Raw genomic sequence first — 56,056 nt, forward strand, 5'->3', positions numbered from 1 at the left:
TCCGGCCGGATCGACGCTGCCCGCGATCCACGACTTCCACGCCGCCATCGGACCGGCGGGGGCGGGGATCAGGGTGGCCTTCGCGCCGTCCAGGACGGCGGCCAGCGGACGCTCGGTCAGGCCCGAGGCGATGACGGTGGCGCAGCCCGCCGAGCGGGCGATGCGGGCGGCCTCCAGCTTGGTGCGCATGCCGCCCGTGCCGACCGAGGCGGAGGCGTTGGCCTCGCCCGCCATGGCCATGACCTCGGGCGTCAGGGTCTCGACCAGCGGCAGGTGGGCGGCGTTCGGATTGGACCTGGGGTCGGCGTCGTAAAGGCCGTCGATGTCGCTGAGCAGGACCAGCAGGTCGGCGCGCGCCAGCTGGGCCGTGCGGGCGGCCAGGCGGTCGTTGTCGCCGTAGCGGATCTCCTCGGTGGCGACGGTGTCGTTCTCATTGACCACAGGGACGGCCTTGAGCCGCAGCAGGGCGTCCAGGGTCGAGCGGGCGTTGAGCCAGCGACGGCGGCGCTCGGTGTCGTCGCGGGTCAGCAGGACCTGGGCCGGGGTCAGGCCGTGGGGCGACAGGGCCGTCTCCCACGCCTGCATCAGCAGGGACTGGCCGGCGGCGGCGGCGGCCTGTTTCTCATCCAGCCGGGCGGACTTGGACAGGCCGAGACGCCCGCGTCCCAGCGCGACGGCGCCGGAGGAGACCACGACCACCTCCACGCCCCGGGCGCGCAGGTCGGCGATCTCCTGCCCCAGCGCGGCCAGGCGCGGGCCGTTCGGCCGCCCGTCCGCGATCAGCAGGGCGGAGCCGACCTTGAGGACAAGGCGGCGCGAGGCGGCGAGGGCGGAGGCGGCGGAGGAGGACACGGATCGACCTTGCCGCGCCGTGTGCGCCGCAACAAGACGTTCTAGAGGTTGCTGAACGTGTCGCAGACCGCCGGATCGCCGCTGTCATAGCCGCGCCGCAGCCAGGCCATGCGGTCGGCGGACGAGCCGTGGGTGAAGCTGTCGGGCGAGACCCGGCCGCCCGAGCGGCGTTGCAGGGTGTCGTCGCCGATGGCCGAGGCGGTCTTCAGACCCTCTTCCATATCTCCGGCGGTCAGGGCGACCTGGCCGTTGGAGACCGCCGAGGCGTTGGCGGCCCAGACGCCGGCGTAGCAGTCGGCCTGGAGCTCCAGCGCGACAGAATAGCGGTTGGCCTCGGCCTCACCCGAGGCGCGCTGCTGGGCCCGCCGCACCTGATCCGAGGCGCCGGTCAGGGTCTGGACGTGGTGGCCGTATTCGTGGGCGATCACATAGGCGCGGGCGAAGTCGGCGCCCGAGGCCCCCAGCTGGGTCTCCATTTCCTGCCAGAAGCCGAGATCCAGATACACGCGGCGGTCGGTGGGGCAGTAGAAGGGGCCCATGGCCGACTGGCCCATGCCGCAGCCGGTCTGGGTGCCCTGTTCGTACAAGACCACGGTCGGCGGCTGATAGCCCTGCAGCTTGGTGCGCCAGACGTCGTCGATATTGGCGCCGATCACATCGACGAACTGGCCGGCCTGATCCTGCGGTGTGCCCGCCTTGCCTTCCTGCTGTTCAGCGCCGACGCCACCCAGCTGGCTGGTGATCTGCTGGGTGGTCGAGGGATCGATCCCGAACACGAAATAGCCGATGGCCGCCAGAACCAGGGCGCCGACGCCCCCGCCGGCCAATCCCACCGGGCCCATGCCGCGCCGGTCCTCGATATTGCCGCCGCGGCGGCCGCCTTCCCAACGCATGACCCGTCCTCCCTCGCCTCAGACCGTGAGCGAAGCCGTAACGCGGTCCGGACGCAAGGGATGCGCCCGATTTAGGCCTGCTAATTCGGTCGGCGGTCCAGCCAGGCGTCGATCTGGCCGACGCCCGCTTCCGTGGCGCGGCGGCGCTCGGTCGCAGAGCGGCGCAGGGCCTGTTCGTCCTCCGGCGCGCGCAGGGCGCGGGGCGCGGAGGAGACGTAGGGGTCGGCGGTGCGGCGGCTCTGGAGATCCATGCGGTTCAGCCGGGTCTCGAGTTCGAGCTGACGCGCGGTGGCCTCGCGCTGGTCCGCCTGCAGGCGCAGGCGATCCATCTCGTACCGGTGCTGCTCGGCCTGCCAACGGTGCTGCTCATAGGCGGACGCGCCCGGCGGCGGGATTTGGGCCAAGGTCTGGGCCTGGGCGACATTGGCCAGCAACAGCGGCGCGGCGACGGCGGCGAGGATCAGGGCGCGGGTCATGATCCGAAGGTGGTCCCGCGAGGCCGGATATCCAAGCGTGGCCGGAACCGGACCGGCCCGATTCCGGTTGTGGAAATGGAGCGTCGTCCGCAAAGGAGCCTGCGGTGACCACTTCCCCCGCTGATCCGGGTTTCAGCCGCGATCCGGAACTGGAACAGGCGCGCGGAACCGGGCGTCCGGCGAAGTCGGAGATGTCGGGCGAGGATCACTCAGATGATCCGGCCCCCGAGCGGCATATCCATTTCTCGCCCGATCCCGAGCAGGATCAGGCCATCGACCAGACCGACGAGCGCTTGATCTCCTGATCCTCGAGCTCGCGCGTGGTCTTCACGCGGTATTCGGCGAGGAAGTCGAGGCCGGTCTTTGGGAAATAGGTCCGGCCCGGGTCGCCGATCAGGACGCGGGTTCCGTTGGCGCGGGCCTGGCCCAGCCAGTCCAGCACCCGTTCGGTCATCGGCGCCTCATAGCAGACGTCGCCGGCGCAGATGACGTCGACCGGCGGCGGCGGGGCGTCGAGCAGGTCCTGGTCAGTGAAGGACAGGGCGACGCCGTTGGCCTGGGCGTTCAGCGCCACCGCCGCCGCGCAGAACGGATCGATATCCGCGCCGAGGGCGGAGACCGCGCCCGCCTTCATCGCCGCGATGCCGACCAGTCCCGAGCCGGTGGCGAAGTCCAGCACCCGCTTGCCCGCGACCTCCTGAGGATTGTCGAGCAGCCAGCGCGCCACCGCCTGTCCGCCCGCCCAGGCGAAGGCCCAGAAGGGCGGCGGCAGGCCCAGTTCGCCCAGCTCTTCCTCGGTCAGGCGCCAGATCGGCGTGATCTCGTCGGCCAGCCACAGCGAAATCTCCGGCGCATGCGGCACGGCCTGCAGCCGGGTGTTGGCGAGGATGAAGGCGGTCGGGTCAGTGATGGCCATGGTGCTCCCTAGCACGCCGGGCGACGCGTAACCCGGCTTGCCGCGCGGCACGTTCGGCTATATGAAGCGTATACGTATCGTATATTCAGGAGCGCCCGATGGGGATCGTCAACATCGAGGATGAGCTGCACGAGCAGCTACGCCGGGCCAGCCGGGCGTCGTGCCGGTCGATCAACGCCCAAGCGGCGTTCTGGATCAGGATCGGCATGCTGGGCGAGCTGAATCCTGGCCTGACCTTCCAGGAGCTGGCGGCGCGCGAGCTGAAGGCAGCGGGCGTCGGCGCCGCCGATCTGACGGGCGCGGCGGCGTGATCAAGACGCCGGCCGAGGTCGAGGTGATGGCGGAGGCCGGGCGCCTGCTCGCCTCGGTGTTCGCCCATCTGGATGCGCTGCCCCTGGCGGGCATGGACACGCTTCAGGTCAACGATCTGGTCGAGGCCTTCATCGTGGAGCGGCTTCAGGCCCGCCCCGCCAGCAAGGGTCAGTACGGCTACGGCTTCGTGCTGAACAGTTCGCGCAACGCCGTCGTCTGCCACGGCGTGCCGTCGCGCGACGATGTCCTGCGGGACGGCGACATCGTCAATTTCGACATCACGCTGGAGAAGAACGGCTTCATCGCGGACTCCAGCAAGACCTATCTGATCGGCGAGGTGGCGCCTCCGGCGAAGCGGCTGGTCCAGACCACTTATGAGGCGATGTGGAAGGGCATTCGCGCGGTGCGTCCGGGCGCGACCCTGGGCGATGTCGGGCATGCGATCGAACAGCACGCCAAGCGCGCCGGCTATTCGATCGTGCGCGACTACTGCGGCCACGGCATCGGGCGCGAGATGCACGAGGCGCCGCAGGTGCTGCATTTCGGAAAGCCGGGGACCGGCCTGAAGCTGCGCGAGGGCATGGTCTTCACCATCGAGCCCATGCTGAACCAGGGCCGCCGGACGGTGCGCACCGAGGCGGACGAATGGACCGTCGTGACGGAGGACGGGAAGCTGTCCGCCCAGTTCGAGCACACGGTGGCGGTCACCCGCGACGGCGTCCGCGTGCTGACCCTGCGGGCGGAAGAGGCGCGGCCCACCCGCGAGCGGCGGCGCGCCGTGGGGAGACTGGTCGGCCGATAGGGCCGCGACGCCAGATGGCTTAGGAGGGGTTCCGGGCGCTGGCCGCGCGCAGCACCTCGACGTAGCCGCCGGCCACCTCCATCCGCTCGCCCTGCGGCTTGCTCCGTACGGCCCGATGCAGGGCCGGCAGCCGCCAGCAGGGGACGTGCATGAACAGGTGATGCTCGGCGTGGAAATTGACCCAGTAGGGGGCGATGAAGGCGCGCTCCCACCAGCTTGCGCGGGTGGTGCGGGCGGCGCGGAAGGGGTCTTCGGCCGAACCCTCGACGCAGGCGTGTTCGGCGATGTTGCGCAGGCGGGTGACCATCGGGAACCAGGTCGCCATCGGCAGCAGCCACAGCACGAAATACGCCCACCAGATCCCCGCCAGCGTCAGCCCCGCCAGCAGGGCCAGGTTGACCAGCAGGAAGGGCAGGATCGAACGCCCGGTGACGATCGCCTCATAGTCATGATCGTCGGTGGCTCTTGCCGCCCTGGCGCCGCGCATTGCGGCCAGCGGCAGCAGCACCCGCTGCTTGAAGAAGGTCTGGCCGGTCAGGTCGCGCACGATCTTGCGGCGCAGGGAGGCGGGCGAGACGGGGAAGGGCGCCGACAGCACCAGATCCGGGTCCTCCGGCTGCTGGGCGAAACGGTGGTGCGACAGGTGATAGGGGCGGTAGGCGCCGAGCGAGGCGCCGATCGGCACGGCGCACAGCCAATGGCCGAGAAAATCGTTCAGCCGCGTGTTCGTCGACAGGCCGCCGTGCGCCGCCTCGTGCATCAGGATGGCCAGACCCAGCTGGCGCGTGCCGATGACGGCCACGCAGATCGGGATCAGCAGTGGCCACAGCACGCCGACGGCGACCGCCAACGCGATGACGCCCCAGCAGTGCGCGACCAGCAGCGGCCCGATCCAGGCGCGACGCGTCTGGAACGGCACCCATTCCTGGGGCGTGAACAGATCCGTCGGACGGGCGCGGGGCGCGGCGGGCATGAGGCCAGGATACGTCCGTCCGGTCCGTGCGCAAAGAGGACGGTCCATTGTCGGGCGATCCTGACATGAAGTCAGGTTGACATGACATTTTAGTTGTGTAAGGTCAGCCTTACATTCAGTCAGGAGAAGCTGTCATGATCAAATCCAGTCCCGGTTGGACGCCCGCCGCGCGCCGGTACGTCTTTCGCACCCTTGCCTTCATGGGCGGCTATGTCGCCATCATCATCGCGGTGTCGTCCAATGCGTTCGACGACATCCGGAACACCCCGGCGGCCTGGGCGCTGGCTCTAACCGTTTCGGCGCCCGTGATCGGCCAGATCTGGGCGACCCTTGCCCTGATGCGCGAGTCGGACGAGTTCGTACGGGCGGTGACCGCCAAGCAGTTCATCGCGGCCACCGGCCTGACCATGGCCGCCGCCACCGTGTGGGGTTTCGGAGAGACCTTCGCGGGCGCGCCGCACATTTCGACCTGGCTGATCTACCCGGCTTTCTGGGCCTCGTTCGGGCTGGTCGCGCCGTTCATTCGGGCTTCCAACTGATGAAGAACCGTCTGAAGCTTCTGCGGGTCGAGCGGGACTGGACCCAGGAACAGCTCGGTCAGGCGCTGGGCGTGTCCCGGCAGGCCGTGAACGCGCTGGAGACCGAGAAACACGACCCCTCGCTGGACCTGGCCTACCGCATCGCGGTGCTGTTCGGCCGGCCGGTCGAGGACATCTTCGAGAATCCCCACGCCTGACGCCGTCAGGCTCATCTTCAAGGACATCGTCATGCTGCATCACCGCCACTTCGTCGGGCGTTCGACCTTCCGCGCCCTGTTCATGGCTTCCGCCGCCGTCGCGGCGATCGGCGGGGGCGTCCTGTTCGCCACCGACGTGTGGGCCGAACCGGCCGCCGCAACGGCGCCCGCCCCCTTCGTCTCAGACCGGCTGTCGGTCGAGGTCGTGGGCCAGGGGCCGGACCTGATCCTGATCCCCGGCTTCGGCTGTTCGCGGGAGGTGTGGCGCGCCGAGGCCGAGCGGCTGAAGGCGACGCATCGGGTGCATCTGGTGCAGCTGGCCGGCTTCGCCGGTGAGGCCTGGACCCACGGCGACGGCCCGTTCGTCCAGCCGGTCGTCGATGACCTGGCCCGCTACATCCGCGAGCAGGGCCTGACCGCCCCCGCCGTCGTCGGGCATTCGATGGGCGGCCTCAGCGCCCTGATGCTGGCGCAGCAGAACCCCGACCTGGTCGGCAAGGTGATGACCGTCGACAGCCTGCCGTTCTTCAGCGCCCTGTTCGGCCCGCAGGCGACGGTCGAGGGGGCGCGGCCCTACGCCGAGCAGGCCGCCGCCGGAATGCTGGCCGCCGACGACGCGAGCTTCCGGGCCGGGCAGGTCCGCGGCGCGGTGGGCTATTCGCGCGATCCGCTGACGCGGGAGCGGATGGTGGAATGGAGCATGGCGAGCGATCGTCACGCGATGGCGGCGGCGATCCGCGACGTCATGCTGACCGACGTCCGACCCGGACTGGCGACGATGACCACGCCCGTCTGGGCGCCCTATGCCTCGGACGCCGACGGCGGCGCGCCGGCCGCGATGGCGGACGCCCTGTGGCGGCAGGAGTACGCGACCCTGCCGGGCGTGCGCCTGACCCGGGTCGACGGCAGCCGCCACTTCATCATGAGCGACCAGCCGGCGAAGTTCGCCGAACTGATGGATCAGTTCCTGGCGAACTAATTAGCGAGCGGGGCCGGCGACGGGGGTGACGTCGCCGGCCTTGGCCAGCCGCCCCCCGAACTCATCGGCGTAGCCCACGGCCAGCAGCGACCGGAAGGTGGTCGCCGGGATGGCGATCTCATAGGCGCCCTCGACGCGCGGTCCGACCTGATAGGGGCCGATCAGGAAGGTCAGGCCCGCCGCCTTGCCCGGCGTATCGCCCGGCGTCAGCACGAACTCGGTGACCGCGGCGCGCGGGCAGGAGCCCGGTTTGTCGCCCAGGTTGATGGACGCGCTGTCGGGCACGCGGGCGCGCTTGGCCGTGTTGATCGCCGAGCACAGGGCCTGATCCAGCACCGTCAGGTCGGCGCCGCGCCGGAACAGGTCAGTGAAGCCGATCTGCCGCTTCAGCGCCTTGTCCCACAGGATGCCGCCGGTCAGGGTGTTGGGATTGGCGCCGCCCGAATAGTCGAAGTCGACGCGCTTGAGGCTGAACAGCTTGCTGGTCTCGCCCGCGACGGTCAGTTCGACGATCTTCTGGTAGAGCGGAATGTCGGCGTCATCGCCGGCCTCGGTGCGGGCGCCCTGGGCGCCCTCGATGAACTGACGCAGTTTGCGGACTTCCTCGGCGTAGAGGCGGGCGTGCAGGTCCGTCTGGCTCTTCAGCCCCTCAGGCAGTTTCAGGCTGACGTCGGCCCACGGCGTCTTGGACGCGAAGGTCATGGGGGCGGCGGCGTCGGCCGGGGTCTCCACGGCGCCGGCGGCGGGCGGAGCGGCGGGGGCCTTGTCCGTTTCGCGGTCGCGGTTGCAGGCGGCCAGGGTGGCGGCGACCGCGGCGGCGATCAGAAGTGCGCGAACGGGGGAGGACATGCGGATCTCCTTCAAAGCGGAAGCTGCACAGAACCGAGGATGATGGCGAGAAGCAGGACCAGCCCGGCCTCCCGGTTCGATTTGAACAGGGCCAGGGCGAACGGGCCGTCGTCGGGCCGGATGGATCGGGTCTGCCACGACAGATGCAGGGCGTAGCCGGTCAAGCCGACGTAGAAGAGCGGGCCGAGCCCGGCCAGCAGGCCCGCCAGCGCGGCGAAGACAACCGCCAGCAGGTAGAAGACGCCGACGCCGAGACGCACGTTCGAACCGAGGCGGCGGGCCGAGGACTTCACCCCGACCATGGCGTCATCCTCGATGTCCTGCAGGGCGTAGATGGTGTCGTAGCCGAGGGTCCAGAAGACGCCGCCCGCGTAGAGGGCGAGGGCGGTGAGGGCGAGAGGGCTTGTCGCCCCGAACGCCGAGACGACATTCAAGTTTCCGGTGTCGAGCACCACCGCCCAGCTTCCTGCCGCCGCCGCGAAACCCATCAGGGCGCCCCAGTTGAAGGTCAGGCCCAGCCAGGCCTGGGGCCACCAGGTGATCCGCTTCATGAAGGGGTAGGCGGCGACCAGCAGCAGGGAAGCGACCCCGAGAAGGATGGCGGTCAGATTCAGGGTCAGCAGGATCAGCAGACTGACCAGCGAGCAGGCGGCGGTGAAGGCCAGCGCTTTCTTGACGCTGATCCGGCCCGAGGCGACCGGGCGGGCGGCGGTGCGGGCGACCTTCACGTCGATGTCGCGGTCGACGATGTCGTTGAAGGCGCAGCCGGCGGCGCGCATCAGGCAGGCGCCGATGGCGAAGCCGGCGACGAGCCACAGGTCATAGACGCTGGAGGTCCGGCGCTCGGAGGCGAGCGCCAGCGCGATGCCCTGCCAGCCGGGCAGCAGCAGCAGCCAGATGCCGATGGGCCGGTCGAAGCGGCCGAGCTTGAGCCAGGGCTTCAGCCCCTCCGGCGCATGGCGGTCCACCCAGTTCGATCCGGCGTCAGGAAGCGGGGCGGAAGTCATGGCCGAGGTTGTAGCGGGTCGAGGCGGGAAGGGGAAAGGGAAGAGGCGGTTTCTCCCTCCCCCTCGTGGGGAGGGATGTCGGCGCGAAGCGACGACAGGGTGGGGTTCGTATCCGGGCGCCCGGCTCCCCATCCGTCCCGCTTCGCGGTCCACCCTCCCCAGAAGGGGAGGGAGAATTCAGAGCTCCAACCGCTTCAGCACCGGCCGCAGGTTGGTTTCGGCGGACCGGAAATCCTTCCAGGGGTCGGGCTTCTTCAGCAGGGCGGCGGCGTCCCGAAGCGTGAAGGCCCTCGGATCGAGGCCCTTCTTCACCTGCCCCCAGGACAGGGGGAAGGCGATGCCGGCGCCGGGGCGGGCGCGGGGGGACCAGGGGGCGACCGCCGTCGCCATCCGGCCGTTGCGCAGATAGTCGAGGAAGATCTTTCCGCCCCGGGCCTTCTTGGCCAGGGTCGTGGTGAAGCGGTCGGGATCGGCGGCGCGGACCCGTTCGCTGACGGCCTTGGCGAAGGCCTTGCACTGATCCCACTCGATGCGCGCCCTGGCGTCGGCGCGGATGGGGACGACGACGTGCAGTCCCTTGCCGCCGGTGGTCTTCACGAAGGGCGTCAGGCCCAGGGATTCCAACTCGGCCTTCACCACCCTGGCCGCCGAGACGACGTCGTTGAAGTCCAGGCCTTCGTCGGGATCGAGGTCGAAGGTGACCTGTTCCGGCGTCTCGGGATTGCCCGGCTTGCAGCCCCAGGGGTGCAGCTCCAGCCCGCCCGACTGGCCGATGGCGACGAGGCCGCCGACATCGACGACGCCGACGTAGGGTTTGCGCTCCTTGACGTCGATCAGCTTGAGGCGAGGGTTGGAGCCGGGCATGGCGTGGCGCTGGAAGAACTGCTCGCCCGCGATGCCCTCGGGCGCACGGATGATGGAGACCGGGCGGTCCGCGACGTGCGGCAGGATGCGTTCGGCGGCCATTTCGTAGTAGCGGACGAGGTCGGCCTTGGTGATGGCCTCATGCCCGTCCGAGGCGGGCCATAGCACCTTGTCCGGACTGGAGATGCCGACCCCCGCGACGACCAGCTTGCCGGGCTTGGCCTTTTCGCCGGGGATGGTGAGCTGGGGCGGAGCGGCGACCTTGCCCCTGGTCGCCTTGGGCTTTGCGGGCTCCTGAGGTTTGTCGATGACCTCGGCGGCGGACTTATCCTCGCGCAGGCCCTTGAAGGCCGCCTGGCGCAGGGTTCCACTGTCGGTGTAGCCGCCGTGCTCGATCTCGGCGACCAGGACGGGCTTGAGCCAGTGGACGGTGTGCGGACCCGAGCGGGGGCGCTTTGGCGCCGCCTTGCCGATGAAGGGGCTGGTGTCCGACGCGGCCTTCTTAAGGGCGGGCATCAGGGTCTTGAGGATCGGGGCGGAATAGCCTGTGCCGACGCGGCCCAGATGACGCAGGCCGCCCTTCTCCTTCACCCCGACGATCAGGGAGCGGAAGCGGTCGCCCTCGGCGGTCCAGCCGCCGATGACGACTTCATCGCCGCCCCGGCATTTCGATTTCAGCCAGGTCGAGGTGCGGCCCTCGCGATAGGGTGCGTCCAGCTTCTTGGAGATGACGCCTTCCAGGTCCATGCGGCAGGCGCTTTCCAGGACCGCCGCCCCGGTCGAGGCGAAGTGGTCGACGTAGCGGATGCGCGACCGGGCGGCCTTGGGGATGCGGTCGATGTAGGCCTGCAGCCGCGCCTTGCGGTGAGACAGGGGCAGGCCGCGCAGATCTTCCGGCCCCTCGAACAGCAGGTCGAAGGCGAAGTAGATCAGGTCGCCGGTGTCCTCGTCCGAGATCGCCGCCTGCAGGGCCGAGAAGTCGGGCATGTGGTCCGCGGCCAGGGCGCACAGCTCGCCGTCCAGCACGGCGTCGGGCCAGCGGGCGGCGTCGGCGGCGTGCTCCGGGAATTTCTTCGACCAATCGAGTCCCTTGCGGGTGCGCAGGGTGGCGCGGCCGCCGCCGGCGGCGACCTGGAGGCGGTAGCCGTCGAACTTGATCTCATGCGCCCAGCCCGCGCCGCCGGGCGGATAGTCGGTGATCTTGCACAGCTGGATGGGGACGAAGGCGTGGGGCTTCTTCGCATGGGCGGCGACGGCGGGACGGGCCACGGGTTTCGCGGGCCCCTTGCGTGCGACCGGTTTTGACGAGGTCCACTGCGTCTTGCCTTCGGCGATCTCGGCGAGGCTGCGGCCGGTGGCGATCGAGGCGTCGATCTCCATGTTGGCGTCGCCCTCGCCCGGGACGGCGTACGGGTCCTTCTCCTTGATCAGCAGCCAGTTGGCGCGCTTGCTGGGCTTGCCGCGGTCGGTTCGCAGGCGGACCAGCACCCATTTGCCGGACAGGCGCTCGCCATGGAGCACCATCTTGATCTCGCCCTTCCTGAAGGCGGCGTCGACATCGTCGGACTGGGGCTCCCACTCTCCCGTGTCCCACATCTGCACCGTGCCCGCGCCGTAGTTGCCGGACGGGATGGTCCCCTCGAACGCGCCGTAGTCGAGCGGGTGGTCCTCGACCTCGACCGCGAGGCGTTTGACGGCGGGGTCGCGCGACGGGGCCTTGGTCACGGCCCAGGACTTGAGGACGCCGTCCAGCTCAATGCGGAAGTCATAGTGCAGCCGCGTCGCCGCGTGGCGCTGGATCAGGTAGCGCAGGCCGGTGGTCTTCGCCCTGCCTTTCTTGCCGACAGGCTCGGGCGTGGCGGTGAAGTTCCGCTTCTTCTTGTAGGTGTCGAGTTCGCCGCGAGCCGTCATGGCGAGTCGAACGCGAGTGGGACGGGAGCGTTGCCATTCCTCCCCGTTGGGGAAGGAGTGCTACTGGTGAATCGTCTCCCCGTGCTGGGTGTAGTCCAGCCCCTCGATCTCCTCTTCCTTCGGCACGCGCAGCCCGACGGTGTATTTGCAGATCATCAGGATCACGAAGGTGCCGACGCCCGACCAGGCGATGACGGCGGCCAGGCCGATGATCTGGTTCAGGATGTTGGCGTTGGCGGCCGCCGGATTGATGGCGGCGGTGGCCAGAAGGCCGGTCAGGACGGCGCCGACGATGCCGCCCACGCCGTGCACGCCGAAGGCGTCCAGGCTGTCGTCATACTTCAGGGCGCGCTTGAGCCAGACGGCGCCCGCATAGCAGGCCGGACCCGACAGGATGCCGATGATGAAGGCGCCCTTGGGGTCGACCAGGCCGGCGGCCGGGGTGACGCCGACCAGGCCGGCGACGATGCCGGACAGCAGGCCCAGCAGGGTCGGGCGCTTGTGGTCGATCCACTCCACGGCCGTCCAGCCGATGGCGGCCGCCGCGGCGGCCAGGATGGTGTTGAAGGCGGCCACGGCGGCGATGCCGTCGGCGGCCCAGGCCGAGCCCGCGTTGAAGCCCAGCCAGCCGACGAACAGCAGGCCGGTGCCGATGGCGGTGAAGGCCAGGTTGTGCGGCGCCATGTTGTCCCGGCCGAAGCCCTGGCGCGGTCCCAGCACCAGCGCGGCGACCAGGCCGGCGACGCCGGCGTTGACGTGGACCACCGCGCCGCCGGCGAAGTCGAGCACGCCCAGCGAGCCCATCCAGCCGCCGCCCCAGACCTGATGGCAGATCGGCGCATAGACGATCAGGTGCCACAGGAAGAAGAACAGGATGGAGGCCGAGAATTTGATCCGCTCGGCGAAGGCGCCGGCGATCAGGGCCGGGGTGATGATGGCGAAGGTCAGCTGGTAGGCGATCCACAGGAACTCGGGCAGGCCGGGCGCCAGGCTGTGCGCGGTCGAGGGGGTGACGCCGTTCAGGAAGGCCGCCTGGAAGCCGCCGATGAAGCCGTTGGTCGCCTCGGGGCCCGTCCCGAACGACAGGCTGTAGCCGACCGCGAACCACAGCACGGTGACGATGGCCAGGGCCGCGGTGGAGTGGGCGATGGTGGCGATGACGTTCTTGCGCCGGACCATGCCGCCGTAGAACAGCGCCAGACCCGGCAGGGTCATCAGCAGCACCAGCGCCGTCGACGTCAGGATCCAGGCCGACGAGGCCTCGTTCAGATCCAGCGCCGCCTGGTGGGCCAGAAGCGGAGCCGCGGGCGCGGCGAGCGCCGGACCGGCGACCAGACAACAGAGGGCGGCGAGGGCGAGCGATTTGCGGATCATGGGCGCGGTGTCCGGAAGCGGGATGTCAGAAATCTCGGCCCGAACCGCGTTCGACGCCGCGGATAGGGATAGGACCCTATTGCGGCGCCGCAGGCAATTCATTTCGTGTGCGGTGCAATACTTCGTTTCTCGCTGCACGGATTGAGGTTGGAGCGCATCACTGTGCACGGACCGGTCTTTGGGCCTCGCAACTGCGAAATGAACCTCGGAAGGTTACGAATCTGAAATGTCATTTCGCTTGCGAGCGGATCGCAGCTGGATACCACTGTCATCGCCCGGCTCGCCGGGTCGTCTCAATTCAGGGGGTCTCCGCATGCGTTCGTTCCGTCCCGTTCTGCTGGGGGGCGCCGCCGCGGCCGTCCTTCTGGCGTCCGCCTTCCAGGTTCAGGCCCAGGTCGCCGCCTCCGTGGCCGCCTCGCCCGCCACGCAGGAACGCCTCGCGCCGCTGCCGGACGTCGACATCCCCTTCACCCGGTTCGTGCTGAACAACGGCCTGACGGTGATCGTCCACGAGGACCACAAGGCGCCGATCGTGGCGGTGAACATCTGGTATCACGTGGGCTCCAAGAACGAGCCGGCGCGCCGTTCGGGCTTCGCCCACCTGTTCGAACACCTGATGTTCAACGGGTCCGAGAACTTCAACAACGACTTCTTCAAAGCGACCGAACTGCTGGGCGCGACCGATCAGAACGGCACGACCAACAACGACCGCACCAACTATTTCCAGAACGTCCCGACCTCGGCGCTGGACAGCCTGCTGTGGCTGGAAAGTGATCGGATGGGCCACCTCGTCGGCGCGATCGACCAGGCGCGCCTCGATGAGCAGCGCGGTGTAGTTCAAAACGAAAAACGCGAGGGCGAGAACCAACCCTATGGCCGCGTGTGGGATCTGATCACGGCCGCGACCTATCCGTCGGACCACCCCTATGGCCACACGGTCATCGGCTCGATGGACGATCTGGAAGCGGCTTCCCTGGACGACGTGAAGGCCTGGTTCCGCGACTATTACGGCGCGGCCAACGCCACCATCGTCCTGGCCGGCGACATCACGCCGGAAGAGGCGCGCGCCAAGGTCGAGCAGTATTTCGGCGACATCCCTTCGGGACCCCCGGTCACCCAGCCGGCGCGCATGATCGCCCGCATGGAGGGCGCGCAACGCGAGGTCATGTACGACCGCGTCGGCCAGCCGCGTCTGTACAAGGTGTGGAACGTGCCGCCGGGCGGCGAGGCGGACACCCACTACCTGGGCATGCTCGGCCAGGTGCTGGCCTCAGGCCGCACGTCGCGTCTCTACAAGCGCCTGGTGTTCGATGACCAGGTGGCGACCAGCGTGTCCGCGCGGGTTTCCGAACGCGAGATCGGCAGCCAGTTCACGGTCGTGATCACCGCCAAGCCGGGCCAGGACCTGGCCAACATCGAACGCATCGTCGACGAGGAAATGGCCCGCCTGCTGCGCGACGGCCCCACGGCCGACGAACTGGAACGCGCCCGCACGGCCGTCGGCGCGTCCTATGTCCGGGGCCTGGAACGGATCGGCGGGTTCGGCGGCAAGTCCGACCGCCTGGCCGCGAGCCAGGTTTTCCAGGGCGATCCGGCCGCGTGGAGAGTGGGCTACGAACGCCTGCTGAACGCCACGCCGGCCAATCTGACCGCCGCCGGCCGCGAGTGGCTGACGGACGGCAGCTACGCGCTCGAGGTTCGCCCCTTCCCCGACTTCACGGTCGCGGCGACGGGCGCTGATCGGACCCACATGCCGACGCCGGGCGCGGCCCCGCAGGCCGACTTCCCCAATGTCGAGCATTTCACCCTGTCCAACGGGCTGAAGGTGGTGCTGGCGCCGCGCACCGGCGTGCCAACCGTCAGCATGAACCTGATCGTCGAGGCGGGATCCGCCGCCGACCCCGCCGGAAAGAACGGCGTGGCCGCGCTGACCCCCGCGGTGATGACCAACGGCACCGACAGCCTGACCGCGCTGGAGATCGGCGACCGGGCGCAACTGCTGGGCGCCTCCATCGGGGGGAGCTCATCGGTGGACTACACCAGCATCTCGCTGAACGCGATCGAGTCGCGGCTCGAGCCGTCCCTGGCGCTCTATGCCGACATCATTCAGCATCCCGCCTTCCGCGCCGATGACTTCCAGCGTGCGCGAGCCCAGCAGATCTCCGGCATCCAGCAGAGCAACCGGAGCCCCGGCGCCATCGCCAGCCGCGTGATGGTGGCGTCCGTGTTCGGGCCGGAGCACCCCTACGGCCGCCCGGCCTCGGGGACGGAAGCGACGGTGAACGCCCTCAGCCCGAGCGACGCCGAAGCCTATCACGCCACTTGGTTCCGTCCGGACAACGCCACCCTGGTGGTGGTCGGCGACACCACACAGGCCGAGCTGGTTCCGGCGCTCGAACGGGCGTTCCGCACCTGGCGCGCGCCCGCCGCGCCGCTGCCGGTCAAGCCCGCCGCGCCGGCGATGCCCGCCAGCCACGCCCCGCGAATCTACATCGTGGACCGCGCCGGTCCGCAGTCGTCGATCATCACGGGCCGCCTCGTCGCGCCCTTCGATCCGGCGACGGAAGGCCCCATCAGCGTCGCCGACACGGCGCTGGGCGGTGCCTTCACCAGCCGCATCAACATGAACCTGCGCGAGGACAAGCACTGGTCCTACGGCGCCGGCTCCTTCGTCGGCATCGCGCGCGGCGAGCGGCTGTTCCGCGTCTCCTCCGGGGTGCAGGCCGACAAGACCGCCGAAAGCATCGCGGAGATCCATCGGGAACTCAGCGAAGTGGTCGGTTCGCGTCCGCTGACCGAGGCGGAGATCTCGGCGGTGCGGTCCAACCTGGTGCTGGGCATGGCCGGAGGCTGGGAGACCAACGCCGCGGTGGCCGACGACCTGACCCGGATGGTCGTCTATGGCGTGCCGGAGAACTACTACGACGGCTACGCCGCTTCGGTGAACGGAACGACCCCGCAGTCGGCCTCGGTCGCGGCGCGCGCCCTGGTCGGCGAGGGGCCGACGACCTGGGTGGTGGTCGGCGACCGCGCCCAGATCGAGCCGAAGATCCGGGCGCTGGGGATCGGCGAGGTCGTGGTTGTCGATGTGAACGGCCAGCCGGTCCAGTAAGGATCGGTCAAAGGCTGAAACGGAAAGGCCCCGCCGGCGACGGCGGGGCCTTTCTCGTTCGGGATCAGACCCCGTAGAAGTCCCGGTACCAGTCCACGAACCGCTTCACCCCGACCTCGATGGGGGTGGAGGGAGCGTAGCCCAAGGCGGCGCGGGTCTCGGTCACGTCGGCCTCGGTGCGGGTCACGTCGCCGTCCTGGACCGGCATCAGGTTCAGCTCGGCCTTGCGGTCCAGCGCCTCTTCCAGCACCGCGATGTAGCGCATCAGCTGTTCGCGGCGGCCGGCGCCGAGGTTGAGAATGCGCCACGGGGCGACCCCGCTGGTGGCCGGGTTCGGCGCCTGCGGGTTCCAGTCGGGATCGACGGCGGCGGGCTTGTCCAGCGCGGCGATCACGCCCTCGACGATGTCGTCGACATAGGTGAAGTCTCGCTCCATCTGGCCGTGGCCGTAGACGTCGATCGGGCGGCCTTCGAGGATGGCGCGGGTGAATTTGAACAGCGCCATGTCCGGGCGGCCCCACGGTCCATAGACGGTGAAGAAGCGCAGGCCCGTCGAGGGGAAGCCGAACAGGTGGGAATAGGAGTGCGCCATCGCCTCGTTGGCGATCTTGGTGGCGGCGTAGACGGTCAGCGGATGGGCCACGCCCTGCTTCACTGAGAAGGGCAGGGCGCCGTTGGCCCCGAAGGCCGAACTGGTCGAGGCGAAGACCAGGTTCTCCGCCTTCACCGCCCGCGCGCCCTCCAGCACGGTCAGGAAGCCGACCACGTTTGAATCTACGTAGCTTTCGGGGTGTTCCAGGCTGTAGCGCACGCCCGCCTGCGCCCCGAGATGGACGATGCGGCGCGGCTTCATGCCTGCGAACAAGGCGGCCATGCCGTCGCGGTCCGCCAGATCGAGCGTGTGGTGCAGGTATTTCGGATGCGCCTGCAGCCGCTCCAGCCGGGCGTGTTTCAGCGCCGGGTCATAGTAGCTGTTCAGGTTGTCGACGCCGATCACGGTCTCGCCGCGCGCCAGCAGGCGCTCGGCGGTGTGGAAGCCGATGAAGCCGGCTGAGCCGGTGACGAGGACGGGGCCGGAGGTCATGGTCCTGCGTTACTCCGGGTTACGCGGCCACGCCAGTATCGGGAGCCAGCACACGGCCCGAAAGCGGCGCGACTGGCCCCTCGGGCCCATTTACCGCTTCCATGACGACCCAGCCCTCGGGCCCCGTCCAGTCGATGGTCTCGTGCCCGAGGTTGAAGACGCAGAGCCGTCGTTCGTCGCCGAGGCTCCGCTCAAAGACGAGCAGGCCATCGGGGGCCTCGAGCACCCGCATCGACCCGTGCGTCAGGGCGGCGTTCGCCTTGCGCAGGGCGATCAGACGGCGCGTCACGGCCAGCTGCGACGTCGGGTCGGCCTCCTGCTGGTCCACCGCCAGCGGCAGGTGGCGCGGGTCGATGGGCAGCCAGGGTTCGACGGTGGAGAAGCCCGCATGCGGCGCGTCCGCCGTCCACGGCATCGGCGTGCGGGCGCCGTCGCGGCCCAGGGTCTTGGGCCAGTTGGCGATGGCTTCGGGATCGACCAGCCGGTCGAACGGCACCTCGCCCTGCGGCAGGCCCAGCTCCTCGCCCTGGTAGAGGAAGACGGCCCCGCGCAGGCAGACCAGCAGCAGCGCCATCAGCCGCGCCATGGCCGCCCGGTCGCGGCCCTCGGCCCAGCGGGAGACGGCGCGCGGCGCGTCGTGGTTGGAGAAGGGCCAGGACGGCCAGCCCTGTCCCGGCCGCCCGTTCCAGACGGCGGCGGTCCCCTTGACCAGATCGGGCGTCAGGGCCGGGGCGTACAGATAGGTGAAGCCGTAGGCGCTGCTCAGCCGGTCCTGCCCCTCGGTATAGGCCTGCATCTCCGCATCGGCGCGGTCGCCCGGCACCTCGGCCACGGTGAAGCGGCCGCCGTGGCTGTCGGTCAGCGCGCGCAGCCGCTTCAGGAAGTCGACGATGCCCGGCTGGGACTGGTTGTGGATCTTGTCCTGGAAGTCGAAGGGCCGGGTGCGCGGTCCGCCCGGCGGCAGGGGCGGATTGTCGGTCAGCGCCGGGTCGTGCATGGCGAAATTGATGGCGTCGAGACGGAAGCCGTCCACGCCCCGCGCCAGCCAGAACCGCACCACGTCCAGCAGGGCGTCCTGCACCGCCGGGCTGTGCAGGTTCAGCTGCGGCTGCTCAGGCAGGAAGTTGTGCATGTAGTACTGGCCACGCCGGGCGTCCCAGGTCCAGGCCGGACCGCCGAACACCGACTGCCAGTTGGACGGCGGCGTGCCGTCCGGTTTGGCGTCGGCCCAGACGAACCAGTCGGCCTTGGGATTGTCGCGGCTCTGACGGCTTTCCTCGAACCAGGCGTGGCGGTCCGAGGTGTGGGCGAAGACCAGATCGATCAGGACCTTCAGCCCCAGGGCATGCGCGCGGGCGGTCAGGGCGTCGAAGTCGGCCAGGGTCCCGAACACCGGATCGACGTCGCAGTAGTCGGCGACGTCATAGCCGAAGTCCCTCATGGGCGAGGTGTAGAAGGGGCTGAGCCAGACCGCGTCCACGCCCAGCGAGGCGATGTGGTCCAGCCGGGCGGTGATCCCCGGCAGGTCGCCGACGCCGTCGCCGTTCGTGTCGGCGAAGCTGCGCGGATAGACCTGATAGATGACGGCGCCGCGCCATGGGTCGGCGGTTTCGGCGGGGGCGGCGGCGGTCCGGTCGGTCACGCGGGGCTCTTGGTCAGCAGCCGGATCAACCGGAACGCCCATCTTCCCCGCCCTGATCGTGTCCGCAAGGGCCGAATCCAGCCCACTTTTGGTTACGAATTGCCTCAAAGCGCTGGACGCGGGCTTTTCTGGATGAAACCAAGGCTGTCAACGGCCGCGCAGAGTGAGGCGCCGGTCATGGGGAGTGAAATGACAGATCAAACCAGCGCGCCACGGCGTGGCACGGGTCTCGCCTTTGCCTATGTGACGACCCTCTTCTTCGCCTGGGGCTTCGTGACCTCGCTGATCGGTCCGCTGATCGCGGCGGTGCGGCGGGTGTTCGAACTCAGCTACGCCGAAGCGACCCTGACGACGTTCGCCTGGTTCATCGCCTACGGCATCGCGTCGATCCCGGCGGCGGCCATCGTCGGCCGGCTGGGTTACAGCCGTTCGATCATCGCCGCCCTCGTGACCATGGTCATCGGCTGCCTGATCGTGCCGGCGGCCACCCTGATCGACTGGTATCCGGGCGTGCTGATCGCCCTGTTCATCATCGCCTCGGGCGTCACCATCCTGCAGGTCGCCGCCAACCCGCTGGTGGCCGCCCTGGGCACGCCGCGCCATTCGCATGCGCGTCTGAACTTCTCGCAGTTCTTCAACTCCCTGGGCACGACGCTGGGGCCGGCGATCGCCGCGCCGATCTTGCTGACCGGCGGGGTTTTCGCCGCCGACGCCCTGATCACCGATCCGGCGACGCGGGCCGAATCCCTGCGCAGCATCGACTTCGCCTTCCTGGCGGTCGGCGCCTTCTTCGCCCTGGTCGCGGTCTTCATCTTCACCGCCCGCAAGGCCATCAATGCTTCGGCGCCCGCGACGACCGCCAGCGACCGCGCCTCGCCGTTCGTGGCGCTGAAGTCGCCGTGGGCCGTCTTCGGCGCCGTGGCCATCTTCTTCTACGTCGGATCGGAAGTGGCGATCGGCGATCTGCTGACCAACTTCCTGCACAGCCCGGACATCCTGAATGTGCCGCTGGCCACCGCAGGCGGAATGCTGTCCTGGTACTGGGGGGGCGCCATGGTCGGCCGTCTGATCGGCAGCGGCCTGATGCTGACCAAGGTCAAGGCCAGCGTGCTGCTGATCGTCAACACCACGATCGCCGCCCTTCTCTGCCTGATCGTGACCCAGACGAACGGACCGACGGCGGCCTACGCGGCCATCGCCATCGGCCTGTTCAACTCCATCATGTTCCCGACCATCTTCACCCTGACGCTGGAGCGGTCGACCGCCCCGGTGCCGGCGACCTCGGGCCTGCTGGTGTTCGGCATCATCGGCGGCGCTATCCTGCCGCCGATCGCCGGTCACATCGCCGACAGCTCGGCGACGCTGAACCCGGTCTTCTTCGTGCCGATGGTCGGCTATCTGATCCTGATCGTCTTCGCCTTCGCGGCGTCGAGGGCCAAGGTCCGCAACGCCGAGGCCGCGGCGACGCCCGGCGGTCACTAGCCAGGCGCAAAACGAACGCCGCATGGGCCGTCGGGGGAGACCCCGGCGGCCTTTGCGCATTCAGAAGGACGCGCCCTAGACTGCGGCGTGTCAGTCCCCGGGGTCCGCATGCTCTCTCGTCTCGTCCGCGCCCTCATTCCCGGCCTGGTGCTGGCCATGCTGGCGGGACCGGCGCTGGCGGCGGTGACGGTGACCTTCTACGCCCACCCCGGCGCGCGGGTGCGGGGCGGATACCTGCTGTTCCCCCATGCCTATGTCCAGGCCGCCGGCACGCTGGACGAGACGGGCGAGGCGGTCGACTGGGCGGCGGGCTTCACCGCCCGCAACCCGGGGCCGCAGCTGCTGTTCATGCGCGACAAGGGCGTGGTCCTGTCGCCGGACGCCCGCTACGTCGATGAGGGAAAGCCCTATTTGACGCTGACGGTGAGCGACGCGACGTACCGGGCGATCCGGGACCGGGCCGACTGGTGGAATGGACCCGAGGGCTGGGTCTATGACCTGAGACGGCGCAACTGCATCACATTTATCGCCGACCTGGCCCGGGTGGCGGGCCTGCGGACGGCGCCGGAGCCGTCGATGAAGCCGGGCAGCTTCCTGGAGGCCACGGCGTCGTTGAATCCGCAGGCCGCATGGCGGGAAGAGCAGGAGACACCGCCGGCCCCGGACATCGCTCCGGCCGTGCCGATCACGGACTGAGCGGCCTCAGGCCAGTTCGCGGTCGGTCGGCTTTCCGGCTTTTTCGAGGATGGCGGCGCACAGGGCGAACAGGACCGCCAGGGTGGCCGTGCGCAACGGATAGTCGACGGCGGAATGGACCAGCATGGCCAGCAGGGCGATGCTGGCGGCGCGCTGCAGATCCCGCTCGCGCGACGGTCCGGCCTTCCACGCGGCCCACAGGCGGCGGCCGTACCAGACCAGGAAGGCCAGGATCAGCGCTGCGCCGGGCCAGCCGGCCTCCAGCCAGGTTTCCAGATACTCGTTGTGGGCGTGGTTGAAGAAGGTAGCGTCCAGCTTCTCCAGCGGTTCGACCGAGCGGAACACCGCGTCGAAGCTGCCGACGCCCGAGCCGAGCGGCAGGAAGGTCTCGGCCGCCGAGGCGACGACAGGCCAGCCCTCGAAGCGGCCCTCGGGCGCGGATTGAACGTCGAAGCGGGCCAGGATGGGGGGCAGGGCCAGGATGGCCACCGCGGCGACGGCCGCCGCGACGCCGCCGGTCAGGGCCAGCAGGCCGGGGCCCGGGCGGCCGCGGCCCGCCGCGATCCAGGCGGCCAGCAGGCTGACCAGGGCGATGGGGCCGAACAGGATGACGCCGGCGCGGGACCGGATGGCGGCCAGGCCGACGACCACCAGACCCATGAACAGGGCGCCGAACCACAGCGGCAGGCGCTGTTCGCTGCGTCGGCGCAGGACAGCGGCCCCGAAGACGGCGGCGAAGGGCAGGCAGGCCAGCAGCAGGGTCGCCAGATGGTTGCGGTTGGCGAAGAAGCCGGTCACCGACCCCGCCGAGGTGGTGGTCCACGGATAGAGCCGCTCGCCGCCGCTGGCCAACTGGGCGGCGCCCAGCAGCACCGCGATCACGGCGGCGGCCAGGTAGAAGGCCACCATCCGCGTGGTCTGGGCCTGGGACGACGACAGCACGGCCAGGAACAGGGCGGCGGGCGGCAGAATCGCCAGAACGGACTGCCACGTCAGGTCCGGGGTCAGGGTCAGCGGGGCCCAGCCGGGCTGGAGACCGGCCAGTTGCAGGGCGAGAACCATCTCGTCCCGTCCAGGCAGGCCGGTCCAGATCGCGGGCGGAAGCGGAATCAGCTGGATCAGGGGGATGGCGGCCAGGCCGCCCAGCAGAGCCAGGGCGAACCGATGCTCGCGCCACAGGCCGGAACGGATCAGCCGATCAGCGCTCATGATCAGCAGGGGCAGGGCGGCCAGTTCAACGACGGCCAGCCGCAGGGCGTGTTCGCGGCTGGCGCCGCCGAAGACAAACGAAAGGGCCAGCAGGATAGCCGCGGCGATTGCCACAGCGTCCCACTGGCCCTTCAAAACCTTATTCGGCACGCGTTACGACTGCATCAGGCGCAGCGCGGACCGGGTCGGCTTAGTCGCTTTCCGAGTCGTCGTCCGAAGCAACAACGACGACCGCCACGATCACGGCAGTGCCGATGAGCAGGACGGGCAGCGGAATGCCGGCGAATTCCGACGAAGCGTCGGCGCGAGCGCCAACGCGGTCACCCACGCGGGCAACGGCCGAAGTGTTGGCGGCGGCAGCTTGGCCAGCCACGAGCAGCAGGCCTGCCGTGACAGCGGCGATGGTCTTACGCATGCTAGATCCCCTTCTAATCAGGTCTTTGGTACGGGCTGGCCCGCGACGTATCGAGAATGGGTATAGGCGGCGAAGGTTTCAAAAGCAATACGATTCAGGTGCTCAGCGAAGTAAATGAGCCACGAAACCGCCCTTTAGTTCGCCTCCGGAGCGATTGGCGCGATCGCCACCCGGTCAAGCCACACGGCGGTTCGCTGACGCTTGTCGCCGGAACGGGTCTCGAGGCGCAGCCATTGGGCCGTGCAGGTCGAGGGCACCGAGAAGGTCGTGCTGAACGGGGTCCAGACCTGGGCGCCGGGCGCCGCCGCCGGCGCCGAAAGGATGCCCAGATCGCCGGGCGCGCAGGTCAGGGTCAGGGCGAGGCGGGCCGCCGGATCGCCTTCTTCGACGCGGGATTCAGCCGACAGACGGTAGCGGCCGGGCGCCAGGAACAGTAGCTGTTCGGCGATTCTCGAGGCCGAATAGCCGTCGTAGTCGACGCGTAGGGCCGGGTCGGCGGGGCGGACGTCGTCCGGCACGATCTCGGTGATCACCCCGGCGTCCTGGGCGAGGCGCCACTGGAAGGGTTCCGGCGCCGAGGCGTCGCCGAAGCCGCCGTTGCTGACGAGCGGCGGGCTCGGGGGGCGGTTCAGGCGTGTACGGACGACGCGCACGGCTTCCAGCTGCCCCTTCTCCACCAGCTGGTAGTAGAGCTGGCGCAACTCGTCATTGGTCAGTGGCGCCTTGCCGGCCTGCAGCAGGACGGCGAGGTTGACCGCCACCTGAAGTCCGCGCGCGTCCGCGAACAGGCTTTCCAGATAGGCCTGGCGCCATGACGGCCGCGCGGACAGCAGCACCGCCACCTCCGGCAGGGCCCGGGCGGTGTCGACCGTGGCGGCGACGGTGAACAGCTCGAACACCCGGGGCTGGATGTCGTCGCGGCGCCGCACCAGGGTGTCGGCGTGAGCGAAGGCGGAGGCGTAATCGCCCTGCTTCAGGCGATGCTCGACCAGCCAGGCGTGGGACGGGTCATCGCGCAGGCTCCAGTTGCCGGCGAGAGTCAGGATGTCGTCAGCCACGCCCTCGCGCCCGGCCTTGGCCTCGGTCAGGCCGACCACGCGCAGCGCCCGCACATCGAAGGGCGACCGGGCCAGCGCTTCCCGCGCTAGGTCGGCGGCCTGCCTGAAGCGAACGGGATTGGAGCCTTCCTGCCCGGCGACGAGCTCGCTCTCGGCGGCGCGGCGCAGGACCAGGGGCGACGTGGGCGCCAGCCGAAGGGCGATCTCGGCTGGAGCGCGCTGGATCAAAGGCTGGATCACGACCTGCCAGCCCAGCAGAACGCCGCCGGCGATCAGGACCCAGGAAGCCGCTTCGGCTACCCGGCCGCGCTTGCGCGCCGGGGCGGCGGAAAGGTCCGCCTGATCCCTCAAGCGGGCTTGCCCTTCTTGCCCTTGGTCCCGCGCTCGCCTTCGGCGCCGTAATTGTAGTCGTATGCGTAGTCGTACCCACCGTAGGTGGTGGTCTTGGCGTTGAACTTGGTCAGCACGGCGCCGAGCAGACGGGCGCGGCCCATCTTCAGGCGACGCAGGGCGCCGCGGGCCTGACCGCGACGGGTGCCCTTCGATTCCAGCACGAACAGGACGCCGCCGACCGCGGCCGCCAGCAGGGGCGAGTCGGCGAAGCCGAGGACCGGCGGGCCGTCGACGACCACGTGATCGAACTTGTCGCGGGCGTCGTTGAGGAACTGACGCAGGCGGTCGCCGCCCCACAGCTCGGCGGGGTTGGGCGGCAGCGGGCCGCAGGGAATGAAGTACAGATTGTCCTGGCGCGTGCGCTGGACGACGGAGGCCAGGTCCGACGAGCCCGACAGCACATTGCTCATCCCGCGCTCGTTATCGACGCCCACGAGCCGGTGCATCGACGGATTGCGCAGGTCGCCGTCGACCAGCAGCACGCGCTTGCCGATACGGGCCAGGTTCAGCGCCACGGCGTAGGCCGTGGTCGACTTGCCTTCGGCGGGGCGGGCGGACGACACCAGCAGGCTGGCCGGCGCGCCCTCGGGCGTCGAGAACTGCAGCGCCGTTCTGAGGGAGTAGTAGGCTTCGGAGAAACCGGATCGGATGTCGGCCAGGGCGGCCGCCGTGGTCTGGCCCTTGTCGAGCAGCGGCACCACGCCGAGCACCGGCACGGCCAGCTTCTTCTCGACGTCGTCCGGGGTGGCCAGGGTTTCGTCCAGCGCTTCCAGCACCAGGGCGGCGACGACGCCCAGGCCCAGACCGAACAGGGCGGCCAGCGCCAGGTTGATCATCATGTTCGGCTTGGACGGCGTGGCCGGCGGCGTCGCGTTGTCGACGATCGAGATGTTGTTGGACGTCACGTTGCCGGTGACGCCGACTTCCTTGTAGCGCTGCAGCAGGCCCTCGTAGAGCGTCCGGGTCGTATCCAGCTCGCGTTGCAGGATGTTGTACTGGATCGAGCGGTCACGCAGGTCGAGCACGTCGCCCTTCAGGCCGTTGACCTGGCCCTGCAGCGAACGCTCCTGATTGGCGGCGACCACATACTGGCTCTGGATCGAGGAGCGGATGTTGGCGGCCAGCGTCTGGATCTGGCCGTCGATCTCGGTGATCTGGCCGCGCAGGCGGACCATCTCCGGATAGTCGGGCTGATAGAGGCTGGACTTCTGCTGGTACTCGGCCTCGAGCTGGGCGCGTTGCTCGCCCAGGCGCTGGATCGAGGGGTTCTGCAGCACTTCCGGCAGCGTCATGACTTCCGAGGTGCGGGCGGAGCGCCAGCGTTCCTCGGCGGCGACGCGGGCGGCGCGGGCCTGGGCCAGGGAGGAGTTCAGGGCCACCAGGTTGTTCGAGGCGAGCGACTGCGAGCCGCCGCCCGAGGAGTCGGCGCCGCCTTCGGACGGTTCGCCGACGTTGATGATCTGCTGGTTGGCGGCGTAGGCGACCAGCTGGCGCTCGGCCTCCTCGAGGCGGCCCTTGGTCTGGGCGATGCGCTCTTCTAGGAATTCGCGGGCATAGGCCGACGACTGGAATTTGCGGTCCAGGTTGGCCTGGATGAAGTTCTCGGAGAAGCCGTTGGCGACCCGCGCCGCGACGACCGGATCGGGGTTGTCGAAGCCGACGGCGACCAGGCGCGAACCGCGCACCGGCGTGACGCTGAGGTTTTCCTGCACATAGTCCAGGGCGGCGTTGCGGCGACGTTCGGCCTGGGCGGCGGCCGAGCCGTTGCGGGCCGGAGGCTCCACGCCGAGGTTGGTCAGAGCCTGATCCGAGCTGGCCAGGCCGAGGCTCTCGACGACGCGCTCGGCCAGCGAGCGGCTGCGCAGCAGGCCGTACTGGGTCTGGAAGAACTCCTCCCCCTGCGCCATGCTTTCGCGCGGATTGACGTCTTCGGTCGAGTTGAAGATGCGCGCGGCTTCCCGATCGATCTGGAGGGTGGCCTGGGCCGTATAGATCGGCGTCATCAGCAGGGTCAGGGCGGCGCCGACGGCCAGGGCCCCGAGGAAGCAGCTGATGATCAGGATGCGATGCTTGAGCGCCAGACGCCAATAGGCCCCCAGATCGAAGACGGGCGCATCCTCGACTTCCTGATGCCAGGCGCCTTGGCGACCGTCTTCAAGAGCCGGTTCGCCGAAACCTGATGCGCGGCCGGAGCGCGCATTGCGATCGTCAGCGAAGTGATTGTCGCCCAGCATAATGCCATCCGCAAATCATGACGGCCGTCGCCGCCTGTCGAAACCTATCGGGCTGATACCGCAAAGCCCTACACCACGCACACGAATTCGAGCGTTCGGGACCTGCCCTCCGGCGTCATGTCGCGGAGGAGGGCGCCGTCGGTCAAGCGTGGCGCGAGGATCAGGTCGTCGGCGCCGGTTGCGGATCATCGGGCGCGGCGCGGGCTTGTCCGAAGGCCGGTCCGACGGCGGGCGGGGGAGCCACTTCGCTATAGAGGCCCGCGCCTTTTCCAGAGTATGCAGCCGGTCCGGCGGCGCGAGCCGCCGTCCGCCGGTGGTCGAGCGCGTCGCTGATGCGTGTCGCCATGGATCAACCCTCCGCAGGACAGATAACGCAGGTCCATGACAGTGACGAATCACGGAAAGCGGCGCGTGTCCCCGAGCTCGAACCCCGTACTGAGGGATACGTTCCGTATCGGGACGGTCGCGTTTTCGTTAGCGGTGGCGTGGTTCGCTTTCAGGCCCGCCGCGACGATCGAAGGGGGGCTGCCGTGGGACAAGGCCAACCATGCCGTAGCCTTCCTGACTTGGACGGTTCTGGCCGCCTGCGGCTGGCCCCGGAACGGCCTGGTCCGGTCGGCCGGGATCATGCTGGGGGCCGGGATCGCGATCGAACTGATCCAAGGCCTGCCCGCCGTCGGACGGGACGCCGATGTCTGGGATGTGGTCGCCGACATGGTCGGCTTCGCCCTGGGCTGGGGTCTGCTGACCGCCGTGCAACTGCGGAACCGGCTCGGCCTCAGGGAATGAGGGCGCGGTTCGCCGCCTTGCGCGCGGCGATGTCGGCCAGGACGGGCTGAAGCGTCCGCCGCCGCGCCGGCGCGGACTCATAGATTCCGCCGGAATTGAACTGGGCGTAGCGCGCGCCCCGGTCGGCGGCCTCGAACCGGGTCAGGAATTCGACCGCGAGATACGGATCGAAGCCAGCCCGCGCGAGCAGGAACAGGCCCAGGCGGTCGGCATCGGCCTCGGCGCTCAACGACAGGCCCCGGCGCAGGGTGATGGCCCCGTTGGACGCGCCGCGCGCGCCGGTCACATCGGGCTGGGTGCGATGCTCGAGGACCGCATGGGCCAGTTCGTGCGCGAGGACGAAGGCCAGTTGGTCGTCGTCGGCGGCGACGCTGACCATGCCGTCGGAGATGAAGATGTTGCGGCCGTCGGCGCGGCTGCGGCGCGTGCCGGTCACCTCGACCTGGGTGGGATAGGCGCAGGCGTCGACCGTGCGAACGGTGACCTCGCGCTCGACGCCCGCCCGACGGACCCGCAGGGTCACGGGGCCCCGCGCCGCGGCGGCGTCCAGCGTCGCCGCATTGGCCTGAAGACCCTCATAGGACTCCGTCGCGCCCTCGCCTCGCGACAGCGGTTGACCGTTGACCGACAGGATCAGGTCGCCGGGCGAAAGGCCGGCTTCGGCCGCCGGGCTGCCCCGCGGCGCGGCGAGGACGCCGGGCAGATCGCCCTCAAGGCCATAGCGGGCTTCGGCCGTCGGCCGCAGCGCGCCGCCGTACTGGCCGGCGGACTGCAGGGTCCAACCGGCGCGCGGGCGGGTGACCGGGCAGAGATCGGCGTTGGACCGGGCGAGGGCCCAGGCCACTCCGGCGACACGGACGTCGACGGCGTTCAGTGCTTCAAGGCGCGCCTCGGGCCCGGCCTGGACGAAGCCGGTATCCGGCGCGGGATGGCCGCAGGCCGCCGCGCCCAGCCCGAAGGCCAGGACGACGGCGAGGATTTGCGCGCGGCGCGCCAACAGCCCTTAGAACGGACGGAAGATCGACAGCGCCGGCAGGGCGCCCACGACTTCCCGCAGGGCCGAGTTCAGGCGCGAGGTGTCGACCACGACGATGTCGTCCCCCAGCACATTGGGGTCGTCGGCGCGGCCCTGACGGATCGCCTGCAGGTCGAACAGGGCGACGGTCCGCTGGCCGTTGATCGTGCGGAACACGGCGACCTTGGTCAGGTCGGCCACGCGGCTGGGACCCTCGGCCATGGCGATCGCCTGCAGCAGGGAGGTCGCGCCGCGCATCTCATAGACGCCCGGCTTGGTGACGGCGCCGTCGACCGTGATCTTCTGGCTGGCCGCCTCGGTGACCGTGACGGTGACCTGCGGGTTGCGCAGATACTGGGCGCTGAGCTTCTGGGCGATATCGGCCGAAAGCTCGCTGGAGGTCCGATCCGCCGCGCGGACAGCGCCGATCAGCGGCATCTGAAGATTGCCCGACGTATCGACGACCAGTTCGTCGAACGACAGGTCCGCCACCTGGAAGACGCGAATCGACAGCTTGTCGCCGACGCCGATCCGATACTCGGTATGCGGCGCCGCATCGGGGTCGATTCCCAACTGGGGCGTAGGCTGGGCCGCCGTCATCTGGGTGACGTCCATCTTGGGGCCGCCGCAGGCGGAGAGCAGGAAGGCCGTGGCGATCAGGACCAGCGGGAGGGCGCGCATCATGCGACAGTCACCTTGAAATCAGGCGGCCTTGAACAGCCGTTTGAAGAAGCCCGGCCGGGTGGCCGAACGGGGGGCGCCGACCGCCGGAGGGACCGAAGCAGGCGTAGCGTTTTCCAGCACCGCTAGGGGTCGGGTCAACACCATGTCTTTCGCGGCCTGTTCGCCGAGGCGTTTCGACACGGCCTCGACCGCCTCGGAAAGCACCGGAGAACGGCTGCGCAGGTTGTGAGCGTCCGTGGCCAGGATGTGGACGATGCCCTCGTCCAGCATGCGCTCGGCCCAGTACTGGGTGCGTTTGCCGAAGCGGCCGGTGACCGAACCGGCGGTGATCTGCATCCAGGCGCCGCTCTGGGCCAGCTGGACCATCAGGTCATACTGCTCCTCGATCCAGCGCAGGCGCTCGGGGTGGGTGATTAGCGGATGAAAGCCCGCGGCCATGCAGTCGAACACGGCGTCGGCCATGCGCGGCGGGGCGGTGTTGTGTGGCGGTTCGAACAGGAAGTAGCGGGTGTCGGCCAGCGTCAGCTTGGACCCGTCGCGCAGGCCCGACGCCAGGCCGGGCACCAGATGCACGTCCGCGCCGGTCACCAGGCGCAGGGGAATGCCGGCTTGGTCCAGTTCGGCCTGAAGCGCGACCACGGCGGCGCGGACGCCGTCCGAGGTGTTCTCATAATAGCCCGGCATCATGTGCGGGGTGCAGGCGGTGACGGTGATGCCGTCGGCCACCGCGATCCGCGCCATCGCCAGCGAGGTTTCCAGGTCCGGCGCGCCATCGTCGATGCCCGGCAGGATATGGCAGTGGAGGTCGATCACATCGGTCTCGTGGTGCGGCGGCGTCTCTACAGGAGAGGCGCTGGCGGCTGAACAGGGGATGAAGGGCCGCCCCCGCGGCCCGCCTCAAACGTGGAACAGGAGCTTTAGTTCAATCCGGTCGGCGCGTCCGTAATGAGGCCGGCCGCGGCGGCGACGCAGACCTGATCGAAGGCTCCGACGATATGATAGAGCGAACTGGCGGGGGCCGGCTCGTCCACGAAGGCGCCGGACGCCTCCAGCTTGTCGCGCCAGGCGCCGTTGGGCCGCAGGTAGAGGGCCAGGCCCGCCGCCGCCTTGCGCGCCTCGGCCAGCCGCTGCTCGCGCTCGGAGCCCTCGGCCAGCTCGGCCATGGCCAGGGCGGCGCGCAGCCACTCGGTCTGGGGCCACAGGCGGGCGCGGGCGCTGCGCACCGACAGGCTGTCGTCCAGCTCGTCGACGGCGACGCCCCGGCGCGGATCGACCCCGCGCAGGCCGTGCATGTAAAGGCGCTTCGCCGCCGCCATGGCGCGGGCGTCGCCCCGGGCGAGGGCGTGCCGCGACAGCAGCCAGCTCCATTCGAACTGGTGACCGGGCTCGACCAGGCGGCCGTCCTCGCCCGGCGCCGGGCGCCAGTCGGCGTCGTAGAACTCGCGCAGGAAGCCGCCGTCGGCGTCGATGAAGCGGGTCAGGGCCAGTTCGGCCAAGGAATCGGCGATCGCGTCCCAGCGCGGATCGACGCCGCGCGCGGCCCAGGCCTGGACCGCCTCGAACAGGTGCATGTTGGCGTTGGCCTGGAAGGGATGGTCGCCGGTCTCGCGCCAGCCGCCGCCGGGCAGGCGCTCGGCCAGAAGCCGGTCCAGCATGATCCCCGCCTGGGCTTCGCAGCGCGCGGTCTCGATCCCGGCGGCGTGGACGGCGGACAGCGCCAGCAGGGCGAAGGCCTGCTCATACTGCAGGGCGGCGTCGTCCAGCACCGAACCGTCGGTGTTCAGGGCGTTGCGCACCGCGCCGTCGGCGCGCAGGTAGCCGGCCAGGAAGCGCTCCAGTCCGCGTTCGACCCGCTCGCGCCACGGCCCCGCCCAACCCTGGGCGCCGGCGCGGGCGAAGACGTAGATCTGGCGCGTCTGAACGCGGGCGCGTCGGCGGCTCTCCACCGCGCGGCCCTCCAGCGTCAGGGTCTCGACGAAGGCTCCGTCTGCATGCGTCCCGAGCGTCGCCCACAGCGGCAGGGCCGCGGCGCGCATCCAGTCGCCGAACCGCCGGTAGGGCGCAGGGTCGGCCGTCTCGGGCACGTCGGCGTGGCGCGGGGCCTCGGCCTTGACCCTGTCGACCACGGCCTTGACGTCCTGCGCCCGCGACAGGTCGCAGACCAGCACGGCGTCGTTCTCGGCGATGACCGCGATGTTGGACACGCCCAGGGTGGCCACCACCATGCCGTCGGCGGCGCGGACAAGGACGTTGTCGCTGTCGACGCCGATGTGCAGTCCCGTGTGCCCCGCGCCGGTCGCCAGCACTGAATCCCAGGCGCCCACGTCGGACCATTCGAAGCCGACGGGCAGGACGGAGGTGCGGTCGCTCTTCTCCATCACCGCATAGTCGATGGAGATGCGCGGGGCCGTGCGGAAGGCGTCGGTCAGGCGGATCAGGGGCCCGGTCAGGTCGGCGGGCAGGGCGTTCCGGGCGGCCTCGGCGATCTCGGGCGCATGGCGGGTCAACTCGTCCATCAGGGCGGCGCCCGAGACGATGAAATTGCCGCTGTTCCACAGGAAGCCGTCAGCCAGATAGCGGGCGGCGGTGGCGGCGTCTGGCTTCTCAACGAAACGCTTCACCGGCGACAGGCCGGCGCCCTGGGGACTGATGTAGCCGTAGGCCGGGGAGGGCCAGGTCGGGGTGACGCCCAGGGTGACGATACGGCCGCGGGCGGCTTCTTCAGCGGCGGTGCGGACGGCGGCGCGGAAGGCTTCCGCATCGGGGATGTGGTGGTCCGAGGCGATGATGGCGGCGACGCCGTCCGGGTCGCGCCGCTGGACGAAGGCGGCGGCGGCGGCCATCGCCGGTCCCGAATCGCGCGCCTCGGGCTCCAGCAGGATGGTGGCCTCGACGCCGATGGCGGCCAGTTCGCCGGCGATGGCGTCGGCATGCCCCAGGCCCGCGACCACCACCACGTCGCCGTCGGCGGCGAGGGGCGCGACCCGCAGGACGGTTTCCTGGAACAGTGACCGCGCGCCCGTCAGGGGCAGGAACTGCTTGGGCCGTCCGGGACGCGAGGCGGGCCAAAGGCGCGAACCGGCCCCGCCGCACATGATCACCGGATAGATATTCATCATTCCCCCGCGCAAGTCGCGACCGGATCAGCTTCTAGAGACAGAATGCGCCGCCGTCTCGGACCGGTTTCAACCGCCGCCGTCAATGCAGTCCGCGGACGTTCGAACGATTTGAAGAAATCGCGCTTTCTCTAAAGCTTTCACATCAGCAAATACTCTTGATGGGCGGCCTACCGGCGAGGCGTGACATCAGGGTGACAGGGCCCAAATAAGCGTCTAGAAGGCCGGAACTTTTCCGGTAGGCGACCATTGCAGCGCCTCGGGGCGGGCGTTTGACGCGATTCTGTCGGACGTTCCCGGATTTTTGAACGCCAAAGTGGAGGGCGGCGGAGATTCGTCACCATACTGAGATGGCCAGACAATATTACTCTGCTATCTCCACGGTTCGGACGAAGCCTGTCGGGCAGGACTAACTTGGGTAACAGCAACGCACTATTGATCCGTGGCCTGAAGGTCGCGGCGCGCGCCGGGGTTCGGGTCGTCGCGATGATCGGCGGGTATCTGGTGGCGTCCGGAAACGGGCTGACCCCGGATGCGATCCTGAACGCGACGCAGGACGCCTGGGTCTTCGCCCTTGTGTTCGCGGCCCTGGGCTTCGCCCTGGACCTGTTCTTCCGCACCGACCGGGCGCTGTGGCGCTACGTCTCGATCGTCGACGTCGGTCCGATCGTGCGCACCTCCCTGCTGTCGGCGGCGGTCTTCCTGGTGTTCAGCTTCTTCCTTGAGCGGGGCGCGTCGCTGCCTCGCTCCACCCTGCTGATCGTGCCGGTTCTCGACATCGGGCTGACGCTGGCGCTGGTCCTGCTGCGCCGGATCCTGCACGACAAGGAAGCCCTGCGCGCCATCGCGCCGTTCGTCGGAGCCAGCGACGAGCGCAAGCCGCTGATCGTGGTCGGCGCCATGGACCGGGTCGAGACCTTCCTGCGCGAATTGGCCCGCAGCGGCGAGGCCTATCGCCCGGCGGGCATCGTGACCGACACCCGCGGAGCCGCGACGCGCGAGCTGCGCGGCGTGCCGGTGCTGTCCAACGCCACGGCGGCCTTCGAGATCCTGGAGGATCTGACCGATCACGCCATAGAGGGGGCGATCGTCTTCCTGGACGATTCCCTGACCCCGGTGGACTTCGGCGTCGAGCGGCTGGGTCAGCTGCGGACCCGCGGCGTGCACCTGCTGCGCGCGCCCAGCCTGGTCGAGATGGGCGGCAAGGCCGACGAGCCGGTCATGCGAAAATTCGAGCTGGAGGAACTGCTGGCCCGTCCGCCGGTGCGTCTGGCCGACGGCCCGCTGCGGGCCCTGGTCGCGGGCAAGCGCGTGCTGGTCACCGGCGCCGGCGGCTCGATCGGGTCGGAGATCTGCCGTCAGGTCGCCAGCCTCGGCTGCGGCCATCTGGTGCTGCTCGACAACTCGGAATTCAGTCTGTTCCGGATCGACCAGGAGATCGAGCATCGCTGGCCGACCCTGTCGCGCCGCGAATATCTGTACGACGTGCGCAACAAGGCCCTGCTGAACGAGGCCTTCGCCGCCGAGCGCCCGGACATCGTCTTCCATGCCGCGGCCCTGAAGCATGTGCCGCTGATGGAGCGGCATCCGTGTGAAAGCGTGCTGACGAACGTCGTCGGCACCTGGAACGTCGCCGAGGCCGCCAACGCGGCCGACGTGAAGCACATGGTCTTCATCTCGACCGACAAGGCCGTGGATCCGCCGAACGTCATGGGCGCCACCAAGCGTCTGGCGGAGGCCGTGGTCCGCGCCCAGCAGACCGGCGACGGCGGGACCACCCGCTTCAGCGTCGTGCGCTTCGGCAATGTTCTGGGTTCGGCGGGTTCCGTCGTGCCGACCTTCCGGGCGCAGATCGAGCGCGGCGGGCCGGTCACGCTGACGCACCCGGACATCGAACGCTATTTCATGACCATCCCCGAGGCGGTCCAGCTGGTGCTGCACGCCACGGCCCATTCGGCCGGCCAGCCGGACGCCCCGCTGGGAGTCTTCGTGCTCGACATGGGCAAGCCGGTGAAGATCATCGACCTGGCCCGCCAGCTGATCGGCCTGTACGGCAAGATCCCGGGCAAGGACATCGAGATCGAGGTCACCGGACTGCGCCCCGGCGAGAAGCTGTTCGAGGAACTGGTCGATTCCAGCGAGGTCGCCGAGATGTGCGGCCAAAGCCTGATGCGCGTCACCGACCGCATCGAGGGCGCGCGGATGACCGAGCGCATGGTCCAGAAGCTGGAGCAGGTGGCGCGCCAGGGCGACAACGCCGACGCCCGCGCCCTGATCTTCGAGATTCTGGCCCGCGTCCGCACCGTCGGCGACGACCGGGCCCTGGCCGAGGTCGTGCCGATCAAGCGGGCCTGATCCCTCTCCCCACAGGGGGAGGGCCTAGTGCGAGATGTCGCGGGCGCGCAGCACCTTGCCGACCGTCATCCAGATGGTCTTCAGATCCATCGCGAACGAGCGGTTGTTCAGATACTCGGCGTCGAGCCGGACCTTGTCCGGAATGGGGAGTTCGTCGCGTCCGTTGACCTGGGCCCAGCCGGTCAGGCCGGGGCGCAGCTTGTGGACGCCCTGTTCGGTGCGCAGGCCGATCAGGTCGTCCTGGTTGAACAACGCCGGGCGGGGGCCGACGATCGACATGTCGCCGACCACGATGCTCCACAGCTGCGGCAGCTCATCCAGGCTGCTCTTCCTCAGGAAGCCGCCGATGGGCGTCAGCCAGGCCGAGGTGTCGGTCAGCAGATGGGTGGCGACCGCCGGGGTCTCGATCCGCATCGAGCGGAATTTGGGCATCCGGAACAGCTTGTTGTCCCGCCCGACCCGGTCGGACCAATAGATGGCGGGGCCTCGCGATGTCACCCGCACGGCCACGGCGGTGGCCAGCAGAACCGGCGACAGGGCGACCAGGGCGCCGCCCGCCAGGACGAAATCGAACGCGCGTTTCACGGGATCACCGGACCTTCATGATGCCGCGCACGGCGTCGATGATCCGGTCGATCTCGGCCCGGGTCATGTTCGAGCCCGAGGGCATGCAGACGCCGTGTTCGAAGATCTGGTCCGAGACCGCCTCGTTGCCGTGGGCGAAGTGGCGGCAATGGGCGAAGACGGGTTGCTGGTGCATCGGCTTCCAGACCGGTCGGGCCTCGATCATCTCGTCGGCCAGCCGCCGGATGAGCTCGGGCGCGGTGACGCCCGTCGCGTCCGGATCCAGGGTCAGGGCCGAGAGCCAGCGGTTGGAGACGCTCCACTCCGGTTCCGGCTGCCAGATCAGGCCGGCGATGTCCGACAGGCCCTCGCGGTAGGCGTCATGGACCGCGCGGCGTGAGGCCACCCGGTCGCCCAGCACCTGAAGCTGCCCCCGGCCGACCCCGGCCAGGATGTTGGACATGCGGTAGTTGAAGCCGATCTGGCTGTGCTGGTAGTGCGGCGCCGGATCGCGCGCCTGGGTGGCCAGGAAGCGGGCCTGCTTGATCAGGTCCTCGTCGTCGGACAGCAGCATGCCGCCGCCCGAGGTGGTGATGATCTTGTTGCCGTTGAACGAGAAGACGCCCATCAGGCCGAAGGAGCCCGAGGCCTTGCCCTTGTAGGTCGCGCCCAGGCTTTCGGCGGCGTCCTCGATCATCGGCACGCCGTAGCGGTTACACAGCGCCAGGATCGGGTCCATGTCGGCGCTCTGGCCGTACAGGTTCACGACGATCACCGCCTTGGGCATCCAGCCCTCGGCCTTGGCCGCGTCGAAGGCCTGCTCCAGCGCGATCGGCGACATGTTCCAGCTGTCGGGCTCGCTGTCGATGAAGACCGGCTCGCCGCCTTCATAGACGATGGGGTTGGCCGAGGCCGCGAAGGTCAGGGTCGAACAGAAGACCCGGTCGCCGGGCTTCACCCCCAGCATGCGGACCGCCAGGTGGATGGCGGCGGTGCCCGACGAAAGGGCGGCGGCGTGCGCCATCCCGGTCTGGGCCGCCATCTCGCGCTCGAAGGCGTCGACGTTCGGACCCAGGGGGGCGATCCAGTTGGTGCGGAAGGCCTCTTCCACGAAATGCAGCTCGGCCTCGCCCATGTGCGGCGTCGACAGCAGGATGGGCGCGCCGATGTCGCGGCGGTTCAGCACGCGGACGACCCGGCCTTCGCCGTCGATCAGGGGCAGGTGGTTGATCTCGTTGGCGTCCATCAGGGCCAGGGCGGCCTTGCGGCTGACCTCTTCCGGCGCGGTGACCGAGGTCAGGTCCGGCAGCGCCTCAAGCGTGTCGCCCATCTCGGAGCCCGCCAGCAGCAGACGGCGCAGGTCGCCGTCGGTGACGGTGCGCTGGAAGCGACCGTCGGCGTCCACCAGCAACAGCATCTGCATGCCGGAGGCGTTGATGGTCGCCATCGCATCGCGAATGGTGGCGGTCCGGGCGGCGCTGAAGGCGTCGATCTCGGTCATTCAGGAGCCTTTCGGGGCGGCGGGGACGCCGGTCCAGGTCTGGGCGGAGGCCACGTCGCGGGTCACGACCGCGCCGGCGCCGATGGTCACGTCATCGCCGATGGTCACGCCGGGCAGGACGACCGCGCCGGCGCCGATCAGGCAGCGCGCGCCGACCCTGACGCCGCCGCCGAGGGTGGCGTTGGGGGCCAGGTGGCAGAAGTCGCCGACGGCGCAGTCATGGTCGACGACGGCGCCGTGATTGATGATGACGCCGCGCCCCACCACCGCGACCGGCCCGACGACGGCGCCGGCGGCGACGAAGCCGCCCTCGGCGATCGTGGCGAAGCGGGAGATTGAGGCGGCGGGGTGGAGGATGGTCAGGGCCGATCCGCCCGCCGCTTCGGCTTCGCCCTGCAGGCGTTCGCGAACGGCGGCGGCGCCGATGGCTACGTGGAAGGACCGGCTCGTCGAGGAGGGCGCGATCGCGGGCGTGGCGACCGGCAGGCCCAGCAGGTCGGGTGCCGGGGCGTCGGCGCGGACGGCGACGCCGGACAGATCCGTCCCGCCTTCCAGCAGGGCGTCCAGCACCACCTTCGCATGCCCGCCTGCGCCGATCAGATGGATCATCTCAGTACCCGTTGACCTTCATCAGCAGGGCCGCGTCCAGCGGGACGGAGGCCAGCAGGTTGGCGATGCGCGGTCCGGCGCGGCCGTCGCCATAGACGTTCTGCGGTGCCCGGCGGCCTTGCGCCAGCAGATCGGCGATCCCGGCGGCCAGGGCCGCCTCGGTCGCCTCGACATCCAGCACATTGGCGTTGCGCTCACGCAGGTTCTGGCGCGGGCCGACGTTCAGCACCGGCGTGCCGAAGCTGGCGGCCTCGATGATCCCGGCGCTGGAGTTGCCGATCATCAGGTCGGCGTGCGCCATGGCGGCGACGAAGGCCGGGCGGGCCAGATGGGTGCGCACGGTGATGTCCTGCGCGCCCTTGGCTTCGGTCAGGACGGCGCGGACGCCGTCGCTGCCCGCGTCGGCGTTGGGCATCAGGGCCAGGACCTGCAGGCCCGCGTCGGTCAGGCTTTTCAGGATGCGGCGCGCGTCGTCCGCGGCGGTCGCGGCCTCCTGCAGCACGGGGTGATAGACCATCAGGGCGAACGGGCGCTCGGGATCGAGGCCGTGCAGGCGCATCACCTCGGTCTGGTCGGGCAGTTCGGCGTCGGTCAGGCCGTCCAGGCCGGGTGCGCCGGTGACATGGACGTTGGCGGCGTTCTCGCCCATCCGCACCAGCCGGTCGGCGGCTTCTCGCGTGGCGGCGAAATGCAGGTGGCTGAGCTTGGAGATGGCGTGGCGCACAGGCTCGTCCACCGTGCCCGACCGCTCGCCGCCGTGGATATGGGCGACGGGGATGTTCAGATGGATGGCCGCCAGCGCCCCGGCCAGCATCTCGCCCCGGTCGCCCAGCAACAGAACCGCATCGGGCCGTTCGCTTTCCAGCACATCGGTGAAGGCGGCGACCATGGTTCCCAGGTTGCGGGCCATGGTGGCGCCCGTCGCGGGCTCCAGCGGCACCGGCACGCGGGCGGCCAGGCGCAGGCCCGCGGCCTCGATCTCGTCCACTGTATGCCCGTAGGCGGGGGACAGGTGCATGCCGGTGGCGATCACCGCCAGGTCCAGCTCCAGATGGTCGCGCAGGATCAGCAGCGTCGAGCGCATCAGGCCGAAGTCGGCCCGGGTGCCGCTGATGTAGCAGACGCGCCGCATGGTCAGATCATCGCCTCGCCGGACAGCAGGTCCCAGGTCAGGGGCTGGCCCGCCTCGACATCCGCCTGCAGCGCGCGGCCGGGCAGGGTGTGGAAGAAGCGCGGTGCGATGCCCGAGGCGGGACGCAGCAGGATCAGGTCGGCCTCGGTCAGCACGTGGCCGGCGGGCAGGGCGATGCGAGCCATGACCGAGCGGCGGGCCACGGCGCGAACGGGCAGTTCGGCCGCCGTCGGCGCCTTCACCGACGAGCCCAGCGCCTGCTCCACATCGCGGATCTGGCCGACCAGATCGGTCAGCTGCTGAACGGTCAGGGAGGCGCGGTGGTCGGGGCCGGGCAGGGTCACGTCGAGGGTGAAATGCTTCTCGATCACCGTCGCGCCCAGCGCCACGGCGGCGGTCGAGACCGCCAGGCCCAGGGTATGATCCGAATAGCCGACGGGCAGGCCGGTGACCTCGCCGATGGTGCGCATGGCGCGCAGGTTCACATCGGACGGCGCCGCCGGATAGTTGGACGTGCAGTGCAGGATGGTCAGCACCTGATCCAGCGGCGTGGTCAGGCCGTGTTTCGCGCGGGTCTCGGCGATGACGGCGACGGCGTCGGTGATCTCCTCCATCGTGGCCATGCCGGTGGAGACGATCAGGGGCCGGTCCTTCGCCGCCAGATGACGCAGGAAGGGGTGGTTCACGATCTCGCCGGACGGGACCTTGATCCGCGCCATTCCCGAGGCGACCAGGAAGTCGGCGGCCTCCTCGTCGAAGGGCGTCGACATGAACTCGATGCCGACCTCGGCGCAGCGGGCGATCAGGCGGTGATGCAGGTCGTCCGACATCTCCAGCGCTTTCAGCATGTCGTGCTGATTGCCCTCGCCGGTCTCCCGCTTCTGGTAGTCGGCCTTCTCGGCGCCCGGCGCGGCCAGCTTGTCGGCCGAGAAGGTCTGGAACTTGACCGCGTCCGCGCCCGCCGCCTTCGCGGCGTCGACCATGGCCAGGGCGCGGTCGGCGTCGCCGTTATGGTTCACGCCGGCTTCGGCGATGATGAAGACGCTCAATGGACCGCTCCGATCGGCGGGGAGGTGGGGGGACGCCAGCCCAGACGGTCGCACGTCGGCCGGATGTCGATCTCCAGATCCCCGGTCAGCTGGCCCGCCATGCGGGACCGGCCCACGAGCGCGAGCAGGCCGCGGAGCATCGCCGGGGGAACGGGGATCAGCTGCGGGCGCGCGCCCGTTTCGGCGGCCATCCGTTCGACCAGGGCCCGGGTCGACAGCGGGGCGCCGTCGCTGACCATGAAGACCGCGCCCGGCGCCGACGGGTGGCTGACGCACACCGCCGCCAGATCGCTCAGGGTCTCCCGCGAGACGAGGTCGCGCCGGTTGTCGACCAGGTTGGCGAACGGCAGCGGCAGGCCGCGCCGGATCGCGCCGTAAAGACTGGCCAGATTGCCCTTCACCCCCGCGCCGATGATCAGCGGCGGACGGATGACGACCACGTCCAGCCCGGTCTCGTCGGCGATCCGGCGCAGGCCGGTCTCGGCCTCGAGCTTGGACTGGGCGTAGGGACCCGCGGGGTTGGGCGGATCGTCGGCCCGGAAGCCTCTGCCGGTCGTCTCGACCCCGTTCACATGTGCCGACGAGATGAAGATCAGCCGCCGGACGCCCGCTTGCGCCGCCTGGCGCGCCAGGTCGAGGGTCGCATCGACGTTGATACGCGTGAGGACGGCGTGTTCGGCGGCGTCCGCGGCCTTGCGCTGGTGCGCCCGCCCGGCCGTATGGATCACGCAGTCGATCCCCTGCAGCGCGGCGGACCAGTCCACCGCACCGGCCAGGTCGCCGACCCCGACCGCCTCGGCGGCGCCGGACCACGTTCCCGGATCGCGCACGGCCACGCGCACAATGAAGCCGCGCGCGGCGAAGTCGTCCGCCATGGCCCGGCCGAGGAAGCCGTTCCCTCCCGTGATCAGGATCCGGCGACCGGAAGCGTCAGCCACCGGCGGCCTCTGCGGGGGCCGGTGCGGGCCGCCAGCGCATCACGCGGGCGGACATGAAGGCGGTCACGAGCCAGAGGTGGGTGATGAGGCCGTTCGAGAATCCGATCGGCGTGTTGATGACGCTCAGCAGGATGCCGATGACCACGATCGGCGCGGCCAGAAGCCATCGCGGATCGCGGCCCTGCTTGACCTTCTTGTAGGTGATCCCGGACAGCCAGCCCCAGAGGAAGCACGGCAGCAGGCCTAGGAATTTGAAGTCGACGTACAGCGACCCGAAGGCCGACGGCAGGAAGCCGTAGGTGTTCAGCCCCAGAAGGTGGCCGAAGCCGGTGGCCAGGAACTCGCTGTCCAGGCGCCGGACGACCGCCGAGGAGATGTCGATGCCGTAGGCGCTCCACATCATCGGCCCGTCGTAGTTGGTGAAGATGGTGTTGGCCATCACGAAGCCCTGCACCACGTACCAGACGAAGACGAACACCAGATAGGTCAGGTCCGGCCCCAGCAGGGTGAAGTAGAGGTCAGCGAACGGGCCGTTGAAATTCACGCCCCAGGATGAGCTGGCGATGCCGAACATGGCGTCGATGCCGCCGACCACATCTGCGCGGACGATGAAGACCCGCGCGAAATAGATGCCCATGCAGCCGACCAGCACGCCGATCAGCACGCGGGCGGGCATGTTGAGCTTGAAGATCGGCCGCCGCTTCGGACGCTTCCTGGCGCCGTCGGCGGCCAGGCGGTCGGCGAAGATGTGCCCGCGCAGGAGGTAGGACAGGCCGGCGCACAGGAAGGCGTAGAAGATCGGATTGCGCCCGCCGGACGCCAGGGAGACCATCAGGATCGGCCCCAGGCCGAACACGGCCGCGCGCCACAGGATCGGGCGCGGTCGGAACGCGATTTCACGGATCAGGTACACATAGGCCGCGGGCGAGGTCAGGAAGGCGATCTGGAACCAGATGGAGCTTTCAGATTCCGCGGCGTTCAGCAGGCCGCTCGCCCGGTCCGACCGCACCTGGTAGGAATCGATCAGGTTGAACAGGTTGCGCCCCTGCACATCCATGACCGAGGCGGCCAGCGCGATCACCGTGGCGGCGATCAGGATGCGGTCGGTCATCCGGAAATCGACCGTCACGTGCGGGTCCATCGGGCGCTGGGGCAGCCGCCCCGAAGCGCTGGCCGCGCCCACGCAATAGACCGCGATGAAGACCAGCAGGACCATCACGCCGTAGAGCGAGATCGTCCGGCTCTCCAACTGGAAGGGCAGGATGTAGAATAGCGCGATGCAGATGGACCAGACCATCAGCATCAGCGCGGCGGGATGGAATTTCATTGCGTCCCTCGCAATCCGGACCCCGGCAGGGTGTCCGGCCTCAGCCGATGACGCACGTGATTACCCGCCGTTCGCCGCTTTCCACCATGCCGCCACGGTGGATGCCCTTGGTGTCGAACAGGACGATCGAGCCCTTTCGCGCGCTGATCGCCCAGAGGCCGCGAGCGATGTCCTGGGCCAGCGGCGCGGTCGGCAGCAGGTCGTTGCCGAAGCTGCCCTTCTGCATGAACTTCCCCGGCAGGGCGGCGAAGCGCGCGCGCGAGCGGGCGTCGGTGCCGGCCAGGCCGTTGGAGTCGTTCGCCTCGCAGATCAGGTCGTCCAGACGCGGGATATGCATCCGGTGTGATCCCACGACATAGCTGAACGGCCCGTTCCGGGGTTCCACGTCGGTCATGTAGATGATCGCCTTGAGGTCGCCCCCCGAGGCGTCGCGGTGGCAGTAGGCCGCGCCGGGCAGATCGGACGGCGGCGTGTCCGGGAAGATGTCCTTCCAGAAGGTGTCGCTGGTGTCGTTGATCTGGGGATTGACGTCGATCACCCGGCCCGGCCGCTGCATGTAGGCCGAGGCCACGTCCATGACCCCGGCGTCCTTCAGGACCCGCTCGATCACCTCGAACAGCGCCTGCTGTTCCTTGCGGGTCGTGCGACCGCGCGAGTCGTCGAAGGCGCGCTTGCCGGCGGCGCCCTGTGCACGGCGGCGGTTCAGTTCGTCGAACTGGGGCTCGGCGGCGGCGGCGAGGGCCTGGAAGTCGGCGTCCGGCACGGACACCACATGGATGCCGTCACGGCCCAGGCGGCCCGTGGTCTGATCGGCCTGCTGAACGCGGACCGCGCGCTCGCGGGGGCGGCTGACCATATTGCCCAGCGCATGCCCGACCATCTTCAGCCGCCCGCCGGCGGTGGCGTCGGAGCGCACGTCGTTCGGGATCATTTCGTAGCGGACCAGCCGCTTGACCAGCAGAACGGCCATGCTTTTCAAGAAGATCGCCAGCCCCGCGGCGCGATCGCCCGCGCTCGGACGCGCGACCAGATCGCGATAGGCGGGGTGGACGGAATAATCGACCAGAGCCGGGCTCCAGGTCTGCTCCGGCAGCGGGATGATCGTCGGGGAAGGCTCGACGATCAGATAGTCATTACCGGCCATCTATCGATCCTCCCGGGAGTTCGGGGCCCGGCGCGAAATGCGCTGGAGCCGCTCAGGCTCTAACCAATGCCGCAGTCGCGGGTCAAGTTCACAACCGGCCTTCCGGGCCGCCGAGCGGCGAGCCGGCATGGCCGCCGACGCGGGCGGCGCCGACCTTGCCGTGCCAGTCCTCGCCCTCCGGGCCGACCAGACGCATGCGGCGTCCGAGTTCGCGGCCCATCTGCGTCACCTCGTCGTTCGGCGCATCCGCCTTGAAGCCGAACAGGGACATGAACGGCCCGTCGAAACTGCCCTTCAGGACGTGGCGGATGATCCGCGCGCGCCGGGCCTCGACGGAGTCCATCGGCGCATCGTTGAGCAGCCGGTCCGGCACGGTCGCCAGATCCTCCCACGTCCGCAGGACGACGAAATCGTCCTCGACGACGTAGTAGGCCTGCCCCGCGATGGAGGTGTTGCCGAGCAGGGCCGCCTGCAGGCCCAGGGTGCCGGTCGCCGTCACGCTGACGCCGCACTGGGCCAGCATCGCGTTGCCGGTGACCTCGTAGGGGACGAGCACCACGTTCGGGATCGCCTGCAGCGCCTCGAGCAGCGCCGTCTGGCGGAAGCCGAACTGAAGCGGGTGATCCTTGACCACGATCTGGAAGCCGGCGTCCGACAGACGCCGCGCCAGCTCCAGCAGCATGTCCTCTTGCCGGATCAGCCGCAGGTCATCGATCCAGTAGTCGATGGACGCTTCGGGGAACATCTGCAGCCCGAACAGGACGCGGCGCTCCCGGGGGAAGGCCGCCAGTCTTTCCTGCCAGTCGTGGTCGATCATCGACAGGACGCGCACATCCGAGGCTCGGGCCTTGTGACCCAGCCAGGTCTGGCTATCGAGCGCGCGCAGATTCAGCGGGTCGCGCGCCGCCCGGGCCAGCAGGTTGAAGGCCCACGCGCGAAGCTGGAAATAGGCCTGGACCCGATGGAATTTGGCGCGGGTGAAGGTGCGGGCGTTCTGCACATAGATCGGCGCGAACTCCGGGTTGGAGATTTCCGCGGATCGCGCCGCGACCTCCTCCTCGTCCGGCGCGCCCTCGGTGGTGACCAGCGCGCCGCGATGCAGCAGCATGCTCAGCCCCGGCAGGGTGCCCGCGGTCAGTTCGAAATAGGGGATTCCGCGCGCGCGGGCGCGCCGTTCCAGCATGTCGGTGACGTAGCTGTCGATGGGCAGGCTGACGATGGAGTCAGGCGCCAGCGCCGCCAGCGCCTGGTCCATGGCCTGCGCCATGCCCAGGACCATGGCCGTGGCCTGGCGTTCGGGAAGCCAGCGCAGCACCCGGCAGCGGGCGATGGCGTCCCGAACCTCATCCCGGGCGACCAGGTCCGACTCGTGGACGTCCGCCTTCAGGAAGCGGCGATAGGCGGCGTAGAAGTCATCGGTGACCGAGCGGTCGCCGCGCCCACGCGTGTCGGTCAGGACCGTGACCCGGTCGACGCCCAGATGGCGCCCGACATGGGCCCACCAGGCTTCCGTGCGGAAGATCGCGAAAATCAGAACGTGGTTCACGCCGCGTCTCCGCGCAGGAACCACTCTGCGGTGCGGCGCACGCCTTCGGCGTTGGAAACGGTCGTCACGCCGTGGACGCCCTCGATCGGGGCGGTGTCGTAGAGGTATTCGGTCAGCATGTTCTTCAATCGGGCGGTGGTCAGCGGCGCGGGGAGGCCGAGGCGGGACGCCCCGTCGCCTACCATCGCCATCGCCCGGGCGACAGGGAGGGGCAGGGTGAAGATGCGTTTGCCGAAGGCCTCGGCGAAGCCGTCGGCCCAGGCCCGCAGCTCCACCGGCTCGCTGTCGGCCAGATAGAAGGTGCGGCGATGGACCGCGTCAGCCGACGCCGTGGCCAAGGTCGCCAGCTGGGCCGTCAGATTATCGATGTAGGAATAGGACTTCCGCAGCGGCCGTCCCCCGACGTGGAAGTACAGGCCGCGCCGGATCAGCCGGAACATGCCGGTGTAATAGGGGCTCATGCCCGGCCCCCAGATGGTGGTCGAGCGGGTGATCACCCAGGTGCGGCCCGCGCCGTCGGCGGCGCGCACGCGGCGCTCGCCCTCGGCCTTGGACTCGCCGTAGCCGCCGATCGGATCGTAGTCCGTGTCAGAGGTCGGCGTGTTCCCCGGACGATGCACCAGCTGCGACGACATCCAGATCACGCGCTGGACGGACGGCGCCGCCGCGACGGCCTCGATCAGATGGGTCACGCCGTCGGTGTTGGCGCGATAGCCGTTCTTGGGCGGGCCCTTCAGGTCCGTCTCGGCCGCCAGGTTGAACACCACCTCGGGGCGGAAGGCCTCCAGGGCGGCGGCCAGCGAGGCCGGATCCATCAGGTCGCCCTTCAGCGACATCGGCCGGTCGCCGCGCGACAGGCCGCGAACCTCGTGCCCCTCGGCGACGAGCCGCTCCAGCAGGGCCTTGCCGACGAAACCGCTTGAACCGGTGATCAGAATCTTCATGCGGCGCCCGCCGGGGCCTGCAGGTCGGGCAGCCGGCGCAGGGCGATCCAGTTCAGGGTCGCGTACAGGGCGCTGGTCGCGACCATGGCCGCCGCCGCCCCCCACAGGCCCCACAGGTGGGTCAGGCCCACCAGCAGGGCGCCGCCGATCGCGAAGGCGATGGCCTGACGGTGCAGCACCAGCTTCTCCAGGTGTTTGGCGTTCATGATCATGGCCGGGAAGTCGGCCGCGCCGCGCAGCATGAAGCCCAGCAACATGACAGCCACAAGACCCAGTTCGATATGGAAGCGCGCCGTCCAGACGCCGCCCGTCAGCCGGTCGGCGGCCCACAGTCCCGCGAACAGCAGGGGCGCGCCGATCAGGGTGCGGGCGTACTCCTTCAGAACGATGCGGATCAGGGTCCTGTTGGACTCGGTCTTGGCGGCGGCGAAGACGGTCGGCGTGATGCGGTTGAAGGAGGCGATGCTGAACAGCTGATAGGCCAGCGAGATCAGCAGCGCGTGGCGGAAATAGACCCCGGTCTGTTCCAGCGACAGCAGGCCCCCGACCGCCAGACGGTCGAACTGCAGCACCAGGATGGCGATCAGGCCGATCAGGAAATGGGTCATGGAGGCGCGGTGCTGACCCAGGATGTCGGTCTTCAGATTGAAGGCCGTCGTCTTCGGGGCCGCATTGCGGATGCGCAGGAAGCCGGCGGCCAGCATCAGGGTGCAGGCGACGGCGCCGATGGCCCAGGCCGTGATGACGAAGCTCAGGTCGAAGGCGTCCCGCATGAACAGCGCCACGCCCAACGCCAGGGCCGCCAGCGCCGCGTTCTTCAGGGCGACGATCACCAGCAGGGGCGCGTAGCGTGTGTCGATGAGGGCGTACTGATAGGCCTGGTTCGACAGATGCTCGCCGACGACGACCACGGTCGCCAGCAGCAGCACGGGCCACGGGGCGTGGGTCCACAACGCCACCGCCACGATGAACAGCGGGACCATAAGAGCCCAGTTGAACGCGAAGAATTTCAACGCCTGGACCACCATGCGGTCCATGACCGCATGCGGCTCGCCCGCCGACCGGCGCTGGATGTCGATGTGCCGCTCGAAATTGAAGGCGAAGGCGAACAGGCCGACCAAGGTCGCGATCAGGCCGAACTGGCCCGCCTGATCGACGCGCAGCCCGTAGGTCGCGGTGATGACGAAGCCCGCGCGCGCGGCCACGTCCATCAGCTTCACGACGACCAGATAGAAGTCCCGGTGAAGCCGGGGCAGGGTGACCGCGCCGCTCACCAGGCGGTCCATCCGCCGTCGACGGCCAGCACCTGACCGGTCACATAGGACGAGGCCTCGCTGGCCAGGAACAGCAGCGGCGGGGCCATCTCCTCGCCCCGGGCCATCCGGCCCATTGGGACGCGGGCGGAGTATTTGTCTCCGAACACGGAGTTCTGGCCGCTGGAGACGCCGCCGGGGACCAGGCAGTTCACGCGGATGCCCTTGTCGGCCCAGTGGGTCGCCAGCCATTTGGTCAGGCCGACCACCGCCGCCTTGGAGGCCGAATAGACCGCCGGGGTGTTGATCGGTCCGCCCAGATAGTCCGAGCCCTCGTAGATGCGGCTGTCGGGGCCGACCAGGCCGTAGATGGAGGCCGTCTGGATCACCCGCCCGCCGCGCCCGGCTTTCAGCATCTCCTTGCCGACGGCCTGGGCCATCAGGAACATGCCGTCGATGTTGACGCTCATCACCTCGCGCCAGACCTCCAGGCTGTAGGTCTCGAACGGCTCGAAGAAGGCGCGTACGTCGGCGGTCTTGGTGGCGGCGTTGTTGACCAGCACGTCGATCCGGCCGAACCGCGCCATGACCGCATCCACCGCCGCCTGCACCGAAGCCGGGTCGGAGACGTCGCAGCCGAAGCCCGCGGCGGCCTCGCCGATCTCGGCGGCGGCGGTCTTCGCCGCGTCCTCGAACAGATCGACCACGGCCACCTGCGCGCCCGCCTCGGCCAGCGCCCGGCAGAACAGCCGGCCCAGGATGCCCGCGCCGCCGGTGACCAGGGCGACCTGGCCGTCCAGCCGCGCGGCGGCGAAGGTCGGGGTGTCGGTCATCAGTTGTGCGTCCGGAAGACCGGCTTGATCGCCGGGCCGTTCAGCTGGGTCTCGACGCCCGCGTCCAGCGCCTGCTTGTAGACGCCCAGCGCGCCGTCGAAGGCCTCCAGCGTCAGGGCCAGCTCGGTCTCGCCATGCGCCTGCGAGATGGCCAGCCACGGCATCATCACGCCGCGCTTCAGCATCTCCTGCGCGAACAGGGTGCGCATGGGCAGGGACGGCGCGCCCGAGGCGTCGCGGGTCACATAGTTCAGCGACACCGCCGGACCTTCCATGAAGACGTGGTCCTGCAGGCCGTGACGGCCCGCGACCTCGGCGAGGCCCGCTTTCAGCTTCGCGCCGTAGGCCCACAGGTGGGCGGGCACGTCCTCGGCGGCGTTGATCCGCGTCGCTTCGACGAAGGCGCCCAGCGCCGGCATCTCGGCGCCGTGGGTCGAGGACAGCAGGAAGGTCCGCTCCATGCCCGGCTTGTCGATGGAGCCGACCTGCATGAACTCGCGCTTGCCGACCACGGCGGCCAGCGAGAAGCCGTTGGCCATGGCCTTGCCGTAGGTGGCCAGGTCCGCCTCGATGCCGAACACCTCCTGCGCCCCGCGCAGGTTCCAGCGGAAGCCGGTGATCATCTCGTCCAGGATGAACAGGGCGCCGTTGGCGTGGGCCAGGTCGCGCACCTGATGCAGGAAGCCGCCGGCGTGGCTTGCGGCCGCCCGGTCCGGCGTCGGCGCATCGCCCAGGGCGCCGTCCGCGCCGTGCGGCCAGATGTGGGTCGACGGCTCCAGCATCACCGCCGCGATCTGGTCCGGATACTGGTCGAACAGGGCCTTCAGCGAGCCCATGTCGTTGTAGTCGAAGACCAGGGTGGTGGCCGCGTGATCTTCCAGCGTGCCGCGCTTGATGGCGGTGACGCCGATGAACCAGTCGTCGAACGAGAAGAAGGGATGCTGGCGCGGCACGCAGACGTAGCGGCGGCCGGTGTAGGCGCGGGCGATCTTCACCGCCGCGGTGGTGACGTTCGAGCCGTTCTTGCCGAACTTCACCATCTCCGCGCAGGGGATCAGGTCACAGATCAGCTCGGCCGCCTCCAGCTCGATCTCGGTGGCGCGGGTCAGGTTCACGCCGTTCTCGATCTGCCGGATGGCGGCCGCATTCACCCGCTCGTCCGCATAGCCGATGGTCACCGCCCGCAGCGCCATGCCGTAGTCGAGATATCTGTTGCCGTGGGTGTCCCAGACATAGGCGCCCTTGCCCTTGCTGAGCACCGGCGGCGCGATCGACGGAAACTGGTCGTCCCCGCGCGAATAGGTGTGGGCGCCCCCGGGGATCGCCCGGTGCAGGCGCTCGCGCAGGGCGGCGAAATCGGCTTCGGCATTCCCCAGCGGGGTTCCGGATTCGGTCTTGGTGGGGATGACGGACATCAGACTTGCGCGCGAGGGGAGGGGGGCGGTGCGAAGGGGGAGAAGCTTACCGCGGCTCTAGGCCGTTGGTTTGATAGTAGGCCAGGGTCGGGCGGTCGAGGTCGAGATCGCCCTTGACCACATGCATCCGGCCCAGATCCGCCAATTCGGCCTGGGCGTCGCGGGCCCAGTAGATCAGCGAGGTCGTCTGCGGGTCGCGCAGTTCGGGCGGATGGAACAGGCTCAGGAAGGCGAACATCGGCTCGTCCACCGACGAGAACCAGCCGGCCGCGATGAAGTGACGGCCGAAGCCCGACGAGGTGCAGGTGAAGTCCATGGCCGCCAGGCCCCGGTCCCGGGCGTAGAACTCCAGGAACGACAGGACCGCCGGCATCTCTTCGGCCTCGGCGCCGATCTCGACCACATGGGCGAAGGGCATGCCGGGCAGGGCGTCGCGGCGCAGGATCACGTGCGCCTTGCCGATCGCATAGGTCTCATAGGTGTAGACGGGGTGCCGGTCGTATCGCCAGCCGAGGTGGGCGGCGTCCCGGACGTAGCCGTTCTTGTCGGCCAGCCCGCGATCCGGAACGGCCACGTCGGCCGCCGCGACCAGACGGGCGCCGCCTTCATCCGGGGTGACGGCGTCGGCGCGGTGCCGGGCCAGCTTGAGGCCCAGCGGCGCGATGTTGCTGTACGGGGTGACGGCCTCGGTGTCCCAGACGCGGAAGAAGCGCGGGATGTAGCGCCAGTAGTTGAAGCCCTTGCGCAGATAGACGTTCAGCGCCTCATCGCTGATGCCGCTGCCCAGCATCACGTCATAGGTCGACTGCAGGTGGTCCAGCATGCGCGGCCCCAGGCCCTTGCCCTTGGCCTCGGGGGACACGATCCAGGTGGTCAGTTCGGCGGCGCGGCGGCGCTCTCCGCCCAGCATGAAGCTGTGCTCGTGCAGGCCCATCGCCCCGATGATGTTTGAGCCGGACACCGACACGCAGACCGAGCAGAGGTCGTTCTGTTCCGGCGCCGAGACGAACTGCCAGCGCGCGAACTCGGGCAGGCCCAGCGCCATCTTCCGGGGCCAGTGCAGGTCGTAGAAGGCCGCGATCTCCTCGACCGAAACGCCGAGGTCGCTGGCCGAGCCGGTGGTGATGGCGTCCATGGGGTCTCCTGAACAGGTCGCGGATCAGATGTCGCCGCGGGTGTCGTCGGATCGATCCCGCCACAACGGGTAGAAGGTTTCCTCACGCCTGACAACGGCGGTCCCGGGCGTGCCTATGTACCGGCTGTTGTCCGGCAGATCGCGGTCGATCAGCAGGGATTCGGTGCCGATCTGGCATTGGCGTCCGACTGTGCAGTCGCCCAGCACGGCGGCCCCGGGCCGCAGCGTCACATGCTCGCCGAAGGTCGGATAGATATCGTGGTTGGAACCCACGCCGACCCGCTGGTAGCTGACGAAATAGTCGCTGTAGTTCGCCCGCCCCAGCACCGTCCCGAGGGGGTGGACCAGCAGGAAGATGCTGGGCAGCTCGACCTCGTAGAAGATGTCGCAGCCGTGCATGGCCTTGTTCAGCAGGAACAGCTTGGCGCACAGGTCCGCCGGCGCCTTCTGCCGGAACAGCTCGTTCGACAGCAGGTACAGCCACATGGCGTACTGGTCGCCGTGCAGGTGGCTGAACCGCGCCTGCCCGCCGTCGAAGAAGTATTTGTTGTCCACGCGGCTGAAGCAGTGCTCGAGCCGTTCCAGCGCCCTCGGCATGGCCGGGCGCAGGTCATCGACCGACACCTCGCCGTCGGGGAAATTGTGGCTCACCTGCCGTGCGACATAGGCGGCCAGCAGGTCCGGCGTCAGGCTCATCGCGATCCGCGTGGTCATCGCCGTCTCCGCTTCAGGCCACCGGCAGGTGGATGGTGTCGACGCGCGGCAGCTCCAGCGGATCATCGACCGCCAGATCCGCCACCGCGTCCCGCGTCGTCACGCCCAGCGCCCCGCCGCGGGCCCGCACGATGTCGAGCGTATCGCGGTTGTAGCCGCCGTAGGGATAGCAGATCGACCAGTCGGCCTTGGGCACGCCCAGCTCACCCAGGAAGTCCAGCGACCGGTCGATGTCGCGCGCCTGCTCCTCCGGCGTCATGGAGGACAGCCACTGGTGGCTGTAGCCGTGGCTCCCGAAGGTCATGCCGGCGCGCATCATGGTCCGCGCCTGGTCGGTCGACATGTACAGTTCCGCCGCGAAGGCCGCCTCGTCCGCGCTGACGATGCGCGCGAACAGGGTGTCGCAGATGTCGTTGCGCACCGCTTCGGGCAGGCCGGTCTGCAGCATCAGCTTGATGAACAGCACCTCGGGCGTGTCGAGGTGACACTCGCCCATGAACTCGTCCACATAGTCCTGCCACGGACGAAGCGCCGCGCCGGCCTCCCGCGCCTGCTCCACCGCCTCGTGCAGCAAGACGACCAGCTTGGTGGCGTCCGGCTCCGAGGCGAGGATGAAGTGGATCCGGTTCACGTCCAGCAGGCGGCCCTCCAGGATGGGCTGGGCCGGCGGGAAGAAGGTCCCCTGCCAGCCGCGCTCGTCCAGCAGGGGGAAGACGTTCTGGTAGTGGTCCAGATAGCCGTCGTCGAAGGTCAGCCAGCAGGCGTTGTCCGGCAGGCGCTCGTCGCCGCGCCGCGCGGCCAGGATCTGCTGGGTGGTCACGACCTCGTAGTTCGCGCCGATGTGGTCCAGTTGGCCCCGGAAGGCCTCGGTCGTCCGCCCCTTGATCGCCGGATAGCGGGACCGGGCCAGGTCACGGACATAGTGGTACATGACGATGGTCAGGGACATCAGTCGGCCCCGCCTTTGTTGGCCACAAGGCTGAAGCAGTGCTCGAGACGCGGCTGGGCCGCCTCCTTCGGACCCGGAAAAGGCTTGTTCCGGATCAGCCGGACGATGCCGACCACGGGAGCGAGGTTCTGGCGCCAGAAGCACTCGGGCACACGCTCATGGGCCAGTCCGTATTTCAGCGGCTCCGTTCCGCGTTCGGCTACCGTGCCGAACATCCGGTCCCAGACAGTCAGCAGGTTCCCGTAGTTGCGGTTGATGTGCTCCGGCGCGCGCGAATGGTGCACGCCGTGGAAGGAGGGCGACACGACGAGCAGTCCCAGCGGCCCATAGGTCCAGTCCAGTCCCGAATGCTCAAGCATCGAGCGGCACACCCTGAGCAGCAGGAGGACCAGGGGCAGTTCCGCCGACCCGGTGATGACGCCCAAGGGGAAGAGCAGCAGGAAATCCAGGAACCGGTCCAGCAGCGGAAAGCGGAAATGGGTCAAGATGGTCAGATGCTCCTGCGAATGGTGCACCTTGTGGAACTGCCACAGCCAGCGGTTTTCGTGCTTGAAGCGGTGGATCCAGTAGCCGCAGAAGTCGGCCGCCAGCAGGCTGACGATCAGGATCGCCCAAGCCGGCGCCTGCGTCGCCTGGTCCAGTCTCAGCCACGGCGCCAGCGCGTCGACGTAGCCGTTGAGGGAGGCGGCCACCGGCGCGATCACGATCAGCGCCTGGATGTGGCTGAGCTCGAACAGCCCGTACAGCATGTCGGTGCGGGCGTTGCGCGATCCGTATTTCGACAGCGCCTTGCGCCGCTGCACGATGTCGACGACAGCGACCACCACCAGCGCCGCGGCCAGCACCGAATAGAGCGGCCATTCGGCGCTCACGTTGCGGGCGATGCTCTGCATCACGACCCCGGCGCTGCTCGCAGGATCGCTCACCAGACGCTCCACGCTCAGCGCGGTGAGCCCGGTCACGAACGACTGCCCTTCTGGTTCCGGACGTACACCCCGTTGGTGGCCAGATAGGTGCGCACCTTGATCGGGCTGTGGTCGGTGAAGATGAACATCGACGAGATGGTGATCGCCGAGGCCCCGGCGTCCAGCGCCGACTTGCAGTCGTCCAGGCTGCCGGCGCCCGACGAGGCGATCAGCGGGATCGACAGCTTGTCCGACAGGTCGTTGATCAGCTCCAGGTCATAGCCGTTCATCATCCCGTCCCGGTCGATGGACGACATCAGGATCTCGCCGGCGTGCAGGTCCTGCATCCGCTGGGCGAACTCGACGGGGTCGTGGCCGGTCTCGGTCGTGCCGCCGCGCCCGAAGACGCGCTTCCGGCCGGACTCGTCGGCCCTGTAGTCGATGGACACCACGATGCATTGGTCGCCGAACCGGCTGGCGGCCTGGGTGACGAAGTCCGGGTTCTCGATGGCGGCGGAGTTGATGCTGACCTTGTCGGCGCCGCTTTTCAGAAGGGCCTCGATCTGCGCCAGGGTGGTCACGCCGCCGCCGGCGGTCAGGGGCACGAAGACCTCTTCAGCCACCCGCTCGATGATGTTGCCCGTCACAACCCGGCCCTCGGCCGAGGCGTCGATGTCGACGAAGATCAGCTCGTCCACGCCGTAGGAGTCATAGACCTTGGCCGTCGAGACCGGGTTGCCGGCCTCGCGCTGATCGTCGTGGAACCGGCGCATCTTCACCAGACGGCCGCCGCGGATCAGGAATTTCGGGATGATCCGTTTCTTGAGCATCAGAACTCGTGCGCCAGCCAATTCTGCAGAAGCTGCAGGCCGTTGTCCTGGCTCTTTTCCGGGTGGAACTGGGCCGCGACCAGATTGCCGCGCCGCACCGCCGCGGTGAACGGGCCGCCGTGGTCGCAGGTTCCGGCCACGTCCGCCGGATCGGCGCAGACCATGTGGAAGGAGTGGACGAAATAGTAGTCGCTCTCGCCCGAGGGCAGGCCCTTGAACAGCCATTCGTCCGGGGCGAACGAGACGGCGTTCCAGCCGACGTGCGGCACCTTGGCGGGCGGCAGGACCTCCAGCGGGCGGATCTCGGCGTCCAGCCAGCCCAGCCCGTCGTGGACCCCGTGCTCCAGGCTGCGCTTGGCGAACAGCTGCATGCCCAGGCAGACGCCCAGCACCGGCTTCTTCACCTCCAGCGCCAGCCGGTTCAGCACGGGACGCAGTTTCTTGGCGTCGATGGCGGCCATGGCGTCCCCAAAGGCGCCGACGCCGGGCAGGACCAGCCGGTCCGCCTCTTCCAGCTCATCGAAGTCGGCGGTGACCACCGCGTCCTCGCCGATGTACTCGAACGCGTTCATCAGTGAACGGACGTTGCCCATGCCGTAGTCGATGATGGCGATGGTCATCGGGCGTTCACTCCGCGGCCTTGGGCGGTCCGACCTTGAGATCGCTCAGGTCGGTGCGGTCCCATTTGTCGAAGTCCGGCATGACGTTGCCGGTCTCCAGGTTCTTGCGGTCGAACTTCCACGGGTGGACCTGGTGCGGGGCCAGGATGTCGTAGAACTCGTCCTCGCTGATCTGTAGGTGCTGCAGGAACCAGTCCATCGAGGCCGGGCGCTTGCCGTCATACTTGGCCTCGATCTCCAGCGCCTCTTCGCGCGTCTTGCGGCCGTTGCGGATGTCGATCGACAGCAGGTGGTTGGCCCGGCCGTAGCCGCGCTTCACGTATTTGGACCAGTCGCGCATGCCCTGGAAGGTGCACTCGATCTTCTCGTAGTCGTACTCGGGCGGCACGCCCTCGACTTCCTGGCCCTTCCAGCCCAGTTCCTTCTTGATCAGCTCGACGTTCGCCTTGGTGTCCCACTCGATGTAGTTGCCCAGGCAGATCGACTGGACCTTCAGTTTGATCAGGTCCTTGCGCTTGGGATAGTCGAACATCCACAGGTCGCGGCGCTCCACGCGCCCCTGCAGGAATTCGTACATGTCGTCCGCCGTGATCCCCTGGTTCATCAGGCGGTTGAAGCGCTTCTCGTCGACCTCCTCCATCTCCTCGAAGGTGTACCAGCTGTGGTACTCGGCCGTGCTCTCGCCCCAGAACAGCAGCGGGACCTCGAAGCGGACGGCCATGTGCATGACGCCCGAATAGATGCCGGTGTGGCAGTGCCAGCAGAAGTCGCCGCGGCGCTTGAAGCTCTCCAGCATCAGCTCACGCACGACGTGGAAATTCGGCGTGAACTCGACCACGTCGCAGCCCAGCTGCTTGAAGACCGAGGTGTTGTTGTCCTCGACCAGCGGGCGATAGCCCCAGTGGTTGTAGCGGACCACCAGCGGCTTAAGCTTCAGCACCTTGATGATGTAATAGAGCTGGAAGACCGAGTCCTTGCCGCCCGAATAGGGGACGATGCAGTCGTACAGGCCCTTGCCCTTGTGGGCGGCCACGATCTCGTCCAGCTGGCGCTGGCGATCGGCCCAGTCGATCTTGTCCTGCTTGAACTGGACCTGACGGCAGACAGAGCAAACGCCCTCGTCGTCATAGGTGATGGTGTCGACCGTCTCGGGGGTCAGGCAGCGGGTGCATTTGCGCATGGTCATTCCGTGCCGGAGGGGGAGGCCCGGCCTTCTTCGAGGATCGTATCAAGGTTCGAGGCGATCGCCTCAATGCAGATGAAGTCGACCAGGTCATCGACCTCGTGCGCCTTGTGCCGCGCGCTCTCATAGCCGAGCGTACGGGCATGACAGAAGCCCCGCTCGCGCCGCAGGGCGTCGACGGTCGAGACATAAAGGGCGCCGTCCAGCACGAACAGCGGCTCGATATCCTGCCGGCGCGGCATCTCGCCGAAGCTGGCCGCAGCATAGGGGGTGATCGCCCCCTCGTCGTCCTTGCGCACGGCGAAGGCGGGGTGCGCGGCTTCCAGCTTCGAGACGCCGACGATGGCGTCCGCGTCGGCGGCGGCCAGCTGGGTCAGCGCCGCGTCCACGTCCGAACCCTCGGTCAGCGGCGAGGTCGGCTCCAGCAGGACGACATAGTCATAGGCGTCGCCCGCCGCCGCCAGCGTATCGACGGCGTGCAGGATGAAGCCGATGGAGGGGGCCGTGTCGCTGGCCAGTTCGGCCGGGCGCAGGAAGGGGGCGTCGGCGCCGTGGGCGACGGCGATATCGGCGAAGCCCTGGTCGTCGGTCGAGATGATCACCCGGTCGACGTGGGCCGAGGCGCGCGCGGCGGCGATCGGCCAGGCCAGCAGGGGCTTGCCCGCCAGCGGCCGGATGTTCTTCAGCGGCAGGCCCTTGGAGCCCTTGCGCGCCGGAATGATCGCGAGAACGCGCTTGCCGTCGATCATGACGTCGCCATTCGTCCGCGCAGCCGCTGCTGCACGCGATCGACGATCTTGTGGAAGGCGAAGCCGGCCAGGGGATAGCGGATGCCCAGGTCGCGCTGGGCCTGACGCACGGCGCGGTTCTGGCGCATGATGCTGGCCATGTCTCCGCCGGTCGCGCCGCCCGAGCGCATGCGCACCATGATGCCGGGGATATGGATCCATTTCAGGTCCAGCGTCTGGAAGACCCGCATCATGAACTCGACATCGCCCGCCTGGCGGTATCCGAGGTCGAACACGCCCGCCTGATCATAGACCCGGCGCCGCAGGAACAGCGTCGGATGGGCCGGATGATGGCCGCGCGCGATGTTGGCCTTGGTCGGCGGACGCGAGCGCCAGACCCGTTCGATCTTCGCCGTATCGACCGGATCGACATAGGTCAGGTCGCCGTAGACGACGTCCACGGTCTCGTCCTCGAACGCCGCCATCACCTCGGCCAGCACCGTGTCCGA

The 56,056-nt window shown here is 69.1% G+C and carries 52 protein-coding genes (2 of these 52 only partly in view); 11 read left to right on the top strand and 41 right to left on the bottom strand.

Annotated features, from left to right (window positions below):
* The 3 genes from proB to AC07NB_RS11875 form a co-directional block, all read right to left on the bottom strand.
* A protein-coding gene (gene proB, locus AC07NB_RS11865) for a glutamate 5-kinase (protein WP_494571133.1) crosses the window boundary here: on the bottom strand, positions 1 to 852 show its 5' portion. The gene continues 282 nt to the left of window position 1, outside the view; only the first 852 of its 1,134 coding nucleotides appear in the window; it begins with the start codon at positions 850 to 852; its stop codon lies off the left edge, out of view.
* A 41-nt stretch (positions 853 to 893) separates the two neighbouring features.
* Positions 894 to 1,745 carry a KPN_02809 family neutral zinc metallopeptidase gene (ypfJ, locus tag AC07NB_RS11870; protein WP_291832247.1) on the bottom strand — a complete coding sequence of 284 codons (852 nt, stop codon included), beginning with the start codon at positions 1,743 to 1,745 and terminating at the stop codon, positions 894 to 896.
* A gap of 80 nt (positions 1,746 to 1,825) precedes the next feature.
* Complete coding sequence (locus AC07NB_RS11875; RefSeq protein WP_494571134.1) at positions 1,826 to 2,221, bottom strand: hypothetical protein; 396 nt, start codon at positions 2,219 to 2,221, stop codon at positions 1,826 to 1,828.
* A 104-nt stretch (positions 2,222 to 2,325) separates the two neighbouring features.
* Between AC07NB_RS11875 and AC07NB_RS11880 the strand changes: the two genes are divergently transcribed.
* Complete coding sequence (locus AC07NB_RS11880) at positions 2,326 to 2,526, top strand: hypothetical protein (protein WP_494571135.1); 201 nt, start codon at positions 2,326 to 2,328, stop codon at positions 2,524 to 2,526.
* On the opposite strand, the gene AC07NB_RS11885 is transcribed toward AC07NB_RS11880, so the two are convergent.
* Positions 2,487 to 3,137, bottom strand: coding sequence for a class I SAM-dependent methyltransferase (locus AC07NB_RS11885; protein WP_494571136.1), 651 nt, complete (start codon positions 3,135 to 3,137; stop codon positions 2,487 to 2,489). The genes AC07NB_RS11880 and AC07NB_RS11885 overlap by 40 nt on opposite strands.
* 98 nt (positions 3,138 to 3,235) lie before the next feature.
* Here AC07NB_RS11885 and AC07NB_RS11890 point away from each other — a divergent pair, with 98 nt between their 5' ends.
* Together AC07NB_RS11890 and map are read left to right on the top strand one after the other, a co-directional pair.
* Positions 3,236 to 3,448, top strand: coding sequence for a ParD-like family protein (locus AC07NB_RS11890; protein ID WP_291832251.1), 213 nt, complete (start codon positions 3,236 to 3,238; stop codon positions 3,446 to 3,448).
* A complete protein-coding gene (map, locus tag AC07NB_RS11895) occupies positions 3,445 to 4,251 on the top strand; it encodes a type I methionyl aminopeptidase (protein ID WP_494571137.1) in 807 nt (268 codons plus the stop codon). Before AC07NB_RS11890 ends, map begins: the two co-directional genes overlap by 4 nt.
* Before the next feature lie 19 nt (positions 4,252 to 4,270).
* Here the strand turns inward: map and AC07NB_RS11900 are convergent, their stop codons facing one another.
* A complete protein-coding gene (locus tag AC07NB_RS11900; protein ID WP_494571138.1) occupies positions 4,271 to 5,224 on the bottom strand; it encodes a fatty acid desaturase family protein in 954 nt (317 codons plus the stop codon).
* A 134-nt stretch (positions 5,225 to 5,358) separates the two neighbouring features.
* On the opposite strand from AC07NB_RS11900, the gene AC07NB_RS11905 reads away from it, so the two are divergent.
* From AC07NB_RS11905 to AC07NB_RS11915, 3 genes are read left to right on the top strand one after another with little or no spacing between them, the layout of a single operon-like run.
* Positions 5,359 to 5,763, top strand: a complete 405-nt coding sequence (locus tag AC07NB_RS11905) for a hypothetical protein (protein ID WP_291832254.1) — start codon at positions 5,359 to 5,361, stop codon at positions 5,761 to 5,763.
* Positions 5,763 to 5,960 (top strand): helix-turn-helix transcriptional regulator, encoded by a 198-nt coding sequence (locus tag AC07NB_RS11910; RefSeq protein WP_492312269.1) that lies wholly within the window; start codon positions 5,763 to 5,765, stop codon positions 5,958 to 5,960. Before AC07NB_RS11905 ends, AC07NB_RS11910 begins: the two co-directional genes overlap by 1 nt.
* 31 nt (positions 5,961 to 5,991) lie before the next feature.
* Entirely contained in the window at positions 5,992 to 6,939 is a 948-nt protein-coding gene (locus AC07NB_RS11915) for an alpha/beta fold hydrolase (protein ID WP_494571139.1), read from the top strand.
* On the opposite strand, the gene AC07NB_RS11920 is transcribed toward AC07NB_RS11915, so the two are convergent.
* The 4 genes from AC07NB_RS11920 to AC07NB_RS11935 all read right to left on the bottom strand — a co-directional run bounded on the left by AC07NB_RS11920 (position 6,940) and on the right by AC07NB_RS11935 (position 12,944).
* Positions 6,940 to 7,788 (bottom strand): DUF3298 and DUF4163 domain-containing protein, encoded by an 849-nt coding sequence (locus AC07NB_RS11920; protein ID WP_492312271.1) that lies wholly within the window; start codon positions 7,786 to 7,788, stop codon positions 6,940 to 6,942. It abuts the gene before it with no gap.
* Positions 7,789 to 7,799: 11 nt separating this feature from the next.
* Positions 7,800 to 8,795 (bottom strand): 4-hydroxybenzoate octaprenyltransferase, encoded by a 996-nt coding sequence (gene ubiA, locus AC07NB_RS11925; protein ID WP_494571140.1) that lies wholly within the window; start codon positions 8,793 to 8,795, stop codon positions 7,800 to 7,802.
* Positions 8,796 to 8,972: 177 nt separating this feature from the next.
* A complete protein-coding gene (gene ligD, locus AC07NB_RS11930) occupies positions 8,973 to 11,570 on the bottom strand; it encodes a DNA ligase D (RefSeq protein ID WP_494571141.1) in 2,598 nt (865 codons plus the stop codon).
* Between the two features lie 60 nt (positions 11,571 to 11,630).
* Entirely contained in the window at positions 11,631 to 12,944 is a 1,314-nt protein-coding gene (locus AC07NB_RS11935; RefSeq protein ID WP_492312274.1) for an ammonium transporter, read from the bottom strand.
* 313 nt (positions 12,945 to 13,257) lie between these two features.
* Between AC07NB_RS11935 and AC07NB_RS11940 the strand changes: the two genes are divergently transcribed.
* The gene (locus tag AC07NB_RS11940) at positions 13,258 to 16,056 is read left to right on the top strand and encodes a M16 family metallopeptidase (RefSeq protein ID WP_494571142.1); all 2,799 of its coding nucleotides are present in this window, start codon (positions 13,258 to 13,260) and stop codon (positions 16,054 to 16,056) included.
* Positions 16,057 to 16,120: 64 nt separating this feature from the next.
* Here the strand turns inward: AC07NB_RS11940 and AC07NB_RS11945 are convergent, their stop codons facing one another.
* Entirely contained in the window at positions 16,121 to 17,140 is a 1,020-nt protein-coding gene (locus AC07NB_RS11945; RefSeq protein ID WP_492312276.1) for an NAD-dependent epimerase/dehydratase family protein, read from the bottom strand.
* A gap of 19 nt (positions 17,141 to 17,159) precedes the next feature.
* Positions 17,160 to 18,824, bottom strand: a complete 1,665-nt coding sequence (locus tag AC07NB_RS11950) for an alpha-glucosidase (protein ID WP_494571143.1) — start codon at positions 18,822 to 18,824, stop codon at positions 17,160 to 17,162.
* A gap of 147 nt (positions 18,825 to 18,971) precedes the next feature.
* Between AC07NB_RS11950 and AC07NB_RS11955 the strand changes: the two genes are divergently transcribed.
* Positions 18,972 to 20,264: a sugar MFS transporter gene (locus tag AC07NB_RS11955; protein WP_291832265.1), complete on the top strand. Its 1,293-nt coding sequence runs from the start codon at positions 18,972 to 18,974 to the stop codon at positions 20,262 to 20,264.
* Between the two features lie 108 nt (positions 20,265 to 20,372).
* On the top strand, positions 20,373 to 20,960 hold the full coding sequence (locus tag AC07NB_RS11960) for a hypothetical protein (protein ID WP_494571144.1): 588 nt from the start codon (positions 20,373 to 20,375) through the stop codon (positions 20,958 to 20,960).
* A gap of 6 nt (positions 20,961 to 20,966) precedes the next feature.
* Here the strand turns inward: AC07NB_RS11960 and AC07NB_RS11965 are convergent, their stop codons facing one another.
* From AC07NB_RS11965 to AC07NB_RS11980, 4 genes are all read right to left on the bottom strand, one after another.
* Positions 20,967 to 22,283 carry an O-antigen ligase family protein gene (locus AC07NB_RS11965; RefSeq protein ID WP_291832267.1) on the bottom strand — a complete coding sequence of 439 codons (1,317 nt, stop codon included), beginning with the start codon at positions 22,281 to 22,283 and terminating at the stop codon, positions 20,967 to 20,969.
* A gap of 76 nt (positions 22,284 to 22,359) precedes the next feature.
* On the bottom strand, positions 22,360 to 22,584 hold the full coding sequence (locus tag AC07NB_RS11970; protein ID WP_291832268.1) for a hypothetical protein: 225 nt from the start codon (positions 22,582 to 22,584) through the stop codon (positions 22,360 to 22,362).
* A gap of 134 nt (positions 22,585 to 22,718) precedes the next feature.
* A complete protein-coding gene (locus AC07NB_RS11975; RefSeq protein ID WP_494571145.1) occupies positions 22,719 to 23,993 on the bottom strand; it encodes a hypothetical protein in 1,275 nt (424 codons plus the stop codon).
* Positions 23,990 to 26,269, bottom strand: a complete 2,280-nt coding sequence (locus tag AC07NB_RS11980; RefSeq protein ID WP_291832270.1) for a GumC family protein — start codon at positions 26,267 to 26,269, stop codon at positions 23,990 to 23,992. The genes AC07NB_RS11975 and AC07NB_RS11980 overlap by 4 nt, the downstream gene beginning before the upstream one ends.
* A gap of 480 nt (positions 26,270 to 26,749) precedes the next feature.
* On the opposite strand from AC07NB_RS11980, the gene AC07NB_RS11985 reads away from it, so the two are divergent.
* Positions 26,750 to 27,058, top strand: coding sequence for a VanZ family protein (locus tag AC07NB_RS11985; RefSeq protein WP_492312280.1), 309 nt, complete (start codon positions 26,750 to 26,752; stop codon positions 27,056 to 27,058).
* Here AC07NB_RS11985 and AC07NB_RS11990 read toward each other — a convergent pair.
* The 4 genes from AC07NB_RS11990 to AC07NB_RS12005 form a co-directional block, all read right to left on the bottom strand.
* Positions 27,048 to 28,055 carry a M48 family metalloprotease gene (locus tag AC07NB_RS11990; protein ID WP_494571146.1) on the bottom strand — a complete coding sequence of 336 codons (1,008 nt, stop codon included), beginning with the start codon at positions 28,053 to 28,055 and terminating at the stop codon, positions 27,048 to 27,050. The genes AC07NB_RS11985 and AC07NB_RS11990 overlap by 11 nt on opposite strands.
* Before the next feature lie 6 nt (positions 28,056 to 28,061).
* Positions 28,062 to 28,757 carry a polysaccharide biosynthesis/export family protein gene (locus AC07NB_RS11995; RefSeq protein WP_291832273.1) on the bottom strand — a complete coding sequence of 232 codons (696 nt, stop codon included), beginning with the start codon at positions 28,755 to 28,757 and terminating at the stop codon, positions 28,062 to 28,064.
* An 18-nt stretch (positions 28,758 to 28,775) separates the two neighbouring features.
* On the bottom strand, positions 28,776 to 29,570 hold the full coding sequence (locus AC07NB_RS12000; protein ID WP_494571147.1) for a tyrosine-protein phosphatase: 795 nt from the start codon (positions 29,568 to 29,570) through the stop codon (positions 28,776 to 28,778).
* Positions 29,571 to 29,674: 104 nt separating this feature from the next.
* The gene (locus tag AC07NB_RS12005; protein WP_494571148.1) at positions 29,675 to 31,873 is read right to left on the bottom strand and encodes an AGE family epimerase/isomerase; all 2,199 of its coding nucleotides are present in this window, start codon (positions 31,871 to 31,873) and stop codon (positions 29,675 to 29,677) included.
* 435 nt (positions 31,874 to 32,308) lie between these two features.
* On the opposite strand from AC07NB_RS12005, the gene AC07NB_RS12010 reads away from it, so the two are divergent.
* Entirely contained in the window at positions 32,309 to 34,228 is a 1,920-nt protein-coding gene (locus tag AC07NB_RS12010) for a polysaccharide biosynthesis protein (protein ID WP_494571149.1), read from the top strand.
* Positions 34,229 to 34,252: 24 nt separating this feature from the next.
* On the opposite strand, the gene AC07NB_RS12015 is transcribed toward AC07NB_RS12010, so the two are convergent.
* The 22 genes from AC07NB_RS12015 to AC07NB_RS12120 form a co-directional block, all read right to left on the bottom strand.
* The gene (locus tag AC07NB_RS12015; protein WP_291832317.1) at positions 34,253 to 34,813 is read right to left on the bottom strand and encodes a sugar transferase; all 561 of its coding nucleotides are present in this window, start codon (positions 34,811 to 34,813) and stop codon (positions 34,253 to 34,255) included.
* A 4-nt stretch (positions 34,814 to 34,817) separates the two neighbouring features.
* Positions 34,818 to 36,293 (bottom strand): aminotransferase class I/II-fold pyridoxal phosphate-dependent enzyme, encoded by a 1,476-nt coding sequence (locus tag AC07NB_RS12020; RefSeq protein ID WP_494571150.1) that lies wholly within the window; start codon positions 36,291 to 36,293, stop codon positions 34,818 to 34,820.
* Positions 36,294 to 36,902: a NeuD/PglB/VioB family sugar acetyltransferase gene (locus AC07NB_RS12025; protein ID WP_494571151.1), complete on the bottom strand. Its 609-nt coding sequence runs from the start codon at positions 36,900 to 36,902 to the stop codon at positions 36,294 to 36,296.
* Position 36,903: 1 nt separating this feature from the next.
* Entirely contained in the window at positions 36,904 to 38,034 is a 1,131-nt protein-coding gene (gene neuC, locus AC07NB_RS12030) for a UDP-N-acetylglucosamine 2-epimerase (protein ID WP_291832321.1), read from the bottom strand.
* A 2-nt stretch (positions 38,035 to 38,036) separates the two neighbouring features.
* A complete protein-coding gene (neuB, locus tag AC07NB_RS12035; RefSeq protein ID WP_494571152.1) occupies positions 38,037 to 39,083 on the bottom strand; it encodes an N-acetylneuraminate synthase in 1,047 nt (348 codons plus the stop codon).
* The gene (locus tag AC07NB_RS12040) at positions 39,080 to 40,021 is read right to left on the bottom strand and encodes an NAD-dependent epimerase/dehydratase family protein (protein WP_494571153.1); all 942 of its coding nucleotides are present in this window, start codon (positions 40,019 to 40,021) and stop codon (positions 39,080 to 39,082) included. The genes neuB and AC07NB_RS12040 overlap by 4 nt, the downstream gene beginning before the upstream one ends.
* Positions 40,014 to 41,348, bottom strand: coding sequence for an oligosaccharide repeat unit polymerase (locus AC07NB_RS12045; RefSeq protein ID WP_492312288.1), 1,335 nt, complete (start codon positions 41,346 to 41,348; stop codon positions 40,014 to 40,016). The genes AC07NB_RS12040 and AC07NB_RS12045 overlap by 8 nt, the downstream gene beginning before the upstream one ends.
* 40 nt (positions 41,349 to 41,388) lie before the next feature.
* Positions 41,389 to 42,492, bottom strand: a complete 1,104-nt coding sequence (locus AC07NB_RS12050; RefSeq protein ID WP_291832329.1) for a phytanoyl-CoA dioxygenase family protein — start codon at positions 42,490 to 42,492, stop codon at positions 41,389 to 41,391.
* Positions 42,493 to 42,580: 88 nt separating this feature from the next.
* On the bottom strand, positions 42,581 to 44,038 hold the full coding sequence (locus AC07NB_RS12055; protein WP_291832331.1) for a capsular polysaccharide export protein, LipB/KpsS family: 1,458 nt from the start codon (positions 44,036 to 44,038) through the stop codon (positions 42,581 to 42,583).
* Complete coding sequence (locus AC07NB_RS12060) at positions 44,035 to 44,982, bottom strand: NAD-dependent epimerase/dehydratase family protein (RefSeq protein WP_494571154.1); 948 nt, start codon at positions 44,980 to 44,982, stop codon at positions 44,035 to 44,037. The genes AC07NB_RS12055 and AC07NB_RS12060 overlap by 4 nt, the downstream gene beginning before the upstream one ends.
* On the bottom strand, positions 44,979 to 46,268 hold the full coding sequence (locus AC07NB_RS12065; protein WP_492312292.1) for a lipopolysaccharide biosynthesis protein: 1,290 nt from the start codon (positions 46,266 to 46,268) through the stop codon (positions 44,979 to 44,981). The genes AC07NB_RS12060 and AC07NB_RS12065 overlap by 4 nt, the downstream gene beginning before the upstream one ends.
* Positions 46,253 to 47,068: an SDR family oxidoreductase gene (locus tag AC07NB_RS12070; protein ID WP_291832337.1), complete on the bottom strand. Its 816-nt coding sequence runs from the start codon at positions 47,066 to 47,068 to the stop codon at positions 46,253 to 46,255. Before AC07NB_RS12070 ends, AC07NB_RS12065 begins: the two co-directional genes overlap by 16 nt.
* Positions 47,068 to 48,483, bottom strand: coding sequence for a glutamate-1-semialdehyde 2,1-aminomutase (locus AC07NB_RS12075; RefSeq protein ID WP_492312293.1), 1,416 nt, complete (start codon positions 48,481 to 48,483; stop codon positions 47,068 to 47,070). Before AC07NB_RS12075 ends, AC07NB_RS12070 begins: the two co-directional genes overlap by 1 nt.
* Before the next feature lie 46 nt (positions 48,484 to 48,529).
* Positions 48,530 to 49,618 (bottom strand): GNAT family N-acetyltransferase, encoded by a 1,089-nt coding sequence (locus tag AC07NB_RS12080; protein ID WP_492312294.1) that lies wholly within the window; start codon positions 49,616 to 49,618, stop codon positions 48,530 to 48,532.
* 24 nt (positions 49,619 to 49,642) lie between these two features.
* The gene (locus AC07NB_RS12085; RefSeq protein WP_494571155.1) at positions 49,643 to 50,332 is read right to left on the bottom strand and encodes an LbetaH domain-containing protein; all 690 of its coding nucleotides are present in this window, start codon (positions 50,330 to 50,332) and stop codon (positions 49,643 to 49,645) included.
* A gap of 13 nt (positions 50,333 to 50,345) precedes the next feature.
* Positions 50,346 to 51,281 carry a polysaccharide deacetylase family protein gene (locus AC07NB_RS12090; RefSeq protein ID WP_494571156.1) on the bottom strand — a complete coding sequence of 312 codons (936 nt, stop codon included), beginning with the start codon at positions 51,279 to 51,281 and terminating at the stop codon, positions 50,346 to 50,348.
* On the bottom strand, positions 51,281 to 52,207 hold the full coding sequence (locus AC07NB_RS12095; protein WP_291832347.1) for a sterol desaturase family protein: 927 nt from the start codon (positions 52,205 to 52,207) through the stop codon (positions 51,281 to 51,283). Before AC07NB_RS12095 ends, AC07NB_RS12090 begins: the two co-directional genes overlap by 1 nt.
* A gap of 32 nt (positions 52,208 to 52,239) precedes the next feature.
* A complete protein-coding gene (gene hisF, locus AC07NB_RS12100; protein WP_492312297.1) occupies positions 52,240 to 53,016 on the bottom strand; it encodes an imidazole glycerol phosphate synthase subunit HisF in 777 nt (258 codons plus the stop codon).
* The gene (gene hisH / locus AC07NB_RS12105) at positions 53,016 to 53,636 is read right to left on the bottom strand and encodes an imidazole glycerol phosphate synthase subunit HisH (protein ID WP_492312298.1); all 621 of its coding nucleotides are present in this window, start codon (positions 53,634 to 53,636) and stop codon (positions 53,016 to 53,018) included. The genes hisF and hisH overlap by 1 nt, the downstream gene beginning before the upstream one ends.
* A gap of 7 nt (positions 53,637 to 53,643) precedes the next feature.
* Positions 53,644 to 54,816: an N-acetyl sugar amidotransferase gene (locus AC07NB_RS12110; protein WP_291832353.1), complete on the bottom strand. Its 1,173-nt coding sequence runs from the start codon at positions 54,814 to 54,816 to the stop codon at positions 53,644 to 53,646.
* Positions 54,817 to 54,818: 2 nt separating this feature from the next.
* The gene (locus AC07NB_RS12115; protein ID WP_494571157.1) at positions 54,819 to 55,568 is read right to left on the bottom strand and encodes an acylneuraminate cytidylyltransferase family protein; all 750 of its coding nucleotides are present in this window, start codon (positions 55,566 to 55,568) and stop codon (positions 54,819 to 54,821) included.
* Positions 55,565 to 56,056 carry the 3' portion of a glycosyltransferase family 2 protein gene (locus AC07NB_RS12120; protein ID WP_494571158.1) on the bottom strand. The gene runs 279 nt beyond the window's last position, so 492 of the gene's 771 nt are visible here — the last part of the coding sequence; the start codon falls outside the window, past its right edge — the gene reads right to left on this strand; the stop codon is at positions 55,565 to 55,567. Before AC07NB_RS12120 ends, AC07NB_RS12115 begins: the two co-directional genes overlap by 4 nt.

The sequence above is a fragment of the Brevundimonas sp. GW821-FHT09G01 genome, from assembly GCF_059416065.1.

What these genes read in the sequence shown, in the direction of transcription:
- AC07NB_RS12115 (WP_494571157.1), bottom strand. Translation starts at nt 55,568, where the DNA reads ATGATCGACGGCAAGCGCGTTCTCGCGATCATTCCGGCGCGCAAGGGC.
- AC07NB_RS11940 (WP_494571142.1), top strand. Translation starts at nt 13,258, where the DNA reads ATGCGTTCGTTCCGTCCCGTTCTGCTGGGGGGCGCCGCCGCGGCCGTC.
- AC07NB_RS11910 (WP_492312269.1), top strand. Translation starts at nt 5,763, where the DNA reads ATGAAGAACCGTCTGAAGCTTCTGCGGGTCGAGCGGGACTGGACCCAG.
- AC07NB_RS11915 (WP_494571139.1), top strand. Translation starts at nt 5,992, where the DNA reads ATGCTGCATCACCGCCACTTCGTCGGGCGTTCGACCTTCCGCGCCCTG.
- AC07NB_RS11875 (WP_494571134.1), bottom strand. Translation starts at nt 2,221, where the DNA reads ATGACCCGCGCCCTGATCCTCGCCGCCGTCGCCGCGCCGCTGTTGCTG.
- AC07NB_RS11980 (WP_291832270.1), bottom strand. Translation starts at nt 26,269, where the DNA reads ATGCTGGGCGACAATCACTTCGCTGACGATCGCAATGCGCGCTCCGGC.
- AC07NB_RS12060 (WP_494571154.1), bottom strand. Translation starts at nt 44,982, where the DNA reads ATGAAGATTCTGATCACCGGTTCAAGCGGTTTCGTCGGCAAGGCCCTG.
- neuC (WP_291832321.1), bottom strand. Translation starts at nt 38,034, where the DNA reads ATGCGGCGCGTCTGCTACATCAGCGGCACCCGGGCCGACTTCGGCCTG.
- AC07NB_RS12050 (WP_291832329.1), bottom strand. Translation starts at nt 42,492, where the DNA reads ATGGCCGGTAATGACTATCTGATCGTCGAGCCTTCCCCGACGATCATC.
- AC07NB_RS11955 (WP_291832265.1), top strand. Translation starts at nt 18,972, where the DNA reads ATGACAGATCAAACCAGCGCGCCACGGCGTGGCACGGGTCTCGCCTTT.
- AC07NB_RS12085 (WP_494571155.1), bottom strand. Translation starts at nt 50,332, where the DNA reads ATGACCACGCGGATCGCGATGAGCCTGACGCCGGACCTGCTGGCCGCC.
- AC07NB_RS11885 (WP_494571136.1), bottom strand. Translation starts at nt 3,137, where the DNA reads ATGGCCATCACTGACCCGACCGCCTTCATCCTCGCCAACACCCGGCTG.
- AC07NB_RS12070 (WP_291832337.1), bottom strand. Translation starts at nt 47,068, where the DNA reads ATGACCGACACCCCGACCTTCGCCGCCGCGCGGCTGGACGGCCAGGTC.
- AC07NB_RS12110 (WP_291832353.1), bottom strand. Translation starts at nt 54,816, where the DNA reads ATGCGCAAATGCACCCGCTGCCTGACCCCCGAGACGGTCGACACCATC.
- AC07NB_RS12025 (WP_494571151.1), bottom strand. Translation starts at nt 36,902, where the DNA reads ATGATCCATCTGATCGGCGCAGGCGGGCATGCGAAGGTGGTGCTGGAC.
- AC07NB_RS11970 (WP_291832268.1), bottom strand. Translation starts at nt 22,584, where the DNA reads ATGCGTAAGACCATCGCCGCTGTCACGGCAGGCCTGCTGCTCGTGGCT.
- AC07NB_RS12080 (WP_492312294.1), bottom strand. Translation starts at nt 49,618, where the DNA reads ATGGACGCCATCACCACCGGCTCGGCCAGCGACCTCGGCGTTTCGGTC.
- AC07NB_RS11905 (WP_291832254.1), top strand. Translation starts at nt 5,359, where the DNA reads ATGATCAAATCCAGTCCCGGTTGGACGCCCGCCGCGCGCCGGTACGTC.
- AC07NB_RS11945 (WP_492312276.1), bottom strand. Translation starts at nt 17,140, where the DNA reads ATGACCTCCGGCCCCGTCCTCGTCACCGGCTCAGCCGGCTTCATCGGC.
- AC07NB_RS12045 (WP_492312288.1), bottom strand. Translation starts at nt 41,348, where the DNA reads ATGAAATTCCATCCCGCCGCGCTGATGCTGATGGTCTGGTCCATCTGC.
- hisF (WP_492312297.1), bottom strand. Translation starts at nt 53,016, where the DNA reads ATGCTCAAGAAACGGATCATCCCGAAATTCCTGATCCGCGGCGGCCGT.
- AC07NB_RS11960 (WP_494571144.1), top strand. Translation starts at nt 20,373, where the DNA reads ATGCTCTCTCGTCTCGTCCGCGCCCTCATTCCCGGCCTGGTGCTGGCC.
- ypfJ (WP_291832247.1), bottom strand. Translation starts at nt 1,745, where the DNA reads ATGCGTTGGGAAGGCGGCCGCCGCGGCGGCAATATCGAGGACCGGCGC.
- AC07NB_RS12065 (WP_492312292.1), bottom strand. Translation starts at nt 46,268, where the DNA reads ATGGACCGCCTGGTGAGCGGCGCGGTCACCCTGCCCCGGCTTCACCGG.
- AC07NB_RS11935 (WP_492312274.1), bottom strand. Translation starts at nt 12,944, where the DNA reads ATGATCCGCAAATCGCTCGCCCTCGCCGCCCTCTGTTGTCTGGTCGCC.
- AC07NB_RS11995 (WP_291832273.1), bottom strand. Translation starts at nt 28,757, where the DNA reads ATGATGCGCGCCCTCCCGCTGGTCCTGATCGCCACGGCCTTCCTGCTC.
- AC07NB_RS12075 (WP_492312293.1), bottom strand. Translation starts at nt 48,483, where the DNA reads ATGTCCGTCATCCCCACCAAGACCGAATCCGGAACCCCGCTGGGGAAT.
- AC07NB_RS12020 (WP_494571150.1), bottom strand. Translation starts at nt 36,293, where the DNA reads ATGACCGAGATCGACGCCTTCAGCGCCGCCCGGACCGCCACCATTCGC.
- ubiA (WP_494571140.1), bottom strand. Translation starts at nt 8,795, where the DNA reads ATGACTTCCGCCCCGCTTCCTGACGCCGGATCGAACTGGGTGGACCGC.
- AC07NB_RS11920 (WP_492312271.1), bottom strand. Translation starts at nt 7,788, where the DNA reads ATGTCCTCCCCCGTTCGCGCACTTCTGATCGCCGCCGCGGTCGCCGCC.
- ligD (WP_494571141.1), bottom strand. Translation starts at nt 11,570, where the DNA reads ATGACGGCTCGCGGCGAACTCGACACCTACAAGAAGAAGCGGAACTTC.
- AC07NB_RS12005 (WP_494571148.1), bottom strand. Translation starts at nt 31,873, where the DNA reads ATGAATATCTATCCGGTGATCATGTGCGGCGGGGCCGGTTCGCGCCTT.
- AC07NB_RS12090 (WP_494571156.1), bottom strand. Translation starts at nt 51,281, where the DNA reads ATGTCCCTGACCATCGTCATGTACCACTATGTCCGTGACCTGGCCCGG.
- hisH (WP_492312298.1), bottom strand. Translation starts at nt 53,636, where the DNA reads ATGACCATCGCCATCATCGACTACGGCATGGGCAACGTCCGTTCACTG.
- AC07NB_RS11890 (WP_291832251.1), top strand. Translation starts at nt 3,236, where the DNA reads ATGGGGATCGTCAACATCGAGGATGAGCTGCACGAGCAGCTACGCCGG.
- AC07NB_RS11950 (WP_494571143.1), bottom strand. Translation starts at nt 18,824, where the DNA reads ATGGGCGTTCCGGTTGATCCGGCTGCTGACCAAGAGCCCCGCGTGACC.
- AC07NB_RS11900 (WP_494571138.1), bottom strand. Translation starts at nt 5,224, where the DNA reads ATGCCCGCCGCGCCCCGCGCCCGTCCGACGGATCTGTTCACGCCCCAG.